The sequence below is a fragment of the Mesorhizobium sp. P2_A12 genome (genome assembly GCF_056405075.1).
The window spans coordinates 170148-226658 of the sequence record NZ_JBFUCU010000006.1; the positions used below are offsets into that span (position 1 = coordinate 170148).

The following is a 56511-nucleotide window of genomic DNA, read 5'->3' on the forward strand; positions in this document are numbered from 1 at the left end:
GGCTGCGTGAAAGCGGGCTTGCCTGGACGATCCTGAGATGCGGCCTGTATTCGGATCTGGTTCTGGATAGCTGGGTCAAGCCCGCCCTTTCGTCCGGATTTCTTTCGCTTCCCACGGGCGCTGGGCAGGTTGCGCCTGTGTCAAGAAACGATGTTGCGTTGGCAGCGGCGGCCGTGGTTGCGTCACCCATGAAGCACGCTGGAAAAACCTATGAATTAACCGGACCTCGGCCGCTGTCGTTTCACGACCTCACCGGCGCCGCCGGTTCGGCTTTTGGCCGCTCTCTTGACTTCATTGACTGTTCGCCCGCCAACTATCTTCAGCGCGCCTGGGCGGAGATGGACGATCCATGGCCGCATGCCTTTTCGACGTTGTGCCGATCGATAGCCGAGGGCCGCTACCAAAGGGCTACGGACGCGAACCAGCGTTTGACCGGGCACCCTCCAACCGACTTCAAGAAGTTCGTTGAGGACGCAGCCGCGTCCGGATCCGCGAGCAGAAGCCAAAACTGAGCGGCCGCGCGCCGTCTTGGCCGCCGGCGGCGCTCGATGTTAGAGATTGGCCACCAAGCCTCGAACCGGACGGTGAGCCATGCTGCGGTCTTTGCGCCTTGCCCTTGTTCTGGGCGGCCTGCTGGTCATCTGCGCCGCCAATGGTCTGGCCAGGGCAGCTGATATCGAGGATCTCTACAAATCCCAGACCATCGTCAACGGTCAGGGCGAAAAACACCGCCAGGCCGGCTTCAAGTTTTGCCTCGACGCGGTCCTGGTCCGGGTTTCCGGCGATCAGCGCCTGCCGGCGAAGCCGGAGATGACGGCCCTGCGCGACAAGGCCGGCAGCTTCGTCGCCAGCTTCCGCTACCGCGACCGCATGGAAGGCATTCCCAACCATGATGATCAAGGCACGTACGACCGACCTCACAATCTCTATTGCCAGTACAGGCCGGAGGTGATCGATCCGGTGCTGGCTTCGCTCGGCAGCAGGCCGTGGCTGACCGAGCGGCCACGACTGGCGGTGTTTTTGGCAACCGAGCGCGACATCAGGCATTTCGCGCTCGATGCCGATGACGAGCGAGGCGTGCTGATGCGCGAATCGTTCAGCAATGCCGCTGCGCCGCTCGCCATGCGGGTGACTTTTCCCACGGCAGCGCTGCTGTCGGAGGCTGGACTGGACGACAGGACGCTGCGCGACGCGGACATGGCAATGCTGAACATGGTTGCGAAAAAGGCCGGCGCCGATCAAGCACTTTCCGGCAGCATCGTGTGGAGCGACAAGGAGTTCGGCTGGATTGCCGACTGGCGGCTGGCCATGGCCGGCAAGACCTACACCTGGCAAGTGCGCGGCGTTTCCTTCGACGAGGCTTTTCGCGTCGCCATGAGGGGCGCGGCGCAGATCCTGTCGGGCAACGGGCAACCGGAATAGACCTCGACCTGATCGCTGGCACAAACGTGTCGCATTGGTCAGCGGCAAGGGCTCGTGGTAAAAGCCGCCGAACGAGAGTTTTGGCGATGAACAAATTCACCCCGACGGCGATGAACAAATTCACACCGGCAAAGCCAGCCGGCCCCCGCAGCGTCGACGACATCACCGGCAGCCGCCGCTTGCGCCGTATGCGCAAGGCCGACTGGTCGCGCCGACTCGTGCAGGAGAACCGGCTTACGGTCGACGACCTGATCTGGCCGATCTTCGTCGTCGACGGCAGACAAGTGCGCGAGCCGATCGCCGCCATGCCGGGCGTCTTCCGCCTGTCGATCGATCTCGCCGTCAAGGAGGCCGAACGCGCGGCAAAGCTCGGCATTCCCGCACTCGCCACCTTCCCCAATGTCGATATCTCGCTGCGCGACCAGACCGGCTCGCACATTCTCGACCCAGACAACGTCATCAACCGCGCCACCCGGGCAATAAAGGACGCGGTGCCTGAGATCGGCATCATAACCGATGCCGCGCTCGATCCGTTCACCAGCCATGGCCATGACGGCATCCTGCGCGACGGCATCATCGTCAATGACGAGACGGTGGAACAGGTGGCCGCCGCGGCCGTCATCCAGGCGGCGGCCGGCGCCGACATCATCGCGCCGTCCGACATGATGGACGGCCGCATCGGCGCCATCCGCGACGCACTCGATGCCAACGGTTTCCAGGACGTGGCGATCATGTCCTATGCGACCAAGTTCGCCTCGGCCTTCTACGGTCCCTATCGCGAAGCGGTCGGCACCGCCGGCCTGCTCAAGGGCGACAAGAAGACCTACTACATCGACCACGCCAATTCCGACGAGGCGGTGCGCGAGGCCGAACAGGACATCGCCGAGGGCGCCGACATGCTGATGGTCAAGCCCGGCCTGCCCTATCTCGACATCATCCGGCGGCTGAAGGATGAATTCCAGATGCCGACCTTCGCCTACCAGGTGTCAGGCGAATATTCGATGATCAAGGCCGCCGGCGCCAATGGTTGGATCGATGGCGAGAAGGCGATGCTGGAATCCTTGCTCGCCTTCAAGCGTGCCGGGTGCGACGGCATTTTGACCTATTTCGCGCCCGAAGTGGCAACTATGCTGAAGGGATAGTTTTCTCTTCCCACCGATGGCCGGTCGCGGCAATGCCCGGCGGCCTCTCGATATCAATGACAATTTCCAGCTTCCGGTCGGGAGCCCAAGCGAAGGTCGTTGGACCAATCGCCAGGGGTTTGCTGCATCCATATAAACCGCTTGCATTTCGCAATCAGTTTGCTACTCCTTTGCACGACTGGTTATGGAGGAGGCTTTCATGTCCAAACTTCGCGTCAATGCTTTCACACTGTCGCTCGACGGGTACGGCGCCGGTCCGGATCAGGATCTGCAAAATCCGCTCGGTGTCGGCGGGGAAGCCCTGCACAAATGGGCCTGGAGCACCCGCACCTTCCGCACGATGTTCGGCGAAGAGGGTGGCGCGACCGGCACTGACGAGGACTTTGCAGCGCGCAGCTTCGAGAATGTCGGCGCCTGGATCCTCGGCCGCAATATGTTCGGACCGATCCGGGGCGAATGGCCTGACGATAGCTGGAAGGGCTGGTGGGGTGATAACCCACCCTACCATGTGCCGGTTTTCGTGCTGACCCACCACAAGCGGGCATCCCTGCCCATGGAAGGCGGCACGACATTCCATTTCGTCACAGACGGCATCCATTCGGCGCTTGAACAGGCGAAAGCGGCGGCGGATGGCAAGGACGTGCGGGTTGGCGGTGGCGTCGCCACTATCCGGCAATATCTGCAGGAGAAACTGATCGACGAGATGCATCTGGCGATCTCGCCGCTGCTGCTCGGTTCGGGCGAGAATCTCTTTGCCGGCCTGGACATGCCCAAGCTTGGCTATCAGTGCAGCGAGCAGGTGGCGACAGCGCTCGCCACGCATGTGATCGTCAAGCGGGCTTAGGTTTCAGACGCGTAGCCTACGCCGCGATCCTTCGCGTGCCCCTCTGTCCTGCCGGACATCTCCCCCACGAGAGGGGGAGATTTAGCAACCCCAGACAGTCAATACTTCTCAGGCACGTAGAGTTCGCGCGGCAGCGTCTGGCGCTCGTATTCGGGATTGAAGACGCGCTCGGGCAGCGTGATCTCCTCGTGCGGCACCTCTTCATACGGCAACTGCTTGAGCAGATGGTCGATGCAGTTCAGCCGCGCCCGCTTCTTGTCGTTGCCTTCGACGATGAACCAGGGCGCTTCGGGAATGTTGGTGCGGGCGAAGGTCTCTTCCTTGGCCTTGGTGTACTGTTCCCAGCGCACGCGCGACTGCAGGTCCATCGGCGACAGTTTCCACTGCTTCATCGGATCGTGGATGCGCATCAGGAAGCGCATCTGCTGCTCCTCGTCGGTGATCGAGAACCAGTATTTGACCACGGTGACGCCTGAGCGGACCAGCATGCGCTCGAACTCCGGCACGTCGCGGAAGAATTCTTCGACCTGATCGGGCTCTGCAAAACCCATCACCCGTTCAACACCGGAGCGGTTGTACCAGGAGCGGTCGAACAGCACGATCTCGCCGCCGGCCGGCAGATGCGGCACATAGCGCTGGAAATACCATTGCGACTTCTCGCGCTCGGTCGGTGCCGGGAGTGCGACGACGCGGCAGATGCGCGGATTGAGCCGCTGGGTGATGCGCTTGATGACGCCACCCTTGCCGGCGGAGTCGCGGCCCTCGAAGATCACCACCAGCTTCTTCTTGTGATAGGCGACCCATGACTGCAGTTTGATCAGCTCGGACTGCAAGGTGATCAGGTCGCGAAAATACTGCATGCGATCGATCGATGGCGGATGCGAGTTCTTGTAGATCTTGGCGATCTCCATCGACAGCGCCGGCTCCGACATTTCGAGCTCATAGTCCTCGTCGAGCGTGTCGGCGAGCTCGGCTTCAAGCCAGTCCCTGGCAGGAGAATTCTGTTTTAGCTCGGTCATATCAGCTGCTCCGCTTGCAAGCCGTGTCTCTCCACGTCCGGCGTCCCAACCCCCTGGCCTGCGTCCCGGAGTGGCAACACCTGAGCCGACTTCAATATAGGCCGGCAATGACGGTTTTATTGCAGCCTGGAGCGAGACTGCCGCCACTGCAACTTCCGCGAGGCATGATCGATCCATCGTCGTGGCATGGCGACAAGCGGCTCGAATTGTCCTACAAATGTGGCAGGCCCGTCCGGGCACCGCCTTTCAACAACAAATCGCGAGGACTGACATGGAATACCGCACCCTCGGCCGTTCCGGCTTGAAAGTTTCGACCTTGACCATGGGCACCATGACCTTCGGCGGTGCCGGCGCATTTTCGGCTGTCGGCAAGACCGACCTCGACGAGGCGCGCCGGATGATCGATCTTTGCATCGATGCCGGTATCAATGTCATCGACACAGCCAATGTCTATTCGAACGGTATCTCCGAAGAGATCATCGGCGAGGCGCTCGGCGGCAAGCGCAAGGGCGACGTGCTGATCGCCTCGAAGGCGCGGATGCGGATCGGCAACGGTCCCAACGATGAAGGCCTGTCGCGCTATCATCTGATCCGCGAATGCGAGAAGAGCCTGAAGCGGTTGAAGACCGATGTCATCGACATCTACTTCCTGCACGAATGGGACGGCACGACGCCGCTCGAGGAAACCATCGCCGCGCTCGATACGCTGGTTGCTCAGGGCAAGGTCCGCTATGTCGGCTGCTCCAACTATTCCGGTTGGCAGGTGATGAAGGCGCTCGGCATCAGCGACAGCCATCACCAGCCGCGCTTCGTCACCCAGCAGATCCACTACACGCTGGAAGCGCGCGAGGCGGAATATGAATTGCTGCCGATTTCGATCGACCAGGGGCTGGGCGTGCTGGTCTGGAGCCCGCTTGCCGGCGGATTGCTGTCCGGCAAATACCGCCGCGACAGCCCGACCGCACGCCAGCTCGCCGGCTGGTCGGAACCGCCGATCCGCGACGAGGACCGCCTCTGGCGGATCGTCGATGTTCTTGTCGAGATCGGCGCGCAGCGCGGCGTGTCGGCGGCGCAGGTGGCGCTGGCGTGGCTGCTCGGCCGGCCGGCGGTCAGTTCGCTGGTGATCGGCGGCAGGACCGAAACGCAGTTCCGGGACAACATCGCCGCGGCAAGCCTGGTGCTGACCGGCGAAGAGCGTGACCGCCTCGACGCGGTCAGCCGGCCACCCGTGCTCTATCCCTACTGGCACCAGCAACTGACGGCAAAGGACCGTTTTGGTCCCGCCGATCTGGTGGTTGACCGCAGCGGCGTCTGACCACAGGAGGTTTGCGGGCGGAGCTTGGCGGACGAAGCCCGCACTTAACCCGTGATATAGCGCCAGACCTCGGCATCAGGCTCGATCTGGCCGCTGAGCACAAAGTATTTGTAAAGCACGAGCAGGGAGATCGCCTGCTCGGCCTTCTCGTCGGCGAATGTGCGGCAATAGGCATTCGCCGCGGCAATGATGCGTTCGGCTGCAGCCGGGTGCTGCTCGAAATAGCGAACCTTTTCGGCAAGATCGGCGAAATCCGGATCGAGCGGTACGTAGTGGACGTTGGCCTCGAGTTGCTTCTCCGCGAACCATGTCTCGTATGTCGGCGGCGGCATCAGGCAGAGCGAATTCGAATTCATGATCCATTTGAGGTTGGTCGCCACGTCATTGCCTTCGAGCGAGACGATGTAGCGATACCGCTGCTGCTGGCTGATGCTGATAAATGGCTTGCTGTACTCGGGCGGCGCGTACCACTTGTGTGAGCCGGCGTCACAGAACGGCAGATCGCGCACGGCATCCAGAAATCTTGTCCGCAGCGGATTGTTGAGGTCGCCGCGCCAGACCACGGCCGGAAGCTTATCCGCGAACGAGGTTGCGTCGGCAGGCATGTGGAAGTGCCGGAATTTGTTGAATTTCAGAATGATCGCATTGCTGTTGTCGGCATGGATCGGCCGATTCTTGACCAGCGACGGCACCTGCGGCACGTCGATAACATCGCCGAATTCCAGGTCGATGAGCAATTTAGGTCGAAATACCGGGCAATCTCCTTGAAGTCGTAATAGTACATGCTCGGTACCAGCGGCAGATTGTCGATATGCACCGCAGCCGGGCTGGGCGAAAATGCGTCCTGCAACTTGTTGTAGTAATCCAGCCGCCGGCGAACCGAACCGTCCGCAAGCCTGGCTTTTTCGAGGCGGCCCGCCAGCCGCCGGCGGAAAAGCGGCTGCGGCGCGATATCGCGCGCGACGTTTCGCGCATAAAAAAAGCCCTTTTCGTCGTTCGTTGTATGGTGGCCATGGTTTCACTTGATCAAAACGAACGCGCGGATCGCGATGCGTTGGCGCCTCGGCCCCCTACACCATTGTCCCGTGCATCGGGCCATCATCGACGCGAACGGCCGGGCACGATCGCTTCAGCTGTTGTGTTTGACGGCTAATGCTCCTAGGCAGGGTCAGAGCCGCAAGGCAGTGAAAAGGAGCCGATATGGCGCGACCACCAAACTACGATCAGGAACGCAAGGAACGCGACCGCCAGAAGGCGGCCAAGAAGGCCGAAAAGCTGGCGGCCAAGGTTGCCGCGCGCGAGCGTTCGAAGCCCGAAGACGAGACTGAAACCGAAACCGAAACGGCAAAGTGACGGCAAAAGGCCCGCGCATGCGGGCCGTGCCTCATCCCAGATTGTCGCCTTGGATCAGGCCGGGGCCTTGTCGCTGACAAAGACGTCCACTTCGCGCGCTGCCGCAATGAAGGCGCGCCTGGCGTTCATCGCCGGCTTGTCGCCGGCCAGCGCATCGTGACAGGCCTGCAGGGCCGCGCGATGCTTGGGGCTGCGTTTGCCGGGCCAGCTGTTGAGCAGGTAATCGGAAGCCTCACGAGCCGTACGCAAGAGCTGAGTGCTTCCCGCCGCGACTGACTTGACGGTCACGGGTGTTTCAAATCGGTTGTTTTCCATCGCCGCTCTTACGCCATCGGTGTCCGCGAAGCGAGGCCGAAAGTGCAGGGCGCGCCTAGACGCCGCCTTTTGCGCAGCGCGTACCGCATGCCTTAGGCGGCGATGACAGCAAAACCCCTGGCGCGAAGACCGCGCCGGTCGTTGGCGAGCGACGTCACCAGGCGGTCGCGGCTGCCGACGATGTGGGCCGAAAGCAGGCGCGCGGCTTCATCGGCGTCGCCGAGGCGTGCCGCCGCCAGAATGGCGCGATGTTCGGCCCAGGCGCGAGCAAGGGCGGCCTCGTCGCGAACCTCCAGCCAGCGGGCCCGCGACAGGCGAGTCATGGCATCGCGGACCGCCCGGAACAGGAATTCGTTGCCTGACAAGCGCGCCAGCTCGATGTGAAAATCCATGCCGATACGATGCCATTCCTCGCGTGGCGTGTCGGCGTCGCAGGAGTCGAGCATCGCCTCGATCACATCGACTGCGCTGCGGTCCGCCAGGGCACATGTCAGGCGAAGGGCTGCAACCTCGACCGCCTCCCGGTAGACGGCAATCTGCTCGAGTTCGGCCAGGTTGATCGGCGACACCGTCCAGCCACGGCCGTCCCTGCCGACCAGGCCCTCGGTCTCGAGCCGCAGCAGCGCGGCCCTGACCGGGGTTCGCGACGCGCCGAAGCGGCTTTCGATCCAGCGCTCGGTCAGTTTCTCGCCGGGACCGATCTCGAGGCCCAGGATCATCTGGCGAAGCTGTTTTTCGACGCTCTGCATCTGCGACATTGTCGTTCCCGTTTTTCTGACCGTTGGCTGGCGATCGATTTTCTGGCCGCGTTTCCCGATCACGTTTGAGAGGGTCGCATTGACAGCGCCCACGCTTGCGTCCAAGACGGATACCATCTTGGTATCCCAAAATGGTATCCGCAGCAACCGCCAACACGGCATTGCTCGGACAGGACAATATGACATGCAGAACACGCCCCCGACGACCGACAGCACTTACAACATCCACTGGCGGCGCAATCTGTTCGTTTGCTTTGCCGGTTCGTTCTCGACACTTATCGCCATGACGCTGCTTTTGCCCTTCCTGCCGCTCTATATTGAGCAGCTCGGCGCTGAAGGCCACGCGGCGATCGTGCAATGGTCGGGGATCGCCTATGGCGCGACCTTCTTCGCGGCGGCACTTGTGGCGCCGCTGTGGGGACGTCTCGGCGACCGCTACGGCCGCAAGGTGATGCTGGTTCGCGCCAGCTTCGGCATGGCCATATGCATGTCGCTGACCGGCATGGTGCAGACTGTCTGGCAGTTGGTGCTGCTGCGGCTGCTGATAGGCTTTGCCGGCGGCTATTCCTCGGGATCGACCATCCTGGTCGCCATGCAGACGCCCAAGGAGCGTTCCGGCTGGGCACTGGGCCTGCTGTCGGCCGGTATCACCGGTGGGGCATTGGTCGGCCCCCTGGTTGGTGGCGCCCTGCCGCCGCTGATCGGCATCCGCGCCACCTTCCTGCTGTCCGGCGGCGTCATCTTCCTGGCGTTCCTGGCGACCACGTTTCTGATCAAGGAGAATCCCCGGCCGAAAGCGACGGCCGCTGTATCGAAGGACAAACCAAAGGGCGGCTGGGCACAAATTCCCGACAAACGGCCTGTCATCGCCATGCTGGCGACCGGCATGCTGTTGAGTTTCGCGACCATGTCGATCGAGCCGATCATCACCGTCTACGTGCAGCAGCTAATCGAAGACCAGAGCCGCGTCACGCTGATATCCGGCGTGGTCATGTCGGCGGCGGCGCTGGGCGCCATCCTGTCGGCTTCACGCCTGGGCAAGCTCGCCGACCGCATCGGCCATTGGAACGTCATCATCGGCGCGCTTGCCGTCTCGGCGCTGCTGCTGATCCCGCAGGCCTTCGTCACGCAGAGTTGGCAACTCATCGGCCTGCGCTTCCTGATGGGCCTGGCGCTGGGCGGGCTCCTACCCTGCATCACCAGCGTCATCCGCCACAATGTTCCCGACGGCGTCGGCGGCAATGTGCTCGGGCTGTCGATCTCCGCCCAGTATGTCGGACAGGTCGCCGGCCCCCTGCTTGGCGGTTTTGCCGGTGGCCATTTCGGCATGCGCTCGGTGTTTCTGGGCACGTCTGTCTTGATGGCCGGCGGCGCGGTGTATAACTGGCTGGCGCAATCGCGCCGCGAGCAGGACATGCTCGCCAATGCCGGCAAGCCCTGACCGAATTGGGTCGCATGCCTTGAACGTCACGGGAGCCCCAGACATGAGCACGGCCGAGCAATCTTCCGGCAACAGCGGCCGTATTCTCGTCATGGCCGGCGGCCTCTGTGGCGCCGCCGGCGTGGCGCTGTCGGCCGCGGCGGCGCATCTGGGCGGTGCCTTTGTCGGCACTGCCGCATCCTTCCTGCTCATGCATGCACCGGTCTTCCTCGCGACCGGACTGCTTGGCGCGAACCGGACGCTGCGCATCGGCAGCCTGATCCTGCTGCTTGGGCTGCTGTTGTTCTGCGGCGACCTGCTGGCCCGCGATTTCCTCGGTTCGCGGCTGTTCCCACTGTCGGCGCCGATCGGCGGCACCTTGCTCATCGCCGGCTGGCTGGTGATCGCTGGCTCGGCGCTGGTGCGCGCACGTTCCTGACAAGGCTGGACCCGCAGCCTTCGGTCGATGTCTCCGGGCGCCTTGCCCGGGACTGGCCCCATTCGCGAAAACCGACGTGATCCTGTCACACCGCGTTTGTCGATCGATCAATCCTGCCGGCGCTCGGGCTTATCGAGCACTTCGCGATCGTGCCGCCGCAGCTTCGCCAATAGACGCCTCTCCGGCCGTTTGGACGCCGGCGCGATGCCCCAGTAGTTGCGGTAGATGTCTTCGAACAGATAGCTCACGGGATGCATGATGCACTCCTTTCAAGATTTGAATCGATCCAATCGGTACCCACAAAAGCTCGTGGCGGTCGAACCGATGCTCCAGTCGTTGCGGTAGATGTCTTGGAAGAGATAGTTGACGGGATGCATGACGCATCTCCCTTTGCTGATATTGAATCGATCCAATCATATGGACCTTTGTTCTCTTGGATCGATTCAAAGATACACCTCGCCGAGTCGTTGTTCAAGGCAGAATTTGAACCGATCCAACGAAAGTGTTAGATGGGATGAATTCAGGAGACGAAGATGGCCCCATTGAGCTCTGGAAAGACAAGACCGGTCCGGCTGGCAGACATTGCCAAAGCGGCCGGCGTGTCGCACGGCACCGCGTCCAACGTGTTCGCCCGCCCGGAGATCGTGCGCGAGGAGGTCCGCGAACGGGTCAAGGCGGCAGCCGAGGCAATGGGATATGGCGGACCCGACCCCAAGGGTCGGCTGCTGCGCGCCGGCAAGGTCAATGCCATCGGTGTCGCGACCGCGGAACCGTTGTCCTATTTCTTCAACGACCCTTTCGCCCGGGTCATGATGGCCAGCATCTCGCAGGCTTGCGACGCGACTGGTGCGGGGATCTCGTTGGTCTCCGCCGCCAACAACGAACAGCTCGCATGGAACATCCAGAGCGCGCTGGTCGACGGCTTCATCGTCTTCTGCATCGAAGGCGGCTCAAGGCTGGTAGAACTGGCGCGCGAACGCAAACTCCCCTTTGTCGCGCTCGATCTTGATTCGGACGACGACGATGCGGTCGCGGCGATCGGTGTCGACAACATCGCCGGCGCCGGTCTCGCGGCGCGCCATCTGACCGAGCTCGGGCATCGTCGCTTTGCGGTGCTTGCCCTGCCCTGTGCCGACGCCGGCTTCGGCCCAACCACGCAGGAGCAGGTGGAGAAGGCCCTCTATTCCGGGACGCGCGACCGCCTGCGCGGCTACTTCGCCGAACTCTCGCGCGTCGACATCGACGTCTCGAAGGTGCCGATCTACGAAACCGTCAATGACGAGGAGAGCGTCTGGGCGGGCCTCGATCATGTTTTCGCCGGCGCCGAGACACCGACCGCCATCCTGGCAATGTCGGACAGGATCGCCTTGCATGCGCTGGACTGGCTGCGCCAGCACGACATCACTGTCCCGGGCGACGTTTCGATCGTCGGCTTCGACGGTGTCCCGGAAGGAGCGGTTTCCAAGCCGCCGCTGACCACAATCGTCCAGCCGATCGCCGAGATGGGCCGCCTTGCCGTCAAGGCGATCCTCGAAAACGACGGCACATTCAGTCGGCAATCGCTGCCGGTCGACCTCGTGGTGCGGGCCTCATCCGGCCCCTCGCCCACCTGACGCCTCAACGCCCCATTCTTGTTGCCATCGACGACATGACGAAGGACGCCTGGACCGGCAGTGCGGCGTTTTGCGCCGGTCTGCTTTTCCCGGACTTGTCAAGGCTCGAAAGCCATTCGAGATAGTAGGCAAGCGCAAACTGCATGGCGATGCCGGCTGATATCAACAGGCTGTCATAGGCCAGCCCGCCCGGGTTGATCAGCTTCAGCACCTGCGCCGTCAGGGCGAGCACCGTGCCGGCAATGAAAACCGGCAACGATCGTTTGCCCAATATGGCAAGCGGATGATCGCGCCCGGTGCGGAACAGGTTGGAGACGGCCGGGAATGCCACGATCAGGTAGCTCACCGCCAGGATATGCAGCAGCCTCGGCAGCGCCAGAAACGTCTTGTCGAAGCCGGTCAGCACCGGAGGCAGGCCCAACCAGGAGATCTGCCCCCATAGCGGACTGTGCACCCAGACCAGCGCCGTGGCGATGTAGGCCAAAGCCGCGCCAACCAGCCAGCGATTGACCGGGATGGTGCCACCGCGACGCACATGCAGCGTGCCCGCCAGGCCGATGTTGAACAGGAACTGCCACGACAGCGGGTTGAGAAACCAGAAGCCGGGCTCGGGATAGTTCGGCGGTGCGATCTGGTAGATACCGGCGACCAGCCACAGCGCGCCGGATGCGACCAGCGCCGGCAATGGCCGGTAGCTGACGAAGAGCAGGAAGACCGGCGCCAGCAGGAGCAGCACTGCATAGACCGGCAGGATGTTGTTGTAGCCGAGCTGGTGGCCGAGCGTCACGATGCCGACCAGCACTTGCGGCGTATTCTTGATCAACGGCTCGATGTTGATCATCGTCAGCAGCTCCGGGCGCCGGGCGAACACCGCCGCCGCGCAAAAGATCGCCATCACCACCATGGTGGTGACGATGTGGGCGGCATAGAGCACGCCAGCTCGGCGCCACATCTTCAACGTTACCAGCAGCCGGTTTCCAGGCTGGAATTTCTTGCCATAGGCAAGCGCGACCGAGATTCCAGAGATCAGCACGAAGACCTCTGCCGCGTCTGAAAAGCCGAAATTCTTGTAGGTCAGATACTCGAAGGCGGTACCCGGCACGTGGTCGACAAAGATGGTCAGCAACGCGAGAGCACGCAGCACATCGATGCGCGTGTCACGCTCCGAGACGCGCGTATCGCGGTCCGCGATACGCGTGCCGCGATCGGGGACACGCGTGCCGCGGTCCGGGGAAAGTTGGGTGGTCATCGACAAAAGGCCTCAAAGCTGGTTGTTCATGCCGGCAATGCGACCCCCGGCGCACCGCTTCGATTCCTCCCATAGGAATGATATCGGCGAAGAAACGGACAGTAATGCGCCCGGTTCAATCAACTTTCGCGGAGCTTGAAAATATTGCGTTTTGAAGCCGGCAAACTGACCGGAACTGTCATGAAATCAAAAGGATGAGGCCATGACCGAAGAGACCTCACAAGATGGTGCGTTACGGCGTGATCTCGCCTTCTGCTACCGCATTTACAGGCCTGCGGATTCAACTGGTCAATGCTTCTTCCTGCTGCATGGGTCGGGTGTCGATGAGACGACATTGGTGCCGCTGGCACGAGAGATCGCGCCCCACGCCACGCTGGTCGCCGTGCGCGGCCGCATCGTCCAGGAGGATGGTTTCCGCTGGTTCGCGCGCATCACGCCGACGCGTTTCGAACAGCAGAGCATCTGCACCGAAACCAACGCTTTTGCGGGCTTCGTCACCGATGCGGCCAGACGCCACAATATCGACCTCTCCCGCACGATTTTTCTCGGCTATTCAAACGGCGCCAATCTGGTTTCGAGCCTGATGCTGCTGCATCCGGGCCTCGTCGAACGCGCCGCGCTGCTGCGGCCGATGCCGGTGCTCGACGACGTGCCGGCGACGGATCTGTTCGGCGTGCGGGTGCTGATCGTTGCCGGCGCTGCCGACCTTACCTATGCGCCCTTCGCGCCGGCTCTGGTGACTTTGCTCAGCCAACATGGCGCCGACCTCGACGCGAGGATTGTTCCATCGGGTCATGAAATCGGCAGCGCCGACGCGGCAATCGCAAGGCAATGGATGAAGGCGGTGACGGCGACTGCCGCCGAATAAACTTGTCCACCGCGTCGATTGCCAACCAATCGTGCTGGTTTCCAGCCCGAAACCAGCGGGTTTCGTGCCCAGAGTCTGACAGGCCTCTTCCTTTATGCACAACACCGACATATCCCTGTCACATACAGACTATGGAGATACTGTTCACTGAGGGGAGGTCTGCATGGCCGACAAGAACAGCATCACTCTGCTCGACGACACATCGACATTGCCGGCAATCGTTGCCAGCCCGTCCGACATCGCCAGGATCGAAAGCACGATCGACGTCCGGGATCGCGCCGGCATTTCGGTCTATGGCGACCGCGCCCAGCAGGCCGTTAGCGACTATGCCGACAAGATCCTGGGCCAGCTGCGCAATCGCGATCTTGGCGATACAGGCAACCTCCTGACCGACATCATCATGAAGGCCAAGAACCTCGATCCGGCTTCGCTGAAGGACGAAGGATTTCTCGGCAATCTGTTCTCCTCGTTCAAGGCGCGGCTCGAGCGCTTCAAGGAAAAGTATGAGGACGTCGCCGGCCAGATCGACCGCATCGGCCTCGAACTCGACCGCCACAAGGACACGCTGCGGCGCGACATCGCCGTGCTCGACGACCTGCACGAGCAGACCAAGGATTCCATCCTCAAGCTCGACGCCTATGTGCAGGCGGGCAAGAAATTCGTCGAGGATTATCGCATCAACGAGTTGCCCAAGCTGAAGGCTGCGGCGGATTCGGCCAGCGGCGATGTTGGCGGCACGCTGGAGGCGCAGACCTACCAGGATGCGGTGCAGGCGCTGGATCGCCTGGAAAAGCGCGTCTTCTACCTGGTGCAGGCGCGCCAGCTCGGCATCCAGCAATTGCCGCAGATCCGCATCGTCCAGTCCGGCGACGAGACGCTGATCGAGAACCTGCAGGCAACCTCGGCGCTGACCGTGCCGGCCTGGAAGCAGAAAATGGTCATCCTGCTTGGGCTGACCAATCAGAAGTCGGCGCTGGAACTGCAAAAGACTGTGACCGACGCCACCAACGAGATGATCCGCCAGACCTCCAAGATGATGAAGGAGCAGGCTATCTCGATCGAGGAGCAGGCGCAGCGCGGCATCGTCGACGTCGAAACGCTGGCGCAGGCCAACCGCAACCTCATCGACACGGTGCAAGGCGTGCTGAAGGTCCAGCAGGAGGGCCGCCAGAAGCGGGCCGACGCCGAAAAGCAGATGGACCAGATGACGATCGATCTTAAGAAAGCGCTGACCCAGGCCTGATCGGAACCGCCATGCCGAAGACGCTGACGTCCGTTCTGCTGCTGGCCTTGGCGGTGCTGCTGGCGGCCTGCAATTCGAGCAGCGTCAAATTCTCGATCGTGTCGGGTTCGGAAAACACGGTGCTGCAGCCGATCGTCCAGGAGTTCTGCGACAAACAGGGCGCCGCATGCACCTTCGCCTATGAGGGCTCGCTCGACATCGGCCTTGGCCTGCAACGGCCTGGCGGGCTCGACCAGGACGCGGTCTGGCCGGCCTCGAGTGTGTGGGTCGACCTGTTCGATTCCGGCCGCAAGGTGCGCAACCTGACCTCGATCGCGCAGATGCCGGTCATTCTGGGGGTGCGCAAATCCAAGGCCGCCGAACTCGGTTGGGTCGGCAAGGATGTCTTCATGAAGGACATCCTGGCCGCGGTTAAGGACGGCAAGCTCAAATTCCTGATGACCTCGGCAACGCAGTCCAATTCGGGCGCCAGCGCCTATCTGGCGATGCTGTCCAGCGCGCTCGGCGGCAAGGAAGTCATCGAGCCCGGCGATCTCGACAATCCGAACGTGCGCGAAACGGTGAGCGCGCTGCTGCAGGGGGTCGAGCGTTCGTCCGGCTCGTCGGGCTGGCTCGCCGATCTCTATGTCGACAGCGCCGGCAAGGGCACCGTCTACGACGCGATGTGGAACTATGAGGCGACGCTGAAGGAGACCAACGACAAACTTAAGCAGATGGGCAAGGAGCCGCTCTATGCCGTCTATCCGGCCGACGGCGTCGCGGTCGGCGATTCGCCGCTCGGCTTCATCGACCACGGGCGCGGCCCGGAGGTCGAAAAATTCTTCACCGACCTGCTCGCCTATCTGCAGTCCGACGCGGTGCGCAAGCGCATCGCCGACACCGGTCGGCGGCTACCGCTGGGCGGCTCGGCGATCCAGGCCGCCGCCGAACCCGACTGGAATTTTGATCCGGGCAAACTGGTGACCTCGATCCGCATGCCCGAGCCGGCGGTGATCCGCAAGGCGCTCGACCTCTATCAGGAAGCCCTGCGCAAGCCGTCGCTGACGGCATTGTGCTTCGACTTCTCCGGCTCGATGGAAGACCAGGGCGAAAAACAATTGCAGGCCGCGGCGCAGTTCCTGTTCACGCCGGAAAAGGCCAGTGAGGTGCTGGTGCAATGGACGCCGTCCGATCACATCTTCGTGCTGCCGTTCGACAGTGTCGTGCGCGCCAATTTCGAAGCGACCGGCGATGCGGCCGGGCAGGCCCAGCTGCTGGCTGCCGTTGCTGACCAGCATGCCGGTGGCGGCACCGACATGTACGCCTGTGCCCAACAGGCGCTGCAGCAGATTACGGCGACGGTGGATCTGTCGAAATATCTGCCTGCGATCGTCATCATGACCGATGGCCGTACCGACGGCAGCCCCGACCTGTTTCTCAGCCAATGGCGCAACGCGCCGGTGCGCGTGCCGGTGTTCGGCATCACCTTCGGCGACGCCGACAAGAGCCAGCTCGACAGCCTTGCCAAGGCGACTTCGGCGCGGGTATTCGATGGCAGCGGCGATCTGGCCGGCGCCTTCCGTGCCGCCCGCGGCTACAACTGAGATGCGTGACTAGGATGCGCGGCTTCGGCAACGACTGGAACTGGATCGTGGCAGGCCTCGTCTCGGCAGCGCTGCTGGTCGGCTTGAGTTTCCTGACGCATTTTCCGTTCCTGGTGTCGGCGGTCATCGCCGCGCTGGTCTTTGCAGGGCTTGTGTTCGTGCTGGCGCCGCGCCAGCTGTTCGAAGGCCTCGACCTCAGCTCGATCGGCGGCAGCCGGGTCGCGTTTGCGCGTGAGTTGCTGGCGCAAGCCCAGCCGGCGGCGGACCGGCTTGCCGCAACCGCCCGTACCATTTCCGACAAGGACATGGCGGCCAAGGTGAAGAACCTGTCGGACATCGCCGCCGATGTGATTACCAGGGTCGAAACCAAGCCCGAAAGCGCGCCCGCCGTGCGGCGGTTCCTCACCTACTATGTGCCGCAGGCGGCCGAAGTGTCGGAGGGTTACGCGGCATTGGCCAACCGGCGCGCGCCAAGCCAGGCGCGGCTGGCCAATGTCGGGGCGGTGATCACCAAGCTTCAGGACGCCTTCGTGCACTATGCCGATAGCCTGGCCGACAGTGAACTCGGCACGCTCGACGTTGACCTGCGACTCATTCAGGAGTCGCTGAAAGAGGATATCGGTCACTGATGGCCATTTCGCGCCGCGCTTTCGGACTGGGTCTGCTGGGTGCCGCCGCCGCCGGCACTGGCGGCTACCTGACGCTCAAGGATCGCCCGGAGTTCCGCGGCTATCTCGGCAACAAGGCGCATCTGTTCGGCTTCATCGGCGGCGAGAAACAGGCGTTCCTGGCCGACCCGGATGTCGTTCACGCGCTGGGTGGCTATGGGCTGGAGCTCGACGCACGTGTCGCGGGTTCGGTCGAGATGGTACGCGAATCCGCGCTGTTGTCGCAGAAGCCGCAGTTCCTGTGGCCGTCGTCGTCGATCATGGTCGATCTGGCGCGTAAAAGCGGCGTGGCAATCCGCAACGACCAGGTGGTTCTCAACTCGCCGATGGTCGTCTACACTTGGGGGCCGGTGGTCGAGGGGCTGAAGAAGAGCGGACTGGTCACTGTCGCCGCCAAGGGTGGCTACAACCAACTCGACCTCAAGGCATTGCTCGATGCCATACTGGCCGGCAAGAACTGGTCGGACCTCGGCATCGACGAGCTCTACGGCCGGTCGCGCATCGTCTCGACCGACCCCAACCGCTCAAACTCCGGCTTCATGTTCGCCGGGCTGGTGCTCAGCCTGATGAGCGGCGACGTAGCGACGCAGGAACTGCTGGCGCAGCATGGCGACGAGGCCAAGGCGATCTTCCGCAGCATGGGGCTGAAGTCGTCGTCGTCGGGAAAGCTGTTCGACCAATACATCGCCGGTGGCCTCGGCGCCGAGCCGATGGTGATTGGTTATGAAAACCAGCTGGTCGAATGGGCGCTCGCCGATCCGGCGCGCTGGCAAAGGGTACAGGCCGGCACGGGCGCCAAGCCCGAAATCCTCTACCCCAGACCGACCGTCTACTCGGCGCATCCGCTGATTGTCATCGATCCGTCGGTTGACAGGCTGCTGGAGGCCCTGACCAGCCCGAAGCTCCAGGAGCTGGCCTGGTCAAAGCACGGTTTTCGCGGGCCGCTCGGCACCGTTACCGGCGGCGCCGATGCCGCGATCGCCGGCGTTCGCCCAGCCGAAATCGAGGCCGTGCTGCCGATGCCTTCCGCCGATGTGATGCTGGCGCTGCTCGCCCAGATGGAAGGGTAAAGCCTACCCTCGCCCCATGCGGTTCCAGGCATCCAGCCCGGCGATCTTGTAAGCTTCGGCGAGCGTCGGATAGTTGAAGGTATTGTTGACGAAGAAGTCGACGGTGCCGCCGAGATTGATCACCGCCTGGCCAATGTGGATAAGCTCGGTGGCGCCCTCGCCGATGATATGCGCGCCGAGCAGCCGGCGCGTCTCGATCGAGAACAGCAGCTTCAGGAAGCCGGTGTTGACGCCCATGATGTGGCCGCGCGAGGTCTCGCGGAAACGCGCCACGCCGACCTCATAGGCAGCGCCACTTTCACGCACCTGTTCCTCGGACTGGCCGACCGTCGAGATTTCCGGCACCGCGTAGATGCCGTAGGGAAAGGTTTCGGGTGGCGGCGGCAAGGGCACGCCGAAAGCATGACAGGCCGCCACCCTGCCCTGCTCCATCGAGGTCGAGGCCAGGCTCGGAAAGCCGATGACGTCGCCAGCGGCGTAGATGTTGGGCACGCTGGTCTGGAACGACTGGGGATCGACCTTGATTCGCCCCCTGGAGTCGGCGTCGATGCCGACGACATCCAACCCCAGGCTGCCGACATTGCCGGTGCGGCCGGCGGCGTAGAGCACCACCTCGGAGCGAATGGTGCGGCCATCGGTCAGTTCGACCTCGGCGGCGTCCGGCTTGGACCGGATCTCCTTCACGGCACTGCCGAGTCGGATCGTCATGCCACGATCGCGCATCTGATGGATGAAATCGTCAACGATCTCGCGGTCGACGAAATCGAGGATGGAGTTGCGCGGCTCGACCAGCGTCACCGGCACGTCGAGCGCGGAAAAGATCGTCGCATATTCGACCCCGATGACGCCGGCGCCGATCACGGTCAACGTGCGCGGCAAACGGTCGAGCTCCAGCATCTCGTCGCTGTCGAAGATTCGGGTCTTGTCGAAAGGCACGTCGCGCGGCCGGTGCGGCCTTGTGCCGACCGCGATCAGCGCTTTGGCAAATCCAACCTCGCTGTAGTCGCCGGTGTCGGTGGTCAGGCTGACCTTGTTGGGGCCAAGAAACTTCACGTCGGCGCGGGCGCTCTTGACTGTGTTGCGCATGAACTGGTGCTGCAGCACCTCGACCTCGTGGTCGAGCGTCTTGTGCAGGCGCTCGACAAGATCGCCGACCGAAATATCCTGCTTGACGCGGTAACCGCGCCCGTAGAAGCCGCGCTCGCGCCAGCCCGAGAGGTTGAGCACGGTTTCGCGCAGCGTTTTCGATGGAATGGTTCCGGTATGCACCGAGACGCCGCCGAGACGCCGGCCGCGGTCGACCACCAGCGCCGATTTGCCGAGCTTGGCCGACTGCACCGCAGCGCGCCGCCCCGAGGGCCCGCTGCCGATGACCAGCATGTCGTAGTCCATAGTGCCCCGTCCCTCTGCCCCTGAGCGCTTTGTTGCGCCGCAGCAAGCTAATGCCATCCGCGCCGCAAATTCAACCGATTCGGATTGCGTCTCGTGCCGCTCGCGCCTTGCGCGCCGCAAGAAGCTCGATCTTGATTCCGCTGCAGGCCTTCACCATTTCATTATCAAGCGGCCCGCACCCTATGTCGGGCCTTGTTACGAGGAAATGACATGAACGCGCGCGTTCTCGACGGCGAAATCATCCCGACCAGGCTCGACGATGTCAGGGCCTATGACGGCGTGCGCACGCGGCGCATCCTGGCCTTCGTGATCGACTATATCATCGTCGCGCTGCTCACCATTCCATTCGCCATCCTGGTGTTCTTCCTCGGCATCTTGACCCTCGGCCTTGGCTGGATCCTGTTTGGCGCCCTGGTGCCGGCCGTCGCCATCCTCTACATCTGGAACACGCTGGGCAGCGCCGACCAGGCCACCACGGGCATGAAGCTGATGGGCATCCGGCTCGACCGGCTCGACGGCAGGCCGATCGACGGTCTCACCGCCGTGGTCCATTCGGTGCTGTTCTGGGCCGGCAACGTCATCCTGTCGCCGCTGGTCCTACTGGTGACCTTGTTTGCCGATCGCAAGCGCACGCTGCACGACCTTTTGCTCGGCACCGTGGTCAGCCGTACCGACCGCTGAAACGGCCCCCTAGAGGGCAGTCACGGCCGATTGAGTGTAAATGTGAAGGCGTCTAGTCAACCACGCCCTCACAATCCTGTTGAATTTTTCGCCATCCGCGCCAAAGGTAGAGCGATTCGAAGGAGTGTTTCCAAGGCTCGATGACGCAGCATCCGACCCAGTCGCCGCAGTTCTTCCTGACCGCGCCGTCGCCGTGCCCGTATCTCGACGGCCAATTCGAGCGCAAGGTGTTCACGCATCTGGTCGGCGACAAGGCGGCGGAGATGAACGACCTGCTGACGCAAGGCGGCTTCCGGCGCTCGCAGAACATCGCCTACAGGCCGGCATGCGAGACCTGCCGTGCCTGTGTTTCGGTACGCATCCTCGCCCAGGAATTTGCCGCCAGCCGCAACATGAAGCGGGTGCTGCAGCACAATGCCGACCTCATCGGCCACATGCACAATGCCGAGCCCTCAACCGAACAATATTCTCTGTTTCGCAGCTACCTCGACGCCCGCCACCGGCGTGGCGGCATGTCCGACATGACGGTGCTCGACTATGCCATGATGGTCGAGGATACCCATGTCGACACCAAGGTGATCGAATACCGGCGGCGCGGGCCTGATACTTTCATCACCGGCAAGGGACAGGGCGAGCTGATCGCGGTGGCGCTCACCGACAAGATGGCCGACGGCCTGTCTATGGTCTATTCCTATTTCAATCCCGATTTCGAGGAGCGTTCGCTCGGCACGTTCATGATCCTCGATCACATCGCCCGCGCCCGGGCGATGGGCCTGCCCCATGTCTACCTCGGCTACTGGGTCAACGGCTCGCGCAAGATGAATTATAAGATGCGCTTCATGCCGCAGGAGCATCTCGGCCCGAAAGGCTGGGAGCGCTACACCAACGAAGCGGTTTCACGCTGAGTTTTCCCACGATCCACCCATAACTGTTTCAAGGCGGGGGATGCTGGTCTTTCAGCCGCTTGGCTGGAGAGTGCGCCATTGCGCCGGTCCACCTGCATTTCATTGCGAAAGTTGCTGCATGTCCTCCCACAATGACCACCAGAAGGGCCTTCTGATAACTGCCATCGGCGGCTTGACGCTGACCGTCGACATCCCGCTGATCCGGCTCGCCGACGGCGGCGCTTGGACGATCCTGTTGCTGCGCACCGGCACCACCTTCCTCGCGGCCATGATCATCTGGTCGATCTGGCGCGCGCTCAGCCGGAACGCCCCGCAACTCATCCCCGGCTGGTCCGGCCTTGCCGTGGCGATATGCTACGGGCTGACCTCGATCACCTTCATCACCGCCGTCTTCCACACCTCGACCGCCAACCTGGTGTTCATCCTGGCCTTCAACACCGTGTTCGCGGCGTTGCTGTCCTGGATATTCCTGAAAGAGAAGCCGCGGCTGGTGACGATCGTGGCGATGCTGGTCATGATCCTTGGCGTGCTGGTCATCGTCGGCGGCTCGGTCGGCACCGGGCACCTGTTCGGCGATTTCATGGCGCTGTGCTCAGCCTTCTTCATCGCGGTCGCCATCACCATCTCGCGCGCCAGCGGCAAGGATATGGGATTCACGGCTCTGGTCGGCGTCCTTCTGCCGCTGGCGCTGGCGGCTTTCATGGTCACTGGCGAAGGGTTTCAGGTGAACGCGCCATGGTGGATCATCTTCAACGGCGCGGTGATCATGCCGATCTCGTTCTTCTGCCTAGCCAACGGTCCGAAATACATTTCAGGTCCCGAAGTGGCGATGTTCTATCTGCTCGAAACCGTTCTGGCGCCGGTCTGGGTGTGGATGATCTTTGCCGAGACACCGACCCGCAACAGCCTGATCGGCGGCGTGATACTGATCGTCACCCTGATCGCGCATTCGCTCTGGCAGTTGCACGACGGACGCAAGCGCCGTGGCGACCTTGCGGTGCATCATCGGGCCTAAGGTATGTCGATATTTAGGTGATGCCGGCTTGCAAACGGCGGCTTCCTGCGCTTCCGGTGCTCGCGTGTGAAAAGTACGCTCCGCTCCGGTTCTCGAAAGCCGCCGTTTTCGGCTCGGCCTAACCTGAATCTCAACACACCTTAACGCGAACCGGATCGCAGAATCAGGCGCTGGCTTTCTTCGCCACGCTGGGTTCGGGCAGAACCTCGATCTGTGGGCCAGATTCGATTTCAGCCGGCGAACCCGGCAGGATTTCGTCGGTCAGTTCCACCTCGCGCAGCCACTCGCGCCAGATCGCGACCAGCAGGGCCATCAGCACCGGGCCGATGAACAGACCGAGAAATCCCATGGTCTTGACGCCGCCGATCAGGCCGAAAAAGGTCGGCAGAAAGGGTAGCTTTATCGGTCCACCGACGAGCTTAGGGCGCAGCGTCTTGTCGACGATGAACAGCTCGACCGCACCCCACAGGAACAGCGCCAATCCGGCCATCGGCGAACCGCTGGCGGCGAGATAGATCGAGACCAGCGTGAAGGACAGTGGTGCGCCGCCGGGGATGAGCGCCATCACACCGGTCAGAGCGCCGAGCGTTACCGGCGACGGCACGCCGGCCAGCCAGTAGGCAATGCCCAGCACCAGCCCCTCGCCGATAGCGATGACGGTCATGCCGGTCACGGTCGAAGAGATCGTCGCCGGCACGACACGCGAGATCCGTTCCCACCGAGCCGGCAAGATGCGCTCGCCGAGGCGGTCGATCTGGCCGGCGAAATGTTCGCCGTCGCGATAAGCGAAGAACAGCGCGATCATCATGAACAGCAGCGTCAGGAGCAGGCCGAAGGCACTGCCGCCGGCGGCAAGCACGCCGCGATAGATGCTGCCGATGTTGGCGCCGCTGACCAGCTGGATCAGTTCGCCAATGCCGCCGGGATGGCCAAAATTGGTCGTCCATTGCTCGTTCAGCCACTCGCCCACGACAGGCATGGTGGCGATCCAGTGCGGCGTCACGGCGCCGTGCCGATTGGTCTCGATCGCCCAGCCGACCCATTCGCGCACCTCGTTGATGGCGTAGGTGCCGGCAAGCGCGATCGGCACCACCAGGAAGGCGAGAATGAACAGGATGGCAAAGGTCGCGGCGATGGTGCGGTTGCCGCCAACCGCGACAAGCAGGCGCCGGTAGAGCGGCCAGCTGGCAAAGGCGATGACCAGCGCCGCCAGCACCGGAAACAGGAAGCCATGGAAGAAATAGACACCGGCGGCGACGATCAGCACCAGCAGCCAGCGCGCCGCCGACAGCGGCGGAATGACGGCCGACCGCAGCGGCGTCGACAGGCCGAACAGGCGCTGCTGCCGTTCCGGTTTCTGGATTTTTGCTTCCTTCAAACGCCCGCTTCTCCCGAACACCTTTCCTGCTTATGCACTGGTATAGTGCAGCAATCGTGACGATAGTCCAAATGATGAAGCTGCCGATCTTCGGGGAGGTGGCCGGCAGGCCAGAGGGGGCGCGAAGGAATGCCGTCCTTGGGCGTTGACTGTGACCAGCCGAGAACTGAGACGAATACTTAGTTGTGATTGATTGAGGGACAGCGCCCCCTTCTGCCCTGCCGGGCATCTCCCCCACAAGGGGGGAGATCGGCAGCTTTATCCAAACTTCCCCGTCCTCGGAAAGCCCTTCGGCACCATACGGCCGGCCGAGGCACGGGCGCCGATCCATTCGGCCAGCTCCTCACGCGACCGGATGAAGGTGCGGTCGGCCGAATCCTGCCAGGACAGGCCGCTCTCCAGCATGAACGGCTTGAGATCGAGAAGGCCGCCGTCCTTGTATTTCTGCAGGCGAACGCCCTTGCCGCGTCCCATCTCCGGGATGTCGGAGAGCGCGAACACAAGCATCTTGCGATTCTCGCCGACGATGGCGAGATGGTCGCCGGTGACCGGGATGCAGCGCTTGGCCTCGTCGGGCGCCTTGACGTTCATCACCTGCTTGCCCTTGCGGGTGTTGGCGACGACTTCCTCCTCCGGCACGATGAAGCCATTGGCGTCATACGAAGCCAGCAGAAGCTTGCGCTTCGGATCGTGGACGAAGGCGGTAACGATGTCCTGGTCGTTGTCCATATCGACGATGATGCGGATCGGCTCGCCATGGCCACGGCCACCGGGCAGTCGGTCGGCGCCGATGGTGTAGAACTTGCCGCCGGTGGTGAAGACCAGCACCTTGTCGGTGGTCTGGGCATGGAAGGCGAGCTTGAGGCTGTCACCCTCCTTGAAGGTCAGGGTCGAGAGATCGGCAAGATGCCCCTTCATCGCGCGCAGCCAACCCTTTTCCGAGACGACCACGGTGACCGGCTCGCGCTCGATCATGGCGTGCGCAATGTCGGTCAGGTCGTGCTCGGGCGCATCGGCGAACTGGGTGCGGCGCTTGCCGAGCTCGGTCTCCGGGCCGAACTTGTCGCGGATGTTGGTGACTTCCCACTTGATCGTCGCCCATTGCTTTTCGTTTGAAGCAAGCAACGCCTCGATCTGCTTCTTCTCGGCGCTCAGACCGTCGAATTCCTTGCGGATTTCGAATTCTTCCAGCTTGCGCAGAGCGCGCAGCCGCATGTTGAGGATGGCTTCGGCCTGGGTGTCGGTGAGCGACCAGCGGGCCATCATCACCTGCTTGGGCTCATCCTCCTCGCGAATGATCCTGATCACTTCGTCGATGTTGAGATAGGCGATCAGGTAGCCGGCAAGGATCTCCAGCCGTCTCTCGATCTCGCCGAGGCGATGTTTCGAGCGGCGGATTAACACATCGCGGCGATGCTCAAGCCATTCCTGCAGCACGCCTTTCAACGACAGGACGTTGGGCACCTTGCCGCGCGATAGGACGTTCATGTTGAGCGGGAAGCGGCTTTCGAGCTCGGTGAGCTTGAACAGCGATTCCATCAGGATGCCCGGGTCGACAGAGCGGCTCTTCGGCACCAGCACGACGCGGATGTCTTCCGCACTTTCGTCGCGGATGTCCTCGAGCAGCGGCAGCTTGCGCGCCATCAGCAGCTCGGCGATCTTCTCGATCAGCCGCGCCTTCTGCACACCGTAAGGGATTTCGGTGACGACGATGCTCCAGGTGCCCCTGCCCTGGTCCTCCTGGATCCACTTCGACCTGACGCGGAAGCCGCCGCGGCCGGTTTCATAGGCTTCGAGGATAGAGGCGCGGCTGTCGACAATGATGCCGCCGGTCGGAAAATCCGGGCCCTGGACAAAGTCCATCAGCTTCGCCACCGGCGCATCCCGATGCTCGATCAGGTGAAGTGCCGCATCGCAAAGCTCGGCCGCGTTGTGAGGCGGGATCGATGTCGCCATGCCCACGGCAATGCCGGACGAGCCGTTGGCCAGCAGGTTCGGAAAGGCGCCGGGCAAAACCACCGGCTCCTCGTCTTCTTCATTGTAGGTCGGCCGGTAGTCGACGGCATCCTCGGTGATGCCGGACAACAGCTCGGTCGCCACATCGGTCATGCGCGCTTCGGTGTAGCGCATGGCGGCGGCGTTATCGCCGTCGATGTTGCCGAAATTGCCCTGCCCGTCGACCAAGGGGTAGCGCATCGAAAAATCCTGCGCCAGCCGCACGAGCGCGTCATAGATCGACTGGTCGCCATGCGGGTGGAACTTGCCCATCACCTCGCCGACGATGCGGGCGCATTTGGCGAAGCCCTGGTCGGGGTTCAGCCGCAGCAGACGCATGGCGTGCATGATGCGGCGATGGACCGGTTTTAGGCCGTCGCGCACGTCCGGCAGCGCCCGGTGCATGATGGTCGACAGCGCATAGGCCAGATAGCGCTCTTCCAGCGCCTTCTTTAGATCGACCGGTTCGACATGATCGCCACCGCCATTTTCAGGCGGCAAAAGCCTTTTTCCCATGGGCTGGACCTAGCCCAGCGGGTGATTCGCGGCAAGGGGCCGGCAGCTGTACCAGCGCTTCTGCAACATGAAACCGCAGACCAACGGATGTCGACCAACATCAGCCTGTTACATCAGGCCTCTATGGCCAAGCGTGATGATATCAGGCAACCGGCTCTTCATTACAAATTCACCGGTTTGCGCAAAGACGGTGGGATCGAGTTTGCCTTTCACCGTGATTTTCGACCATTGTGCCGGGACACGCCTTTTTCCCGTCCAGTTCGTCACGGAATGGTGATGGCGCAAAGAATTGAAAAATAATTTCAGGACACTCTCAGGGACCTTGCGATGACAATCAAACGCTCAATTCTCCAGAAGTTCGCCTTTTCGACCTTTTTGCTCACGCTGCCGCTGAACGCGGCCCTCGCCCAAGACGCAGCGGTCGCCGACCGGCTGAAGGCTGCACTTTCCGCCCAGGGCGTCGACATCTCCTGGACCGGCGTGACCGGCGACAACACCAGCATGGTGCTGCAGGGCGTTGCCATCAAGCCGGCGGCGGAAAAGGAAGCGCTCCCCATCGGCGACGTCAAGCTCGAGGGCGTCACCGAGGCAAATGGCGGCTATGATATCGCCACCGTTTCGACGTCGGCATTCGAACACTCAAAGGACGGCGTCACGCTCAACCTCAGCCCCTTCGTCATCCACGACATGACGGTTCCGGCCGACGGCTCCACCGGTCCGCTGGGCTCGCTGATGATGTACAAGTCGGCCGAACTCTCAAACATCACCGTCAAGGTCGCCGACAAGACCGCCTTCTCGATGGACGGACTTGCCGTCGAGATCACGCCGCCCGCGGACGGCAAGGCGATGGAATTCACCGCCACCACGGAAAAGTTCAATGCCGACCTGACGCTGGTCGACGACCCCAAGTCCAAGGAAGTCATCAACGCGCTCGGCTACCAGAACATCGCGGGCAATCTCGAGATGGCCGGCACCTGGCAGCCCACCGACGGCAAGATGGAACTGTCGAAATACGACATTTCCGTCGAGAACGCCGGCACGCTCGGCATGACCTTCGATCTCGGGGGCTACACGATGGACTTCATCAAGTCCCTGCAGGAAATGCAGAAGAAGATGGCGGCACAGCCCGAAGGCGCCGACAATTCGGCACAAGGCATGGCCATGCTCGGCCTGTTGCAGCAGCTTTCGTTCAACAGCGCCTCGATCCGTTTCGACGACGATTCGCTGACCAACAAGGTGCTGGAATATGTCGGCAAGCAGCAAGGCATGTCGGCCAAGGACATCGCCAACCAGGCCAAGGCGATCGTGCCGTTCGGCATGGCGCAGCTCAACAATCCGGAACTGACGGCGCAAGTCACGGCCGCCGTCGGCAAATATCTCGACGATCCGAAGAGCCTCGAAATCTCGGCCGAACCGCCGGCATCGGTGCCGTTCGCACTGATCATGGCGGGCGCCATGTCCAACCCGCTCGACCTGCCGAAGACGCTCGGCGTCGCCGTCAAGGCCAACGAAGACTGATCGACGCGACCTCAATACGCGAAAAAGCCCGGCAGCGATGCCGGGCTTTTTTGTGGATTGATGAATTGAAAGAACCGGTTCTGGCGGTTCTTTAAAGCATCACCCGAAGCGCGATCAGGCGTCCTTCTTGGGTGCGGCGACGCGCAGCGCCAGTTCGCGAAGCTGCTGCGGGCTTGCTTCCGAAGGCGCGTTCATCAACAAATCGTACGCCTGCTGGTTCATCGGGAACATGGTGATCTCACGCAGGTTCTTCGCGCCGACCAGCAGCATGACGACACGATCGACGCCGGCGGCCATGCCGCCATGCGGCGGCGCGCCGTACTGGAAGGCGCGGTAGAGGCCGCCGAAGCGCTCCTCGACCGTGGCGCGATCCAGCCCGACTGTCTCGAACGCCTTAACCATGGTTTCAGGCAAGTGATTGCGAATACCGCCAGAGGCGATTTCGAAGCCATTGCAGACCATGTCGTACTGGAACGCCTTGATGCCGAGCAGATCCTCGCCATTCAGCGCATCGATACCGCCCTGCGGCATCGAGAACGGGTTGTGGGCGAAGTCGATCTTCTTCTCTTCCTCGTTCCATTCGAAGAACGGGAAATCGACGATCCAGCACAGTTCGAAACGCTCGCGGTCGACGAGGTTCAGCTCCTCGCCGGCGCGGGTGCGTGCGGCACCGGCGAAAGACACGAACTTCTTCGGGTCGCCGGCGACAAAGAAGGCGGCGTCGCCGTCGGCAAGGCCGAGCTGTTGGCGGATCGCCTCTGTGCGCTCCTCGCCGATGTTCTTGGCCAGCGGACCGGCGCCTTCGATCTTGTCACCTTCCTTGCGCCAGAAGATGTAGCCCAGACCCGGCTGGCCCTCGCCTTGCGCCCAGGAGTTCATGCGGTCGCAGAAGGCGCGGCTGCCGCCGGTCTTTGCCGGAATGCCCCACACCTCGGCCTTCGGGTCGTTGGCCAGGATATTGGCGAACACCTTGAAGCCGGAATCGCGGAAGTGATCGGAGACGGCCTGCATCTCGATCGGGTTACGCAGGTCCGGCTTGTCGGAACCGTATTTGCGCATGGCGACATCATAGGGGATGCGCTGGAATTTCTGCGTCACCGGCTTGCCGTTGGCGAAGGTCTCGAAGACCCCGCGCATGACCGGTTCCATGGTCGACAGCACGTCGTCCTGCTCGACGAAGCTCATTTCGAGGTCGAGCTGGTAGAATTCGCCCGGCAGCCGGTCGGCGCGCGGGTCCTCGTCGCGGAAACATGGCGCGATCTGGAAGTAACGGTCGAAGCCCGACACCATGATCAGCTGCTTGTACTGCTGCGGCGCCTGCGGCAGCGCGTAGAAGGTGCCGGGATGGATGCGCGACGGCACCAGGAAGTCGCGCGCGCCTTCCGGCGACGAGGCGGTCAGGATCGGCGTCGAGAATTCGGTGAAGCCGACCTCGCCCATGCGCCTGCGCATTTCGGCGATGATTTTTGTCCGCGCGATGATGTTCTTGTGCAGAGTCTCACGGCGCAGGTCGAGGAAACGGTATTTCAGTCTTATATCCTCGGGATAGTCAGGCTCGCCGAACACCGGCAGCGGCAACTCCTTGGCCGCCGACAGCACCTCGATCTCGCGCGCGAAAATCTCGATCTCGCCGGTCGGCAGGTTGGCGTTCGTGGTCTCGGGCAAGCGCGCCTTGACCTCGCCGTCGACGCGGATGACCCACTCGCCACGCACGGTCTCCGCAACCTTGAAGGCCGGCGAATCCGGATCGGCGACGATCTGGGTCAGGCCATAATTGTCGCGCAGGTCGATGAACAGCAGGCCGCCATGATCGCGCACGCGATGCACCCAGCCAGACAGGCGAACGGTCGAGCCGACGTCGCTCTTCCTCAACTGGGCACAGGTATGGCTGCGGTAACGGTGCATTGTCATTGGTAAGGTCCGGGGTGCTGCGTTGCCGGCCGAAGCATCACAGCCCGGCCTCAAAATTTGCGCGAAAAGCGCATGGGAGGCCGGATTTGTCAAGGCAAGCGGCACCGGGCGTCGTCCGACAGGCGCAGCGAGCTCTTTGGCTGGCGACGGCGCAACGGATTCAGGCGGCGTCGCCACGGCAGGCCGCGTCGTAATCGGCCAGCACCTGGCCGATCGCGGCATGAAGAATAGCCTCGGGATTCCCGGCGGGGCCCAGTTCGGCCGGCACCATCGGCAGGAATTGCTGCATCAGCGTTTCGGGAATGCCGACGCCGTTGAGCACGTCGCGCAGGCGGCTGACGGCAACGCCGGCAGTGGGGTTGCTCCAGTAATAGCGGATGCGGTCGCTGTAGCTGTAGTGCCGCTGGAGGTAGAGGCTCGCGTCACTGCCGTGATAGTGACTGTGCCAATGGCCAGGCGCCGCCAGCATCACGCGCTCCATCGTGCGGGCCAGCGACCTGTCCCCATAATCGGCGACCATTTCAGACGCGATCATGTCGAGCCCGTAAAGCGCCTCGCGCAAGGCGAATGTCAGGCCCGGGCCGACCTTGAGGATGGGAAAGCCGTTGCCGACAAGTGCCGTCAGCGCCGCGCGGCTCTGATAGTCGGTGGAATGCGCCTCGTAGACGAGCGACAGTTCCTCATCAAGCAGTCCAGTAAGCGCCTTCGACGCCTCCGGCCTGTAGGCGACGACGTTCTGGCTGCCGAATTCGACACCCGGCTGCACGACCACGGCGATGGCGCGGCCAAACGCTTCGGCCAGGCCTTCCCGGGCAAAGATCTGGCGATGCACGTCGATCGTGCGGCGCGCCGCCGCCGCTTCGGTGGGCTTCAGGTCGCTGATCGTGTGATCGACGCCGCCGGGGGCGGGAACCTCGGTGCCGATGATGTAGACCGGCAATGCACCACCGCGCGCGCGCGCCGCCTTTTCTGCGGCCTTGGCCAACCGAGCCGCCCGCATGGCGATCGTCTCGTCGTCCAAGGCAGCCGGCTCGCCGGCGCATCCCATCGACGCGTCAAGATGAATCTTGCTGAAGCCGGCCCAGACATAGGCGGTGACCATGGCTTCGGCCTTGCTCATCGCCTGTGCGGCCGGCTCGGCACGCCACGGGTTCGGTCCAAGATGGTCACCGCCGAAGGTGATGCGTGAGGCCTCGAGACCTTCCCTGCTGGCGATCTCCTGCACGAAGGCGATGAACAGGTCCGGGGTCATCCCGGTGTAGCCGCCGAACTGGTTGACCTGGTTGCAGGTTGCCTCGATCAGCAGCGTGGTTCCCTTGTCCCGGACGGCGCGCCTTAAGGCCGTCTGGATCACCAGTGGATGGGCCGAGCAGATCGAGGTGATGCCGTAAGGCGATCCGTTTCTGCGGGCGGCGGCGAGGCCTGCAAGGGGGTTGGCCATCATGTCGCCCTCTGTGTCCCGGCGATGAAACCGTCAAGCACATCGAAGCCGGTGACCCCTTCCATGGGCCCGCGCCGCGTGACGTTGCGGGCGCCGGCGGCATTGGCATAGAACAGCGCTTTGCCGGGCTCCATCCCCTGGCGCCGGCAGGTCAGGTAGGTCGCGCCGAAACAGTCGCCGGCTCCGGTCGGGTCCACTTCCTCCACCAGGAAGCCGGCGCAGTCGATCCTGCTGCCATCGGCGGCGAACCGGGACGAGCCGACCGCCCCTCGCTTCAGCACGATCTCGCCAACGCCCCTGGCGATCAACGCCTTCACCGCCTGGCATTCATCCTCGACGCCTGCCGCGGTGAGCAACTCTTCGCCGGAGGGAAGCAGCAGATCGGCATCGTCGACCAGGGCTGAAAATTGCGTGCCGTCGGCGCCGTCGATCAGTTCCTTGCGCACATTCGGATCGAAGGAGGTCGAGCCGCCGCGGGCGCGCACCGCCTTGGTGGCATAGGCAACGATGTCCCTCAACCCGGCCACGGACAAAGTGGATCCCATGACATGCAGGTGGCCGGCCCTGTCCGCCAGTTGGCGCGCCTCAGGCGTGAGGCGGATTTGCCCGGCGGCGGATTCGGCGATGTTGTAGACGAAGTCGCGACCGCCATCGGGCCTGTAGCGAACGAAGGCGCTACCCGTCGGGTAGCGGTCGCTGACGGCGACGGCGGACACGTCGACGCCGTCGCCCCGAAGCCTTTCCAGATTGATCGTGCCAAAATCGTCGCGACCGACGCAGCCGATCAGCCCGGCGCTGCCGCCCAGCCTTGCGACCTGGTCGATGAAGATGGCCGGAGCACCGCTCGGGTAAGGGCCGACCAGCGTTAGCGGTTCGAGGAACCCCAGACCCCGGTCCGTCGCCATGATCTCAACCAGGATTTCGCCGGCGGCAATCGTCGGACCCACGGATTCGGACGCGATCTCCCTTCGGCGGGAAAGGCTCATTCCTGTAATTCCTTCTCTCCCCAGCCGGAGCGGACGCGGATCGTGTCGGCGTGCGGGTGTACGACAGCTCCTGACTGTAGCCGAGGTAATTCGCGTCGAGAGCGAAGTCAATACAAACTGCACGCACGTTCACGTTTTTTGCTACGCACGCGGCTTTCCCCATGCCTCAAATGGCGAGCGGCTATGCGCCAAACACGGGCCAATCGCCAAATATCAAGCCCTATGCAGCTTGACTTGGATGTTTTCAAGCGCAATAAAATATATACGCATGTTCACTTACACATGCGCATTCGTAAAGGAGGAGACGAAATGCCAATTGGTAAGCGTACTGGAATTCTCGCTGCGTCGGTCACCGCTTGCGCACTGACGGCGGGTGCCGCCTTGGCCACGGAGATCACGGTTGCGACGGTCAACAATGGCGACATGATCATCATGCAGAAGCTGTCGCCGGAATGGGAGAAGGCGACAGGAAACAAGGTCAACTGGGTGGTGCTCGAGGAGAACGTCCTGCGCGAGCGGGTCACCACCGACATCGCCACCAAGGGTGGCCAGTTCGATGTCCTGACCATCGGCGGCTATGAGACGCCGATCTGGGGCAAGAGCGGCTGGCTGACATCGCTCAACGATCTTGGCGACGACTATGACTATGACGATCTCATCGCGCCGGTGCGCAGCGGCCTGACGGTCGACGGCAAGCTGTATGCCGTGCCCTTCTACGCCGAAAGCTCATTCACGCTCTACCGCAAGGATCTGTTCGACGCCGCCGGCCTGAAGATGCCGGAGCAGCCCACCTATGACCAGATCACCGAATTCGCCGACAAACTCACCGACAAGTCGAAGGAGCAATACGGCCTGTGCCTGCGCGGCAAGCCGGGCTGGGGCGAAAACATGGCCTTTGTCGGCACGCTGGTGAACACGTTCGGCGGCCGCTGGTTCGACATGGACTGGAAGCCGCAGATCAATTCGGATGCGTGGAAGAAGGCGATCGGCTGGTATGTCGACACGATGAAGAAGGATGGACCTCCGGGAATAAGCTCCAACGGCTTTAACGAGAACCAGACCTTGTTCGCCTCCGGCCACTGCGCCATGTGGATCGACGCCACGTCGGCGGCGGGTCGTGTCTATGATCCGAAGCAGAGCAAGGTTGCCGACAAGGTCGCCTTCGCCAAGGCGCCGGTGGCGGTCACGCCCAACGGTTCGGCCTGGGGTTGGGCTTGGAGCCTGGCCATCCCGGCGAGTTCCACCAAGGCGGACGCCGCGAAGTCGTTCGTGAAATGGGCGACCTCGAAAGCCTACGTCCAGCGCGTCGGCGAGACCGAAGGCTGGGTCGCGGCACCTCCGGGAACGCGCAAATCCACCTATGCCAGCCCGGACTACCAGAAAGCAGCCCCCTTCGCCGCAACGGTGCTTTCGGCGATCGAATCCGCCGATCCGACCAAGCAGACCAAGGATCCGGTTCCCTATACCGGCATCCAGTTCGTCGCCATCCCCGAATTCCAGGGCATCGGAACAGAGGTCGGCCAGGCGATCGCCGCCGCGGTCACCGGTCAGCAGTCGGTCGACGATGTGCTCAATGGCGCCCAGACCGCCGTGGAGAAGACGATGACGGAGGCAGGCTACATCAAATAGCTGCGTTCAAGCCAGGGATGGCGTGTGTGCCGTCCCTGGCAATCCGGGCCTGAAAAGACCTCCCGTTGCAGCAGGCTTGGAGGATGCACGGATCCGCCACAGCGGGTCCGTGCGTTTCTCGGCAGGCGTCTGGGATCGGACGGGGCCACGTCTCCCAGGACGTCCCGCCGGTCGTCGAGCGGCCGCCCCGATGCCGTTAAAAAACTCACGGAATTGGAATTGGACATGAAACTGCACAACAAGATTGCCCTCATAACAGGTGGTGCGCGCGGCATTGGCCTGGGTTTCGCGCAAGCCTATGTGCGCGAAGGCGCCAAGGTGGTGATTGCCGATATCGACATCGAGCGGGCCACGCGGGCGGCCGCCGCGATCGGTGCGGCGGCCAGAGCCATCCAGCTTGACGTCACCGACCTCGGTGCGATCGACAGGGTCGTGGCGGAGGTCGACCGCGATTTCGGCGGCATCGATATCCTCGTCAACAACGCGGCCATCTTCGACATGGCGCCGATAACCGACATTACCGAAGCGAGCTATGACAGGGTGTTCGCCATCAATCTCAAGGCGCCGCTGTTCATGATGAAGGCCGTGGCCAATGTGATGATCGCGCGCGGCCGCGGCGGCAAGATCATCAACATGGCGAGCCAGGCCGGTCGCCGCGGCGAAGCGCTGGTGACGCTCTACTGCGCCTCCAAGGCAGCCATCATTTCGGCCACGCAGTCGGCGGCGCTGGCGCTGGTCAAACACGGCATCAATGTCAACGCGATTGCACCCGGCGTCGTCGACGGCGAGCACTGGGATGTTGTCGATGCGCACTTCGCCCGCTGGGAAGGCCTGAAGCCAGGCGAGAAGAAGGCGGCCGTGGCCAGATCGGTTCCGATCGGCCGCTTCGGGCAGCCCGAGGATATTGCGGGGCTTGCCGTGTTCCTGGCCTCGCCCGACAGCGACTACATCCTTGCGCAGACCTACAATGTCGACGGTGGCAACTGGATGAGCTGACGCGTCCGAGTCGCGTCATCCGGGATAAGGTCGTCCAAGCAGGGAGACTCACATGAAGGCCATCCGATTTACCGCCGCAGGCGTTGCCGGCATGGCAGAGCTTGAGATGCCCGCGATCAAACCGGGGCACGCGCTGGTACGGGTCCGCGCGGCCGGCCTTTGCCATACCGACATCGAGGTGCTGCATGGCCGCTACGGCGAAGGCGCGTTTCCACTGGTCCCCGGCCACGAATATGCGGGCACCGTCGAGGCGGTCGCCAGCGATGTCACCACCGTCAAGCCGGGCGATCGGGTCGCTGTCGATCCCAACATCCCGTGCGGGCACTGCCCCGCCTGCAGGAAGGGCCTGACCAATCTGTGCGCCAGCCTGAAAGCCTATGGCGTGACCGAGAATGGCGGCTTCGCCGAATTCAGCATGGTTGCCGTCGACCATCTGCATGGCATCGGCGATCTCGGTTTCGCCACGGCGGCACTCGCCGAGCCGCTCGCCTGTGTCCTCAATGGCCTCGGTGCCGCCGGGCTCGTGACCGGCAACACCACGCCCGGCACCGCGCTGGTCTTCGGCGCCGGGCCGATCGGCCTGCTGCTTGCCCTCTCGCTCAGGGCCAAGGGCGTCAAGAGCGTGGCGGTCGCCGATATCAGCGAACAGCGCCTCGCCTTCGCCGAGGCGCTCGGACTGGAGCCGCTGGTGTCCGGATCGGAGGCGCTGTCGGCGCGGGCGCGGAGCTTCGATTTCGTCGCCGACGCCACCGGCGTCGCCAAGGTGGTCGAAGGCATGATCGGTTTCACCGCCGATGGCGGCACCGCGCTCATCTTCGGTGTCTGCGCACCCGATGCCAGGATCTCTGTCGCCCCGTTCGAGATTTTCCGCCGGCAGATCAGATTGGCGGGGTCGCATTCGCTGAACCGGAACATCCCGCAGGCGCTCGACATTCTCAGCCGAGACGACGGCACGATGGCGCGACTTGTCAGCCACCAGCTGCCGCTTTCCGAACTGTTACCGTTCTTCGCCAAAGCCAGCGGCGACCCAACGACGATGAAAGTACAGTTTTCCTCCGAGCCGTAATTTCAAACAGTACAGCCGCGCCCATCGACCACAGGTGGTCTCCCGCGCTCGGAAAGAACATCCTGCCTCCTTTCCGCGAAAAGGTGACTCAAGTAGACAGTGGCGACGGCAGTTCGAGCAGGGAGCCAGTGAATGGCCAAGACGATCAGGACGATGGAGGACTTCTCGGCCTTTGTCGGCTTGTCCCGCACGACGGTATCCAAATATTTCAACGACCCCAGTTCGGTACGGAAAAACACTCGAAACGTGATCGAGGCCGCGCAAAGGAAGTCCGGCTTTCGGCCGAGCATGTTCGCGGTCAATCTCAATCGCCGGCGCAGCAACATTCTCGGCGTCATCATTCCGAATTCGACGGATCCGTTCTACATGGCGCTGACGCGTCGCATTGAAACGATCGCCAACGAGGCCGGTTTCCTGGCGTTTGTGCTGTCTTCCGACGGACGCGCCGAAATGGAAGACCAGGCGATCCAGACGTTCAAGTCGATGAACATTGCCGGCGCCATCATTGCGCCGCTCGGCGTGCAGTCCCATCACCGGATCCTGGCCGAACTCGGATCGAGCATCCCGCTGATCTATGTCGATTCGCCGCTCGACGAGACCTCGTCGTTCGTCGGCACCGACAACAGGCAGAGTTTCAGGCTCATCGTCGACTATCTCTGCAGGTCCGGCGAGCCCCCCTGCTACTTCGCCATGCCGCTGGTCAACAACAACGCCCAGGCCAGACAGGTCGCCTATGTCGAGGCCATGCAGCAGTTCAAAATGACACCCGAAATCGTGCCCGTCGTCGACGTGCGGTCATGGGATTTCGAGAAATTCGGCTTTGACGAAGCGCTTCGTATCCTCAAGGGGCAAGGTTTTCCGACCAGGACCGTGCTTTGCGCCAACGACCGTGTGGCCTTCGGCGTGATCGCGGCCGCCTATCAGTTGGGCCTGAAGGTGGGACATGGGGCGGATTGCGACATGCGGGTTGCGGGACACGACGACCATCCCCTATCACGCTACGCCTGCCCGCCGATCACGACGGTAGCGCAGAACTACAACGAGATCGGCCGCCTGGCCATCGAACTTCTGCTGGAGAGGCTGGATGAAAAATCCTCGGCCAAACCAGACGGCGGGCGTATCCTGCTCAACGCGGAACTGATGCTGCGAAGCTCGGCTTGAGCAGGCACCGGCTGAACGCCAAGGGCCGATGATCTTCCTTTTTTGCAACCCGGTTATCCGCGTGGATGAGCTCCGCTGGAATTGCCGCTGGCATTGAAGGAAGCGATGGTTCAAGAAGGTTCAACGACAAGCGGTTGTTTTCCTTCATGTCCTCCATCCGCCCGCTGATCCCGCTTCTGCTCGCCGCCGGCATCCTGCTTGGCGGCAATGGGCTGCAGAGCACGCTGATCGCGCTGCGCGGCGCGCAGGAAGGGTTTTCCGCCTCCGATATCGGCCTGATGGGCACCTTCTATTTCGCCGGCTTCCTGCTCGGCTGCCTGGCCATCACCCGCATCTTGAAGGCGGTCGGCCATATCAGGGCCTTTTCGGCACTGGCGGCAATCGCCTCGGTCGGCACCCTGATGCTGGTGCTGGTTCTCGATCCGGTAATGTGGTGCGCGGTGCGCTTTGCCGGCGGCTTCTGCTTTGCCGGACTGTTCACCATCGTCGAAAGCTGGTTGAATTCCGGGGTCAGCAATCACGACCGGGCGCGCGTGCTGGCGATCTACAGGATGGTCGACACCGGTTCGGTGACCGGCGCCCAGTTCCTGATCCCGGTCTTCGGCGCCGGCGGCTTCACCATCTTCGCCATCATGTCGATCATGATCACGCTCTCGCTGGTGCCGGTCTCGCTCGGCGACCGCTCCAACCCGACGCCGCCCGAGGACGTCAAACTCGACCTGGCGCGTGTCTGGCGGATTTCGCCGCTGGGCTGCTTCGGCTGCATGGCCGTAGGTGTCACCAACAGCGCCTTTCGCACATTGTCGCCGGTCTATGCCGAACAGATCGGCATGTCGGTTGCCGATGTCGTCACCTTCGTCAGCGTCGGCATCTTCGGCGGCGCCATCATCCAATATCCGCTCGGCTACCTCTCCGACCGATGGGACCGGCGCCGGGTGCTGTTGATGACCACCTGCTGCGCGATGCTTTCAGCACTGGCGCTGGTGTTCATCGCCGGCAGCAATCCGCTGCTCAACTTCGTCATCATCTTCATCTTCGGCTGTTTCGCCATGCCGCTCTATTCGCTGTCGGCGGCGCATTCCAACGACCGCGCCGACACTGGCGAGTTCGTGCTGATCAACGCCGCCTTGATGTTGTTTTATTCCTTCGGCGCCATTGGCGGACCGTTCGCCGCTTCGACGGCGATGCAGTATTTCGGACCGAGCGCGCTGTTCGTGTTCAGCGCCGTCGTCTATGCGATCTTCATCGCCGTCATCCTCTACCGGATGCAGGCTCGTTCTGGCGTGCCGGCAGGCAAGCGCAGCCGGTTCACCGCGTTGTTGCGCACATCGACGATTTTCGCGCGGCTGGCCAGAAGAAACGGCGATTCCGATGGGCCGGGAAGCCCATGACGATGGCGCCAAAGCTTGACGAAAGCGCTTCCGGCTGAAATCTAGGAAGACCTTACTCCTGTCAAAAGCGATTTGATGCACGTCATCACCACCCAGAAAGAACTCGAGACCGTTCTCGCCGCTTTCGAAAAGTCGGATTTCGTCACCGTCGACACCGAATTCATTCGAGAAACGACCTTTTGGCCGATCCTGTGCCTGATCCAGATGGCCTCACCCGGCGTGACGGCGCTGATCGACCCGCTGTCGCCCGAGATCGACCTGACGCCGTTCTTCAAGCTGATGGCCAATGAGGCGGTGGTCAAAGTCTTCCACGCCGCAAGACAGGACATCGAAATCATCGTCCATCTCGGCGATCTCGTTCCGCATCCGGTGTTCGACACCCAAGTCGCGGCGATGGTCTGCGGCTTCGGCGACAGTGTTTCCTACGATCAGCTCGTGCAGCGGATCACCGGCGCGCGACTCGACAAGTCATCGCGCTTCACCGACTGGCGCCACCGGCCGCTTTCCGACAAGCAGCTCGACTATGCGCTGGCCGACGTCACCCATCTGATCGAGGTTTACCAGCACCTCAGCGCCGAGCTGGTGCGGGAGAACCGGGCTCACTGGCTGAACGAGGAGATGGATGTCCTGACCTCGCGCGAGACCTATGATCCGCATCCCGAGGACGCCTGGAAGCGGTTGAAGATGCGGCTGCGCAAACCGCAGGAACTGGCGATCGTGCAGGCCGTGGCCGCATGGCGCGAACGCGAGGCGCGCGAACGCGACGTACCGCGCGGCCGCGTGCTCAAGGACGACGCGATCTACGAGGTGGCGCAGCAGGCACCGCGCGACGCGGCAGCCCTCGGCAAGCTGCGCACGACGCCGAAAGGCTGGGAGCGTTCCTCGACGGCGACGGCCCTGCTAGGTGCGGTCAACGCCGCGCTTGCCTTGCCCAAGGAGCAGATGCCGAAGCTGCCGAAGAACTTCCAGCCGCCCGAAGGCTCGAGCGCGGCCGCGGAACTGTTGAAAGTGCTGCTCAGGATCGTCGCCGAAAAGGAAGGTGTCGCCTCGAAAGTGCTGGCCTCCAGCGACGACATCGACCGCATCGCGGCCGAGGGCGAGGAGGCCGACGTGCCCGCCCTGCAAGGCTGGCGGCGGGCGGTGTTCGGCGAGGCCGCGCTGAAGCTGGTGCGCGGCGAGATCGGCTTCAAGTTCGACAAGCGCAAGATCGCGGTTTTCGACCTCTAGGCGCTTACCCGCTTCGCTTTGCGGCGACCCTCCCGCACAGGAGGTAAGCAGATGCTTACACGGCTCCGAGCAGATGCAGTGCAAACCAGATCCAGGCGAGCGCCAGCACGGTAGCACCGAGGAAGAAAGAGCGGCTGCGCAGCCGCAGATTGTTGCTGGTCAGGTGGACCCAGGCGTGGAAATAGCGCGACGCGACAAAAATCCACATCAGCGCCAGGGTCAGGAAGTTGACGCCGTTGGTCACGTGCAGCGTCAGGCACAGCACGTAGAACAGCACCGGCAATTCGAACTGGTTGATGAGATTGCTGGCAACGGTGATGCTGGAGGCCGGCTCGGTCGAGCGTACCTTGTACTGACCGGCCTTGGCTTCACCTGACCTGACCGCGCCGTATCTGCGGTGACCCAGGACGATGTAGACGATGTAGATCAGCAGCACCTGCGCCAGCATCGGCCAGAAGATCGTGGTCTGGTTCATGAACTGCACTGCCCTGTCTGGCGTCAAACCTGGTGTTTCTGGCCCGCCAGCCAGAAAGCGGCGATGACGGTCAGCGGGATGGCAAGAAGCGCGAATTTGGTGACGATCAGCGCCGAGGCGAGAGACAGCGAATCCGGATTGGCCGACAGGAAATCGGACAGCAGGCTCGCCACCGCGATGTTCTGGGCATAATCGGCCAGCGTGTAGGGCAGCACCAGAATCAGCGCGAATATCGACTGCAGCTGCCCCGGCAACACGCGGAAATTGTTCAATCGCCGGCCGGTGGCCAGGATCAGGCTGACCAGTGTCACCGACAACAGCGCCGGGAACAGCAAATCGAAGGTCAGATAGTGCCAGACGAGAATGATCTCGCCGCCGCGCCGGCCGAGCGCCGTCAGCCAGGCCATGCCTTCGTCCGGCGTGAAGCCGAGAAAACGCATGTCAAGCGACGCCAGGCCGCCGCTCAACTGGCGGAAATAGAAGAATTCCAGCACCGTCATGGCGATGAAAACCGCCGCCGACAGGAAACAGAGCGCGGCCGCGTGGCGCGACAGCCGCAGGATCGTTGCGGTCAGGTTGCGCCAGAGCCCGTACGGATCAGGCTCCGCCGGGATAATTCGGGCTTTCGCGGGTAATCGTGACGTCATGGGCGTGGCTTTCACGAAGTCCGGCGTTGGATATGCGTACAAAAGTGGCGCGTTCGCGGAAATCGGCAAGATCGCGACCGCCGACATAACCCATAGCGGCTTTCAGCCCGCCTGCAAGCTGGTGCAGCACGCCAGACACAGGTCCTTTATAGGGAACTTGCCCCTCGATGCCTTCCGGGACCAGTTTCAGCGTGTCGCGCACCTCGGCCTGGAAGTAGCGATCGGCGGAGCCGCGCGCCATGGCGCCGACCGAGCCCATGCCGCGATAGGCCTTGAAGGAGCGGCCCTGGTGCAGATAGACCTCGCCCGGGCTTTCATCGGTGCCGGCCAGCAGCGAGCCGATCATGGCTGCACTGGCGCCGGCGGCGAGCGCCTTGGCGAGATCGCCGGAATATTTGATGCCGCCGTCGGCGATCACCGAGACGCCTGATTTGTGCGCCGTCTCGACCGCCGACATGATGGCCGAAAGCTGCGGCACACCGACGCCGGCAACGATGCGGGTGGTGCAGATCGAGCCCGGGCCGATGCCCACCTTGACGGCGTCCGCGCCGGCGTCGATCAGCGCCTGCGTGCCTTCGGCGGTGGCGACGTTGCCGGCCAGGATGCGAACCGAGTTGGAGAGCTTCTTGGCGCGCGTCACTGCGTCGAGCACACGCTGCGAATGGCCGTGCGCGGTGTCGATGACCAGAAGGTCGACGCCGGCATCGATGAGACGTTCGGCGCGCTCGAAACCGTCATCGCCGACGCTGGTGGCGGCGGCGGCGCGCAAGCGGCCCTGCGCGTCCTTGGTGGCGTGCGGGTTGAGCTGCGACTTCTCGATGTCCTTGACGGTGATCAGCCCGACGCAATTGCCTCGGCTGTCGACGACGACCAGTTTTTCGATGCGGTGCTGATGCAGGAGGCGCTTGGCCTCGTCCTGGTCGACATTCTCCTTGACCGTGATCAGGTTCTCACGCGTCATCAGTTCGTAGACCTTCTGCGTCGGATCGGACGCGAAGCGCACGTCGCGGTTGGTCAGGATGCCGACCAGCCGACCGACCTTCTGGCCGCCGGTGCCGCCATTCTCGACCACCGGAATGCCCGAAATCGAATAGGTGCGCATCAGCGAAAGCGCGTCGGCAAGGGTGGCGTCGGGGCCGATGGTGACGGGATTGATCACCATGCCGGATTCGAACTTCTTGACCTGCCGCACCTGCTCGGCCTGCTCGGCCGGCGAGAAATTGCGGTGGATGACGCCAATGCCACCGGCCTGGGCCATGGCGATGGCAAGTCGCGCTTCGGTGACGGTGTCCATCGCCGCCGACAGGATCGGCACATTGAGGTCGATGTCGCCGGCAATGCGCGTGCGGACATCGGTCTCGCCAGGCATGACCTCGGAATGACCGGGCTGCAGCAGCACGTCGTCAAAGGTAAGCGCCAGTGCGCCGGTGGACGTTTCGATGATTTTTGCCATGGCCAGTCCTCGGAATACAGAAAAAGCGCTTGACCAGGATGGACAGCGCCGACTCGTCTTCTTCCCTTTCAGGATTGGCGCTGGCTCGTAACACGTCCCGCCGCCGATGAAAAGCCGATGATTTCATGCTCCCGTAAAGGTGACGTGACGCCAAAGCTGACGTGACACCGAAGGACGCCATCTATGGTTGCGGTAGCACAAAAGTGACAGCAAATTAATGCGACATCCGCCCCAAGCCGTGATAACCGCCCTTCGTGTCGGCTTGCCCCCAAGGTCGGCAAGCAATTGACGACGAAACATTCAGTTCGGACGCGTTCCTTGAACCGCACCATTCCGCTCATACTGGCGGTCGCACTTTTCATGGAGAACATGGATTCGACCGTCATCGCGACGTCGCTGCCGGCGATCGCCATCGACATCCATACCAGCCCGATCGCGCTCAAGCTGGCGCTGACGGCCTATCTGGTGTCGCTGGCGATCTTCATTCCGATCAGTGGCTGGATGGCCGACCGCTTCGGCGCCAAGAATGTCTTTCGCGCCGCAATCGCGGTCTTCATCGTCGGCTCGATCGCCTGCGCGCTTTCCGGTTCGCTGCCGGCTTTCGTGGTGTCACGTTTCCTGCAAGGCATTGGCGGCGCCATGATGACACCGGTCGGGCGACTGGTGCTGGTGCGCGCGACGCCGAAAAGTGAACTGGTCGCGGCTATGTCCTGGCTGACCGTTCCGGCGCTGGTCGGGCCGCTGGTCGGACCGCCGATCGGCGGCTTCATCACCACCTATTTCACCTGGCACTGGATCTTCCTGATCAATGTGCCGATAGGCCTGATCGGCATCTGGCTGGCGACGCGTTTCCTGCCGCAGACCGAACCAACACAGAACCCGCCACTTGATTTCATTGGCTTCGTGCTGAGCGGTCTGGCGGCATCGGGCGTGGTGTTCGGCCTGTCGGTGATCAGCCTTCCGTACTTGCCGCCGCTCGTCGGCATCATCACGGTAGGGGTCGGCCTGGCGTCGGGGGCGCTCTATTTGCTGCATGCGCGCCGCGCCAAAAACCCGCTGCTGGCGTTAGAACTGTTCCGCAACCAGGTGTTCCGCTCGTCGGTGCTGGGCGGCTCACTGTTCCGCATCGGCATCGGCGCCGTGCCGTTCCTGCTGCCGCTGATGTTCCAGATCGGCTTCGGACTGACGCCCTTTCAGTCGGGCATGATCACCTTCGTCTCGGCGATCGGCGCCATCGGCATGAAATTCGTCACCGCGCTGATCTTCCGCGTCGCAGGCTTCCGCCGCGTGCTGGTCGTCGGCTCCCTAGTCGCCGCGGCGTCGATTGCCATCAACGGGCTGTTCACACCCGACACACCCTATCTGCTGATGCTGGCCATGCTTCTCGTTGGCGGCTTCATCCGCTCGATGTTCTTCACTGGCGTCAATGCACTTGCCTATGCCGAGGTTTCGGCTGAAGACACCAGCAAGGCGACGCCGATTACCGCCGTCTTCCAGCAGCTTTCGATCGCGCTCGGCGTGGCGCTGGCCGGCGGCATCCTGGAAGTTTCGACGTCAATCCATGGCGGTCCGCTTTCGCTGGACGACTTCCACATCGCCTTCTTCATCGTGGCGGCTGTATCGGCGGCGGCGGCGCTGTCGTTCGTGCGGCTGGCGCCCGATGCCGGCAACGCCATCTCCGGCCATGGCCGGCTGAGCACGCCCAAGACGCTGGAACCGGTGAGCCCGCCTGGCAATTGATGCCGACCCGGAAGGCAGCCGTCAGCCTTCGGACCGCTCCTGCTCAGCGCTTTCAACCTGGGCACCATCCGGCGCCGTGCGTCCCTTGAAATCCTTGGCCAACAGATAGAGCTCGACCGATTCGTCGCGCGACGCCGGCGGCTTGACGTGATGGACCGAGCGGAAATTGCGCTTGAGCATGGAGAGCAGTTCGTTTTCGGCGCCGCCCTGGAAGGTCTTGGCGAGGAAATGCCCGCCCGGCTTCAGGACCGACAGCGCGAAATCGGCCGCCACCTCGCACAGATGCATGGTGCGGATATGGTCGGTCCTCTTGTGGCCGGTGGTGGGTGCCGCCATGTCGGACAGAACCACATCCGGGTCGCCGCCCAGCGCCTCGGCCAGCTTCTGCGGTGCCAGCGGATCGAGGAAATCCATCAACAGCACCGGCGCACCGGGAACGGCATCCATTTCCAGATAGTCGATGCCCACGACATGCGGCTTGTCGGCTGTCGATTTCGTGCGCGCCGCCGCGACCTGGCACCAGCCGCCGGGGGCAGCACCCAGATCGATCACCTTCATGCCGGGTTTCAGCAGATGATGCTTGTCGTCGATCTCGATCAGCTTGTAGGCCGCGCGCGAGCGATAGCCATCCGCCTTGGAGCGCTGGACATAGGGATCGTTGATGTGGCGCTGCAGCCAGCGGCGCGACGATTCCTTCAGGCCGCTCTTCTTCTTGATCCGCGTCTTCAGCACGCGAATGCTCGCAGACCCTGGTTTTTCCGGTTTCTTGGTCATCGCCTAATTTCTTGTTTGAGCATGATCTCTGCCGAAAACCGGGGCCCACTTTTCGCTGACGCGGTCCTTCGGTTCGGGATCATGACTTCTTGCTTGAGCATGATCTCGTCCGAAAACCGGGGTCCACTTTTCGGGATCATGCTCTGCCACGTCCATCGTTGCGCCAGACACCGTCATCGGCCATCAACTCGCTCAATATGCCCTCGCGCAGGCCACGGTCAGCGACGCGCAGCCGCTCCGACGGCCATACCGCGCGGATCGCCTCGAGGATAGCACAGCCGGCCAGCACCAGATCGGCGCGATCAGCGCCGATGCAAGGGTTGGCGCAGCGCTGCTGGAAATCCCAGCCGACCAGCTTTTCGACCATGCGGTCGACGCTGTCGCGGTCCATCCACAGCCCGTCGACGCGCCGGCGGTCGTAGCGTTCGAGGTCAAGGTGGACGCCGGCCAGAGTCGTCACAGTGCCCGACGTGCCGAGCAGATGGAAATTCGGGCTGGCCGTGAGATGGCTCAACCGGTCGCGACCGTCGAAGCTGGCCAACCGGTTGGCGACGTCGTCGACCATGGCGGCAAAGATCTCGCGCGTCACCGTGCGGCCGCCGAAACGCTCGGCCAGCGACACGACGCCGACCGGCAGCGACGTCCACGACACGATATGGTGAGCGAGCCGCGGCGAACGGCGGCCGCTGAGGTCGATCAGCGCGATTTCGGACGAACCACCGCCAATGTCGAACAGGACGACGCCTTGCGTGTCGCGCTCGACCAGCGAACCGCAGCCGGAAACCGCCAGCCGCGCTTCGGTCTGGCGATCGATGATCTCAAGCTTCAGACCGGCCTCGCGCTCGACGCGATCGAGGAATTCAACGCCGTTTTCAGCCGAGCGGCAGGCCTCGGTGGCGATCAGCCGGGCTTTTCTGATCTTGCGGTTGCGCAATTTGTCGCCGCAGATCTTCAACGCCTCGACCGCGCGGTCCATCGCCGGCTGGCCGAGCCGGCCATTGGCGGTGAGCCCCTCGCCCAGCCTGACGATGCGCGAAAAGGCATCGATGACGCGGAACTGGCCGTGCCGCGTCGGCACCGCAACCAGCAGCCGGCAATTGTTGGTGCCGAGGTCGAGTGCCGCAAACACTGGAAGCTCCTGCAGCGGCGGCCGGTGGGCGCCCGGTTCGTGCCGTGCCGGCGCAACCGCGGGCAAGGCCACCGAATTGGGACGTTTTGTCGCCTCGGCTGCCGAAGGGGCGTTGCCGGGCACAGGCGATCGATTCCCTATGGGATGCGCCTCGTCGCGGGCAAAAACCTTGCGTCCGCGCCTTCGCTTGCGCCGCTTCTTGGGCTTGCCCTTCTGGTTATGGGTTGCGTCGCCCGCCTGCCCGTCGGCGGAGCGGGACTCCGTCGGGCGGCTTTGCCGCCATGAGCCTGCTGGCCCTGGGGAAGCGCTGGACGCACCCACCTCCGGCGCGCCGGCGCCGGTGTCGCGGTCTTCCACTGTCGTTCCTTCCAGCACCGCGCGAACCGATGACGGACGCAGCAGGCGCTTTGACGTGTTTTAAGTTGCCGCCAGACTAACAGTGCTGCGCCCGATCACCAAGAGCCGCGCGCTCAATTTTGCCGGCTCGGCGCGTGAACCGCCTTTGAGGCCGCGCCACGTAATGTATCCGTAACCCTCGATTGGTAGGCGCAGCGCCGGCTGGCGTCCCGTTGGGCAGCCCTCGACGCAGACAAATCCTGCCGGCTGCCGCAACGCAAAGCGTTCGCGGTTGAATAGCCGGCTTCAATGAGGCATTTCTGAAATGAGCGTAAGAATCCGGCGCAACCGGCCTCTCGACAGCAAAGGAAGCGGACCCGCAACGCATGGCAATCAGGCAATGAACTGGAGACGCTATTTCTGGCCGGTCGTCGGCATTGCGGCGGTGATTTTCTCGCTGCTCCTGCTCTGGCACGAACTGCGCGGCATCTCGCTCGACGATGTCTGGGGCGGCATATCGGGGATTCCGGCTCGCCGCTGGATTCTCGCGGCGCTGTGTTCGGTCGTCGCCTATGCCTCGCTCGCCGGCTACGACCACATCGCGCTCTTGCATATCGGCAAGAAAGTGTCGTGGCTGTTCGTCACGCTCTGTTCCTTCACCACCTATGCGCTGTCGCACAACATCGGCGGGTCGGTGTTCTCCGGCGCCGTCATCCGCTACCGCGCCTATGGCACCAGGGGCCTCACCGGCCAGGATGTCGGCGTGCTGGTGGCGATCTGCTGGATCACCTTCGTGCTGTCGACGATTCTCGCCTCCGGCCTCGTATTGGTCTTCGAGCCTGAGATTCTCGACCGGTTTTCCGGCATCGCCCATCACGGCCTGTCGGAAGCGGCGGGGATCGTGATGCTGCTGCTCGTCGCCGCCTACATATTCGGCAGTTGGCTGCATCTGAGCCCACTGAAGATCGCCAGCTTCCAGTTGCACTATCCGGCGCTGCCGATCGTCGCGCGGCAATTGCTGATCGGCCCGGTCGAACTGCTGGCGGCGGCTGCGATCATCTTCTTTGCCCTGCCATCTATCCACAATCCCGGCTATTTTGTCGTCCTTGGCGTTTTCCTGGTCTCGTTCTCGATCGCGCAGATCTCGCATGCGCCGGGTGGGCTCGGCGTGTTCGAAGTGGTGTTCCTGGCGGGGCTGTCCGACATGGATCCGGTCGGCGTGCTGGCGGCACTGCTGGTGTTCAGGCTGTTCTACCTGGTCATCCCGCTGATTCTGGGCCTTGGTATCGTGCTGTTCTTCGAACGGTCGCAGTTCAGCCGAAGCGAGTCCTGAAGCGCAGGGTTGGACTCCAGGCCGGCGCGAAGCCTGAACATGACATCTGAAACCACCTGACGAAACCTGCCATTGAACCGCTCAGCAGGCTTGACTATTTTCCGCTGGCGGCTACAAGGCAGCGCTCAAGCGGCTTGGCCGCTCGGCCCGCACGGTTCATGACCGCGCTTGCTGGGGAATAGGTTAACGGTAGACCCACGGACTCTGACTCCGTTAGTCCTGGTTCGAATCCAGGTTCCCCAGCCAAGACTTTCTCAAGTAAAAACAAGTGGTTAGTCGAATCCATGGCAGCGCGTTTGTGTTGCAGCCAGTTTCCTGCCCTGCGACGCGCAAACCCTTGTATTCCGGGCACGTCCCGCCCTGTCCTGTCTAGTCGGTGCAACATAGCTGCAACACGAAAAGGACGGTTTGTTCTCTCGATGTTCGGCCGGCTGCCGTAAGGGGCACCCACCCCTTCACGGCGCCAATTGCGGCGCCAATCCTTTCCTGCGACTATCGGCGGGGTGTGGGACGGGGGCTTTGGTGATGAACGACGAAACGTCTGCGCATATTGAGCGCCTCAAAAAGAGACGTTGGCATGCGATTGGCATTCTTCTGGTGGGTCTCCCCTTGGCTATCTTGCTTGTAAAGTTCTGCAAGGCAGAAGGCTGGAATAGACACATCTACATGCCCATCGCAGGAGGCATCGGAATCCTGGTGGGGCAAGTCTCAACCGTAGTAGTGCAGCGATTATTGGCCAAGAACTAGCCCCACGAGCGAATGCAAAAAAAAGCCCGCCACCGTGAGGCAGCGGGCTGGCCGTGTCGCTGGATAGAGAAAGGCCCGGAAGCCGAAGCCGCCGTCAATTATAGCCAGTTTGAAACCACGGACTGGTGTCATCATACCCCAAGCGCGGATTATAATGATCCAGGAAGTTGGCCCCATTTGACGGTCGCGCAACCACGGTGCCTGTCGATTTGCAATCCAGTTTCGGGGTCGGCTTGCTGCCAGCCTTCATATGAGCTGCAGAACACGAGGTTGCAGGCTGAGCTGTGGCCACCTTTTTCTTCTCTTTCGCAACAGCTGCTCCGGTGGCGGCCAATGCCATTGCTACGCCAAAGACAACGAGTTTCATTGAAACGCCCTCACCCTTGTACAATCCGATATGATTGCGCCCAGTTACCGTAACGTCAATCACCTTTTGTCGGCAACGACGGCGAACAGTGCCAGTAAAAAGAGCCCGCCACCCGCCCGCCCCAAAGAGCTTGGGGCAGGTGGACGTTCAAGCGACGGTTAGCTCTTGCCAATGGCGTCGCTTTGGCCGCAATCTCGGCGCGAAGAGCCGCTCATCGGATGTCGGCGTGATGGGGATTTTACCATGACCCGAGATCAGATGCTCGCCCACCTCCGATCCGCCGACGCGGTCGCGCGCGAGGCGGCGGCGCATGGGCACCATCCCTTCGGTTGCGTGCTGGTCGGGCCGGACGACCACGTTCTGATGCGGCAGGGCAATCTCGACACGGTGCGCCATGCCGAGACCGAGCTCGCCCGGCGCGCCGCGGCGACCTACGAGCCGGAGTTCCTGTGGCAATGCACGCTGGTCTCGACCGGTGAGCCCTGCGCGATGTGCACCGGAACGCTCTACTGGGCAAATATCGGCCGGCTGGTCTACGGCTTCGAGGAGAGCAAGCTTCTGGCGCTCACCGGGAATCACGCGGAGAATCCGACGATGAGCCTTTCTTCGCGCACCGTACTCGACTCAGGCCAGAAAAAGATCGAGGTCTTTGGCCCCTTCCCCGAAATCGCGGACGAGCTGATCGCACCGCACCGCGATTTCTGGAAGCGCTGACGTGGTGTCCAGCCCTCGGCCGGAGCGCTCTGTAAGCTCACTGTGACCAAAGCGCTCGGAGAACTCGGGGGCTTAATGGATCACTTCAACCTCGGCAGCTACCGCCGCCTCATCTCCACCCGCTCGGCGGAAACCCAGCGCTCGTTCGATATCGGCCTGAACTGGTGCTACGGCTTCAACCATGAGGAAGGCATCAAGTGTTTTGACAAGGCACTCGAAACGGACCCTGATTGCCCGATGGTGCATTGGGGCATCGCCTATGCCGCCGGGCCTTTCTACAATCTGACCTGGAAGGAGCATGGCGAGGCCGAGGCGAACAGCGCGACGAAACGCTGCTTCGAGCATGTTCAACTCGCACGCGCCAATGCGGCTTCCGCCAGCGAGGTCGAAAGGCGATTGATCGAGGCGCTGGCCTGCCGCTTCCAGAAGGCGCATCGGGTGACGCCGCCGGAATTCGAGCAGTGGGATGACGCCTACGCCGCCGCGATGCGGCTGGTATATCAAAGCTTTCCCGACGACCATGACGTGATGGCGCTGCTGGTCGAGGCGCTGATGATGCGCACGGTGCGGCGGTTGTGGAACCTCAAGACCGGTGCGCCCGCGCCAAATTCGGACGTGGTCGAGGCGCTCGAGGTTTGCGAGCGTTCAATCCGGCGTGCCGACGAGGCCGGCATCGCGCAGCATCCGGCGATCGTCCACCTGCACATCCATCTCCTGGAAATGTCGACCATGCCGGAACGCGGCATGCGCTCGGCGGACCTGCTCGGGGAAATGTGCCCCGATGCCGGGCACATGAACCACATGCCGGGTCACATCTACGTGCTGTGCGGCGCGTACGAGAAGGCCAAGCTCGCCAGCGAGAAGGCGGTTCGCGCCAATGACCTCTATCTCGCCTATGCGGACGAGCCGACCTACTATTTGCTCGGCTGCTGCCACGACCTGCATCTGATGATGTTCACCTGCATGTTGCTCGGCCAGTCCAGGCCGTCGCTGTGGGCCGCCGACAAAGTGCGCAGCCTGGTGACGCGCGACGTGGTCAGCCTTCCCGACCGGCCAAAGCTCACCCAGACGGTGGAAGGCTACCACGCGATGAAATCGCATGTTGAGGTGCGCTTCGGCCGCTGGCAGGAGATCATCGACGAGCCGGCAACCGGAGAACCCGGCCTCTATGTGCTGACGGCGGCCATGCAGCACTACGCCAAGGGTGTCGCGCATGCGACGCTGAGGAACTTCGCCGAAGCAGAGCGCCAACGCCAGCGGTTCCATCGGCATCTGGAAGGCATTCCTGCAGAACGGCGCTTCCTCAGCAACCCGACCCGCGCCTCGCTGGCTGTCGGCGCGGCTCTCCTCGATGGCGAGCTTGCCTATCACCAGGGCCGGCATGAGGAGGCGTATGGCCATCTGAGGCAAGCGGTCGAGCTTGACGATAATTTGTCCTACACCGAGCCGTGGGCGTGGATGCATCCGCCGCGCCATGCGCTGGCGGCGCTGCTTCTCGACCAGGGCCACGCGCAAGAGGCCGAACAGGTCTATCGCGACGATCTTGGCCTGAGCGGCAAGGTGCAGCGCTGCGCCCAGCACCCGAACAATGTCTGGGCGCTGCACGGGCTGGTGGAATGCCTGAAACGGCGCGGCGAGACCGAAGAATTGCCGGCGCTGCAGGCAAGGCTCGCCACGGCGCTGGCCAAAGCGGACGTGCCGATCAGCTCGTCCTGCCTGTGCAGGACCAGCGTGCAGTCAGCGCCCAGCTGCTGTCACTGAGCCCCGAAGCTACCCCAGCCACTTCTCATAGTCGGACACCAGCAGGTGCACCGGGGCGACGTCCTCGTCGATGTTGGAGAAACGGCCGATCTGCTCGCGGAACACATTGTCGGTGAGATCGTCATTGACGGTCGACACCTCGCCGATCAGCACATCCTTGCCCTCGGCCCAGAAGGCGTGCCAGACGCCGGGCAGCAGCGTGACGCTCTGGCCCGGATCGAGCTTCAGGAGGCCGCCCGCCGGCAGCCTGTGGATGGTTCCGTCGACAGGCACCGATACCTCGGCCTTGGGATCGATACCCCCGTCGCGATCGTGCATGAACAGTTCCAGCACCAGCTTGCCGCCACCGCGGTTGATGATGTCCTCGGCCTTGATGTTGTGGCGGTGCATGGGCGACAGCTGGTCCTTGCGCGAGATCATGATCTTCTCGGCATAGAGCATGCCCATGCCCTTCTTCATGTCTTCGTAGCGGCCGTTGCGAACGGTGAACAGGAACAGGCCGAGTTCATCGAACTTCTCCTGGCCGTAATCGGTGATGTCCCAGCCGAGCCGCGAGGTGAAAACCGCCGAGGAATCGACCTGGCGCGCCTTCGCCTCCTGCGGCGACCAATAGGCGAAGGGCGGCATGATATAGCCGAACGAGCGGATGAAAGCGTCGGCTTCGCGGATGATGTCGTTGATGGCGGAGCGTTTCATGATCATGGTCCTTCGTGTCGACTTTTCCGACATTCGCATAGCCGAAGCCCGATGCGGTGTCGATCCATCTTGCCGCCCTGCCCTGCCTTGCGGCGTGAGCGCATGGACCACAAATCCGCTGCGCTGGCCGCGTGACATCACGCGCTTTCAGGATCATAAACCCAGCGGATTTCCATGGGGTGACAGACGATGCCGACCATCCACGATCTCGATACGCCATCGATCCTGATCGACGCCGTGCGCGCCGAAGCCAACATTGCCCGTGCCCAGGCCCATGCCGATAAGAACGGGCTGAAGCTGCGGCCGCATATCAAGACGCACAAATTGCCCTATTGGGCGAAGAAGCAGGTCGCTGCCGGCGCCGTCGGCATCACCTGCCAGAAAATCGGCGAGGCCGAGGTGATGGCCGACGCTGGCCTGACCGATATTTTTCTTCCCTACAACATTCTCGGGCGGGCCAAGCTGGAACGGCTTCTGGCGCTGCATGGCCGTGTCACCCTGTCGGTGACGGCTGATAGCATGGACACGATCGAGGGGCTGGCGGCCACCTTCACCGATGCCGGCCATCCTCTGCCGGTGCTGGTCGAGTTCGACACCGGCATGGGCCGCTGCGGCGTGCAGACGGCGGATGAAGCCGTTGCGCTGGCAAGACAGATCGACAAGGCCGGCGGCCTCGCCTTCGGCGGGCTGATGACCTATCCAGCCGCTGGCCGCGCGGCGGAGGCCGAAGCGTGGCTTGCCGACGTCAGGCAAGCCTTGGCCGCTTCGGGCCTCGCCTGCGACCGCATCTCCAGCGGCGGCACGCCGGATATGTGGCGCTCCAACGAGGCATCGGTCGTCACCGAGTATCGCCCCGGCACCTACATCTATCTCGACCGCTACCAGGTCGCCAAAGGCGTCGGCACTCTCGACGATTGCGCGCTGACGGTGCTCTCGACGGTGGTCAGCCATCCCACAGCAACGCGCGCTATCCTCGATGCCGGCAGCAAGGCATTGTCCAGCGACACGCTGGGGCTCGCCGATTTCGGCGAACTGCTCGGCGTTTCGGGAGCGCGGGTAACCGGCTTGAGCGAGGAGCACGGCACGGTCACGCTTTCAGACCATGCCAAGCTGCGCATTGGCGAACGCGTCCGCGTCGTGCCCGACCATTGCTGCGTCGTCACCAACCTGTTCAACGAGGTCAATCTGATCGACGGCGACAAGGTGCTGGAGACACTGCCGGTGGCAGCGCGGGGACGGATGGGCTAACCCCACCCCAGCGAGTGCTGCCGCGCGCAGCAAGATTTTTTGAGAACTCGCCGGTCGTCAGCTAGCCTGTCGTGCCGCCACACGCCGCATGGCAATAACCCGGCGGCGGCGAATTTCCGTGCGCATCGCCATCAGGTGCAGCGCGAAGAACAGCACCGTGAAGCCGACGGCCATCACCAGCAGCGGCCACAGCAGGCTGGGGTCGATGGTCGGCCCGCCGAGCCTGAACACCGAAGCCGGCTGGTGCAGCGTGTTCCACCAGTCGACCGAGAATTTGATGATCGGGATGTTGATGAAGCCGACCAGGGTGATGATGGCGGCGGCCCAGGCGGCGCGTCCAGCATCGTCGAGCGCGCGGGTCAGCGCAATGATGCCGAGATACATCAGGAACAGCACGAAGACCGAGGTCAGCCGCGCATCCCAGACCCACCATGTGCCCCACATCGGCTTGCCCCAGATCGAGCCGGTGATCAGCGCCAGCGCCGTAAAGACCGCGCCGATGGGGGCCGCCGATTTCAGCGCCACATCGGCCAGCGGATGCCGCCAGACCAGCGTGCCGAGGGCGGAGACCGCCATCAGCGTGTAGCACATCATGGCGAGCCAGGCGAAAGGCACGTGGATGTACATGATGCGAACGGTAATGCCTTGCTGGAAATCCTCCGGCGCGGCGAAACTCATATAGAGCCCGACGGCAAGGACCAGTGCGGCGATGGACGCCAGCCATGGCACGACCCTGTCTGCCAGCCCGACAAAGCGCGTCGGGTTGGCAAGATCCATCCAGCCGGTCAGGCGTGAAGTCGTGTCGCTCATGCGGCTCTACATAGACCGCTCGTGCGCTTGGGGCAATCGAGCGGTGGTGTCGCAGGCTGGTCAGCCTCCCGATACAGGGAGGTCATTGCGAAGCAGCGGTGGAGGCCCCACCCGGACCTTCGGTCCGACCTCCCCCACAAGGGGGGGTAAGAACGAAATCAGGCGGCGGCTTCCTGCTGTTGCTGCACGGTGCGGCTGAGGCGGCGAACCTCCTCGTCGTTGAGCAGGCCGCCGGCGCGCAGCAGGCTGGCAAAGCGGCCATTGCGCATCGACAGTTCGGCGAAGCCGCCCATCTCGACCACCCGGCCCTTGTCCATGAACACGACCAAATCAGCGTCGCGAACAGTGGTCAGGCGGTGGGCGATGATGAAGGTGGTGCGGTCGCGCCGCAATTCGTCGATCGCTTCCTTGACGCGGTCCTCGGTCTCGACGTCGAGGGCGCTGGTCGCCTCGTCGAGCACCAGGATAGGGGCATCCTTCAGCACGGCGCGGGCAATAGCGATGCGCTGGCGCTCGCCACCCGACAGCTGGCCGCCACGTTCGCCGACCAGCGTGTCATAGCCATTGCTCTTGGACAGGATGAAGTCCTGCGCGGCAGCCGCGGTGGCGGCGGCATGGACCTCGTCATTGGTCGCGTCAGCCCGGCCGACGCGGATGTTGTCCTCGATCGAGCGGTTGAGCAGGCCCGCATCCTGGAACACGGTGGCGATCGAATGACGCAGCGACTTGCGGGTCACGCTGCGGGTGTCGATGCCGTCGACCAGGATACGGCCATGGGACGGCGAGAACACGCGCTGCAGCAGATTGATGAGCGTGGTCTTGCCGGCGCCCGTCGGGCCGACGATGGCGACCGTCTGGCCGGCCTGGACCTCGAACGACACGTCGTCGATGCCCTGGCCCGAATTGGCGAATTCGAAACCGACATTCTCGAAGCGGACATGGCCGGTGACGTTGGTGAGATCGCGCAAGCCGTCCGGCTCGGCCGCGTCGGCCGCGGAATCCTCGAGGTGGTAGAAGTCCTCGAGCTTGGCACGGGCCTCCGAAATCTGGTTGGCGAAAGCCGACATCTGGTCGAGCCTGGCGATCAGCAGCGTGGCAAAGCCGGTGAAGGCGATGACGTCGCCGATGCGCAACTGGCCATGGGTGACCAGATAGGCGCCGATCAGCAGCACCACCATCATCGAGATTGTCGACGACAGACGGTGCAGCGCATTGGCCATCGCCCACCAGTCGAGCACCGGGTTCTGCGCGTCGAGCAGGTTCTTGACATAGCGGCGCAGCGTGTCTGCCTCGTGGCCGAGGCGGTTGTAGCTTTGCAGCACGGCGACGTTGGAGACCGAGTCCGTCACATGCGCGAAAACCTTGTGGTAATGGCGCTCAACCGCGGCCTGACCTTCCTTGGTCCGCTTCATCACCAGCCGGCCGATGCCGACATAGAGCACGCCAAGCGCCAGCAGCACCATCGACATGCGCAGGTCCATGCTGATCGCGGTCGGGATCAGCAGGAACAGCGCGACCGCCGTCGAGAGGTGCTGACGCATGAATTCAAGCCACAGGCTGAACAGCGTCTCGACCGCACGCAACAGGGTGTGCAGGGCATTGGAGGTGCCGCGCTGGTGGTGCCAGGTAAGCGGCATGGTGATCACGCGCTCGAACGACTGGCAAAGCACCTCGCTGCGACGCTTGTGGGCAAAGCGATCGGCACCGCGCGCCACCAGGACGAAGGCCACGATGTTGAAGGCGCCGAGACCCGCCCACAGGGCAAGCGTGGCAAACACCGAACCGCGTTCGGAAATCGCATCGATCACTCGTCCGAACATGATCGGCTCGAGAATGGCGATGATCGCGAGAGCGACGTTGGCCGAACAGATCAACGCGACGCGTTTCCTGTCTGCGGCCAGATAACCGAGCGCTCGCCAGTAGATTTGCAGAAGGGTCACCCCAGTTACTCCGCCATGCTGTTTATTGTGCACTGCATCATTTGACTCGTATCGGTTGATACGTCGCAAAACAATGGCCGTGTACCTCTTCAGTTCCCAATTCGCGAACAAAAGATGGCGACGTTCCGAAATCTGCCGTGATCACCTAACGGTTTGAGAAGACAGGTAAAATGTCAGGCATGCGGCGAAATCATGGCAGCTGACACGTGCTGCCACAATTTTAATCAACATCGATGTCTGGCGGATGACCAAGGCCGAAACGGCCTTCTACACAGTATAGCGCGGAACAAAAGCGGCCCCGCGCCCGCCAACGGCGACGAGAGACCAAAGCCCGGCCGGCCGGGGCGGCGCATGCAGTGGGCATCAAGCCTTTGATTTTATGTGCTTTTCATAGGCACGCCCTTCACCCAAGGCGATGGCAACGCCGGGTGGCATGGCGCCTTTCATCCTGTCGTGGTGCCGAAAACCGCCCCCGGGCTCTTGAGCCCGAGAGCACGCTTTCTGGGCAAAATGCCTCAGGCCGGGATCCTGATGACGACCTCGGTAACTTCGCCATCCTTCAGTTCGACTGCCGAAACCTTGGTCTTGGCCCCATTCAGCTCCAGCGAGACCGCCTTGGCCTTATTGTCGCGGACGACGCGAACCTTGAGTTCCGCCCCCAGCATCTTGAGGGTTGCCGAGTAACCGTCCCAATGGCGGGGGAGTTTTGGCTTGAACTGAACACGCTTGCCGCGCCGTTCGATGCCGAGGATCCCTTCGACCGCAGCCCGGTAGAGCCAGCCTGCCGAGCCGGTGTACCAGGTCCAGCCGCC

General features: G+C 62.9%; 53 protein-coding genes and 1 tRNA gene (2 of these 54 running past the window's edge). 32 read left to right on the forward strand and 22 right to left on the reverse strand.

Annotation, left to right across the window (positions count from 1 at the left end; all coding sequences use genetic code 11):
- The 4 genes from AC1DZU_RS16425 to AC1DZU_RS16440 all read left to right on the forward strand — a co-directional run.
- Positions 1-512, forward strand: partial view of an NAD(P)H-binding protein gene (locus tag AC1DZU_RS16425; protein WP_477286329.1) — the 3' portion only. The gene continues 364 nt to the left of window position 1, outside the view; only the last 512 of its 876 coding nucleotides appear in the window; its start codon lies off the left edge, out of view; the stop codon is at positions 510-512.
- A 79-nt stretch (positions 513-591) separates the two neighbouring features.
- Positions 592-1422: a DUF2066 domain-containing protein gene (locus AC1DZU_RS16430; RefSeq protein WP_477286331.1), complete on the forward strand. Its 831-nt coding sequence runs from the start codon at positions 592-594 to the stop codon at positions 1420-1422.
- A gap of 110 nt (positions 1423-1532) precedes the next feature.
- Positions 1533-2564, forward strand: coding sequence for a porphobilinogen synthase (gene hemB, locus AC1DZU_RS16435; RefSeq protein WP_477286490.1), 1032 nt, complete (start codon positions 1533-1535; stop codon positions 2562-2564).
- Between the two features lie 199 nt (positions 2565-2763).
- On the forward strand, positions 2764-3408 hold the full coding sequence (locus AC1DZU_RS16440) for a dihydrofolate reductase family protein (RefSeq protein WP_477286333.1): 645 nt from the start codon (positions 2764-2766) through the stop codon (positions 3406-3408).
- A 98-nt stretch (positions 3409-3506) separates the two neighbouring features.
- Here the strand turns inward: AC1DZU_RS16440 and ppk2 are convergent, their stop codons facing one another.
- Entirely contained in the window at positions 3507-4427 is a 921-nt protein-coding gene (gene ppk2 / locus AC1DZU_RS16445; protein ID WP_095085714.1) for a polyphosphate kinase 2, read from the reverse strand.
- 271 nt (positions 4428-4698) lie between these two features.
- Here ppk2 and AC1DZU_RS16450 point away from each other — a divergent pair, with 271 nt between their 5' ends.
- Positions 4699-5742, forward strand: coding sequence for an aldo/keto reductase (locus AC1DZU_RS16450; protein WP_477286335.1), 1044 nt, complete (start codon positions 4699-4701; stop codon positions 5740-5742).
- A 44-nt stretch (positions 5743-5786) separates the two neighbouring features.
- On the opposite strand, the gene AC1DZU_RS16455 is transcribed toward AC1DZU_RS16450, so the two are convergent.
- Positions 5787-6764, reverse strand: a complete 978-nt coding sequence (locus AC1DZU_RS16455) for a glycosyl transferase family 90 (protein ID WP_477286337.1) — start codon at positions 6762-6764, stop codon at positions 5787-5789.
- Between the two features lie 178 nt (positions 6765-6942).
- Between AC1DZU_RS16455 and AC1DZU_RS16460 the strand changes: the two genes are divergently transcribed.
- Complete coding sequence (locus tag AC1DZU_RS16460) at positions 6943-7095, forward strand: hypothetical protein (RefSeq protein ID WP_095085720.1); 153 nt, start codon at positions 6943-6945, stop codon at positions 7093-7095.
- Positions 7096-7149: 54 nt separating this feature from the next.
- Here AC1DZU_RS16460 and AC1DZU_RS16465 read toward each other — a convergent pair whose 3' ends face one another.
- Both AC1DZU_RS16465 and AC1DZU_RS16470 read right to left on the reverse strand, forming a co-directional pair.
- Positions 7150-7383 (reverse strand): DUF982 domain-containing protein, encoded by a 234-nt coding sequence (locus AC1DZU_RS16465; protein ID WP_244506945.1) that lies wholly within the window; start codon positions 7381-7383, stop codon positions 7150-7152.
- A 119-nt stretch (positions 7384-7502) separates the two neighbouring features.
- A complete protein-coding gene (locus AC1DZU_RS16470; RefSeq protein WP_477286340.1) occupies positions 7503-8168 on the reverse strand; it encodes a GntR family transcriptional regulator in 666 nt (221 codons plus the stop codon).
- A gap of 184 nt (positions 8169-8352) precedes the next feature.
- Here AC1DZU_RS16470 and AC1DZU_RS16475 point away from each other — a divergent pair, with 184 nt between their 5' ends.
- Positions 8353-9609: a multidrug efflux MFS transporter gene (locus tag AC1DZU_RS16475; protein WP_477286342.1), complete on the forward strand. Its 1257-nt coding sequence runs from the start codon at positions 8353-8355 to the stop codon at positions 9607-9609.
- 43 nt (positions 9610-9652) lie between these two features.
- On the forward strand, positions 9653-10027 hold the full coding sequence (locus tag AC1DZU_RS16480) for a DUF423 domain-containing protein (protein WP_477286344.1): 375 nt from the start codon (positions 9653-9655) through the stop codon (positions 10025-10027).
- Positions 10028-10134: 107 nt separating this feature from the next.
- On the opposite strand, the gene AC1DZU_RS16485 is transcribed toward AC1DZU_RS16480, so the two are convergent.
- On the reverse strand, positions 10135-10284 hold the full coding sequence (locus AC1DZU_RS16485) for a hypothetical protein (RefSeq protein WP_477286346.1): 150 nt from the start codon (positions 10282-10284) through the stop codon (positions 10135-10137).
- Positions 10285-10560: 276 nt separating this feature from the next.
- Here AC1DZU_RS16485 and AC1DZU_RS16490 point away from each other — a divergent pair, with 276 nt between their 5' ends.
- Entirely contained in the window at positions 10561-11640 is a 1080-nt protein-coding gene (locus tag AC1DZU_RS16490) for a LacI family DNA-binding transcriptional regulator (protein ID WP_477286348.1), read from the forward strand.
- A 4-nt stretch (positions 11641-11644) separates the two neighbouring features.
- On the opposite strand, the gene AC1DZU_RS16495 is transcribed toward AC1DZU_RS16490, so the two are convergent.
- The gene (locus AC1DZU_RS16495; protein ID WP_477286350.1) at positions 11645-12889 is read right to left on the reverse strand and encodes an OpgC family protein; all 1245 of its coding nucleotides are present in this window, start codon (positions 12887-12889) and stop codon (positions 11645-11647) included.
- 202 nt (positions 12890-13091) lie between these two features.
- Here AC1DZU_RS16495 and AC1DZU_RS16500 point away from each other — a divergent pair, with 202 nt between their 5' ends.
- From AC1DZU_RS16500 to AC1DZU_RS16520, 5 genes are all read left to right on the forward strand, one after another.
- Positions 13092-13757 carry an alpha/beta hydrolase gene (locus AC1DZU_RS16500; RefSeq protein ID WP_477286352.1) on the forward strand — a complete coding sequence of 222 codons (666 nt, stop codon included), beginning with the start codon at positions 13092-13094 and terminating at the stop codon, positions 13755-13757.
- A 163-nt stretch (positions 13758-13920) separates the two neighbouring features.
- On the forward strand, positions 13921-15000 hold the full coding sequence (locus tag AC1DZU_RS16505; protein ID WP_477286354.1) for a toxic anion resistance protein: 1080 nt from the start codon (positions 13921-13923) through the stop codon (positions 14998-15000).
- Between the two features lie 11 nt (positions 15001-15011).
- Positions 15012-16583, forward strand: coding sequence for a substrate-binding domain-containing protein (locus AC1DZU_RS16510; RefSeq protein ID WP_477286356.1), 1572 nt, complete (start codon positions 15012-15014; stop codon positions 16581-16583).
- 14 nt (positions 16584-16597) lie between these two features.
- Complete coding sequence (locus tag AC1DZU_RS16515) at positions 16598-17212, forward strand: 5-bromo-4-chloroindolyl phosphate hydrolysis family protein (protein ID WP_477286492.1); 615 nt, start codon at positions 16598-16600, stop codon at positions 17210-17212.
- Positions 17212-18321, forward strand: a complete 1110-nt coding sequence (locus tag AC1DZU_RS16520; protein ID WP_477286358.1) for a type 2 periplasmic-binding domain-containing protein — start codon at positions 17212-17214, stop codon at positions 18319-18321. Before AC1DZU_RS16515 ends, AC1DZU_RS16520 begins: the two co-directional genes overlap by 1 nt.
- Before the next feature lie 3 nt (positions 18322-18324).
- On the opposite strand, the gene sthA is transcribed toward AC1DZU_RS16520, so the two are convergent.
- Entirely contained in the window at positions 18325-19713 is a 1389-nt protein-coding gene (sthA, locus tag AC1DZU_RS16525; RefSeq protein WP_477286360.1) for a Si-specific NAD(P)(+) transhydrogenase, read from the reverse strand.
- A 210-nt stretch (positions 19714-19923) separates the two neighbouring features.
- Between sthA and AC1DZU_RS16530 the strand changes: the two genes are divergently transcribed.
- The 3 genes from AC1DZU_RS16530 (at position 19924) to AC1DZU_RS16540 (ending at position 22314) form a co-directional block, all read left to right on the forward strand.
- Positions 19924-20394: an RDD family protein gene (locus AC1DZU_RS16530; RefSeq protein WP_477286362.1), complete on the forward strand. Its 471-nt coding sequence runs from the start codon at positions 19924-19926 to the stop codon at positions 20392-20394.
- Positions 20395-20534: 140 nt separating this feature from the next.
- A complete protein-coding gene (locus tag AC1DZU_RS16535) occupies positions 20535-21299 on the forward strand; it encodes an arginyltransferase (RefSeq protein WP_477286364.1) in 765 nt (254 codons plus the stop codon).
- 118 nt (positions 21300-21417) lie between these two features.
- Positions 21418-22314, forward strand: coding sequence for a DMT family transporter (locus AC1DZU_RS16540; RefSeq protein WP_477286366.1), 897 nt, complete (start codon positions 21418-21420; stop codon positions 22312-22314).
- 163 nt (positions 22315-22477) lie between these two features.
- Here the strand turns inward: AC1DZU_RS16540 and AC1DZU_RS16545 are convergent, their stop codons facing one another.
- Together AC1DZU_RS16545 and parC are read right to left on the reverse strand one after the other, a co-directional pair.
- On the reverse strand, positions 22478-23692 hold the full coding sequence (locus tag AC1DZU_RS16545) for an AI-2E family transporter (RefSeq protein ID WP_477286368.1): 1215 nt from the start codon (positions 23690-23692) through the stop codon (positions 22478-22480).
- A gap of 258 nt (positions 23693-23950) precedes the next feature.
- Positions 23951-26203 carry a DNA topoisomerase IV subunit A gene (parC, locus tag AC1DZU_RS16550; protein WP_477286370.1) on the reverse strand — a complete coding sequence of 751 codons (2253 nt, stop codon included), beginning with the start codon at positions 26201-26203 and terminating at the stop codon, positions 23951-23953.
- On the opposite strand from parC, the gene AC1DZU_RS16555 reads away from it, so the two are divergent.
- Positions 26159-26503 carry a hypothetical protein gene (locus AC1DZU_RS16555; RefSeq protein WP_477286372.1) on the forward strand — a complete coding sequence of 115 codons (345 nt, stop codon included), beginning with the start codon at positions 26159-26161 and terminating at the stop codon, positions 26501-26503. The genes parC and AC1DZU_RS16555 overlap by 45 nt on opposite strands.
- Positions 26504-26530: 27 nt before the next feature.
- Positions 26531-27721 (forward strand): hypothetical protein, encoded by a 1191-nt coding sequence (locus AC1DZU_RS16560; RefSeq protein WP_477286374.1) that lies wholly within the window; start codon positions 26531-26533, stop codon positions 27719-27721.
- A 114-nt stretch (positions 27722-27835) separates the two neighbouring features.
- Here AC1DZU_RS16560 and aspS read toward each other — a convergent pair whose 3' ends face one another.
- The 3 genes from aspS to AC1DZU_RS16575 form a co-directional block, all read right to left on the reverse strand.
- Positions 27836-29626 carry an aspartate--tRNA ligase gene (aspS, locus tag AC1DZU_RS16565; RefSeq protein ID WP_477286494.1) on the reverse strand — a complete coding sequence of 597 codons (1791 nt, stop codon included), beginning with the start codon at positions 29624-29626 and terminating at the stop codon, positions 27836-27838.
- 166 nt (positions 29627-29792) lie between these two features.
- Positions 29793-31073, reverse strand: a complete 1281-nt coding sequence (locus AC1DZU_RS16570; RefSeq protein WP_477286496.1) for a D-tagatose-bisphosphate aldolase, class II, non-catalytic subunit — start codon at positions 31071-31073, stop codon at positions 29793-29795.
- A complete protein-coding gene (locus tag AC1DZU_RS16575; RefSeq protein ID WP_477286376.1) occupies positions 31073-32059 on the reverse strand; it encodes a tagatose kinase in 987 nt (328 codons plus the stop codon). Before AC1DZU_RS16575 ends, AC1DZU_RS16570 begins: the two co-directional genes overlap by 1 nt.
- A 315-nt stretch (positions 32060-32374) precedes the next feature.
- On the opposite strand from AC1DZU_RS16575, the gene AC1DZU_RS16580 reads away from it, so the two are divergent.
- From AC1DZU_RS16580 to rnd, 6 genes are all read left to right on the forward strand, one after another.
- Positions 32375-33688 carry an ABC transporter substrate-binding protein gene (locus AC1DZU_RS16580; protein WP_477286498.1) on the forward strand — a complete coding sequence of 438 codons (1314 nt, stop codon included), beginning with the start codon at positions 32375-32377 and terminating at the stop codon, positions 33686-33688.
- 225 nt (positions 33689-33913) lie between these two features.
- Positions 33914-34684, forward strand: coding sequence for an L-iditol 2-dehydrogenase (locus AC1DZU_RS16585; RefSeq protein ID WP_477286378.1), 771 nt, complete (start codon positions 33914-33916; stop codon positions 34682-34684).
- Between the two features lie 52 nt (positions 34685-34736).
- Positions 34737-35750 carry a zinc-dependent alcohol dehydrogenase family protein gene (locus AC1DZU_RS16590; RefSeq protein ID WP_477286380.1) on the forward strand — a complete coding sequence of 338 codons (1014 nt, stop codon included), beginning with the start codon at positions 34737-34739 and terminating at the stop codon, positions 35748-35750.
- A 153-nt stretch (positions 35751-35903) separates the two neighbouring features.
- Positions 35904-36911: a LacI family DNA-binding transcriptional regulator gene (locus AC1DZU_RS16595; protein ID WP_477286500.1), complete on the forward strand. Its 1008-nt coding sequence runs from the start codon at positions 35904-35906 to the stop codon at positions 36909-36911.
- 146 nt (positions 36912-37057) lie between these two features.
- A complete protein-coding gene (locus tag AC1DZU_RS16600; RefSeq protein ID WP_477286382.1) occupies positions 37058-38302 on the forward strand; it encodes an MFS transporter in 1245 nt (414 codons plus the stop codon).
- A gap of 75 nt (positions 38303-38377) precedes the next feature.
- Positions 38378-39529 (forward strand): ribonuclease D, encoded by a 1152-nt coding sequence (gene rnd / locus AC1DZU_RS16605; RefSeq protein ID WP_477286384.1) that lies wholly within the window; start codon positions 38378-38380, stop codon positions 39527-39529.
- Positions 39530-39584: 55 nt separating this feature from the next.
- Here rnd and AC1DZU_RS16610 read toward each other — a convergent pair whose 3' ends face one another.
- Genes AC1DZU_RS16610 through guaB form a run of 3 tightly spaced genes read right to left on the reverse strand, consistent with a single transcriptional unit; the run spans position 39585 to position 42104 of the window.
- Positions 39585-40004 (reverse strand): MAPEG family protein, encoded by a 420-nt coding sequence (locus tag AC1DZU_RS16610; RefSeq protein WP_477286386.1) that lies wholly within the window; start codon positions 40002-40004, stop codon positions 39585-39587.
- 23 nt (positions 40005-40027) lie between these two features.
- Positions 40028-40651: a hypothetical protein gene (locus tag AC1DZU_RS16615; RefSeq protein WP_477286388.1), complete on the reverse strand. Its 624-nt coding sequence runs from the start codon at positions 40649-40651 to the stop codon at positions 40028-40030.
- Positions 40602-42104 (reverse strand): IMP dehydrogenase, encoded by a 1503-nt coding sequence (gene guaB, locus AC1DZU_RS16620; protein WP_477286390.1) that lies wholly within the window; start codon positions 42102-42104, stop codon positions 40602-40604. Before guaB ends, AC1DZU_RS16615 begins: the two co-directional genes overlap by 50 nt.
- A gap of 318 nt (positions 42105-42422) precedes the next feature.
- Here guaB and AC1DZU_RS16625 point away from each other — a divergent pair, with 318 nt between their 5' ends.
- A complete protein-coding gene (locus AC1DZU_RS16625) occupies positions 42423-43844 on the forward strand; it encodes an MFS transporter (protein ID WP_477286392.1) in 1422 nt (473 codons plus the stop codon).
- A gap of 21 nt (positions 43845-43865) precedes the next feature.
- Here AC1DZU_RS16625 and AC1DZU_RS16630 read toward each other — a convergent pair whose 3' ends face one another.
- Positions 43866-44618, reverse strand: a complete 753-nt coding sequence (locus tag AC1DZU_RS16630; RefSeq protein WP_477286394.1) for an RlmE family RNA methyltransferase — start codon at positions 44616-44618, stop codon at positions 43866-43868.
- A 136-nt stretch (positions 44619-44754) separates the two neighbouring features.
- Positions 44755-46104, reverse strand: coding sequence for a Ppx/GppA phosphatase family protein (locus tag AC1DZU_RS16635; protein ID WP_477286396.1), 1350 nt, complete (start codon positions 46102-46104; stop codon positions 44755-44757).
- 379 nt (positions 46105-46483) lie between these two features.
- Here AC1DZU_RS16635 and AC1DZU_RS16640 point away from each other — a divergent pair, with 379 nt between their 5' ends.
- The 3 genes from AC1DZU_RS16640 to AC1DZU_RS16650 all read left to right on the forward strand — a co-directional run bounded on the left by AC1DZU_RS16640 (position 46484) and on the right by AC1DZU_RS16650 (position 48163).
- On the forward strand, positions 46484-47416 hold the full coding sequence (locus AC1DZU_RS16640; RefSeq protein ID WP_477286397.1) for a lysylphosphatidylglycerol synthase domain-containing protein: 933 nt from the start codon (positions 46484-46486) through the stop codon (positions 47414-47416).
- Between the two features lie 172 nt (positions 47417-47588).
- Positions 47589-47662: transfer RNA gene (locus tag AC1DZU_RS16645), tRNA-Gln, on the forward strand.
- A 279-nt stretch (positions 47663-47941) separates the two neighbouring features.
- A complete protein-coding gene (locus tag AC1DZU_RS16650) occupies positions 47942-48163 on the forward strand; it encodes a hypothetical protein (protein ID WP_477286398.1) in 222 nt (73 codons plus the stop codon).
- A 94-nt stretch (positions 48164-48257) separates the two neighbouring features.
- On the opposite strand, the gene AC1DZU_RS16655 is transcribed toward AC1DZU_RS16650, so the two are convergent.
- Positions 48258-48530: a hypothetical protein gene (locus AC1DZU_RS16655; RefSeq protein ID WP_477286400.1), complete on the reverse strand. Its 273-nt coding sequence runs from the start codon at positions 48528-48530 to the stop codon at positions 48258-48260.
- A 243-nt stretch (positions 48531-48773) separates the two neighbouring features.
- Between AC1DZU_RS16655 and AC1DZU_RS16660 the strand changes: the two genes are divergently transcribed.
- A complete protein-coding gene (locus AC1DZU_RS16660; RefSeq protein WP_477286402.1) occupies positions 48774-49244 on the forward strand; it encodes a nucleoside deaminase in 471 nt (156 codons plus the stop codon).
- A gap of 75 nt (positions 49245-49319) precedes the next feature.
- Complete coding sequence (locus AC1DZU_RS16665; protein ID WP_477286404.1) at positions 49320-51005, forward strand: hypothetical protein; 1686 nt, start codon at positions 49320-49322, stop codon at positions 51003-51005.
- Positions 51006-51014: 9 nt separating this feature from the next.
- Here the strand turns inward: AC1DZU_RS16665 and AC1DZU_RS16670 are convergent, their stop codons facing one another.
- Positions 51015-51701, reverse strand: a complete 687-nt coding sequence (locus AC1DZU_RS16670) for a D-lyxose/D-mannose family sugar isomerase (RefSeq protein ID WP_379095971.1) — start codon at positions 51699-51701, stop codon at positions 51015-51017.
- 189 nt (positions 51702-51890) lie between these two features.
- Between AC1DZU_RS16670 and AC1DZU_RS16675 the strand changes: the two genes are divergently transcribed.
- Positions 51891-52949 (forward strand): D-TA family PLP-dependent enzyme, encoded by a 1059-nt coding sequence (locus AC1DZU_RS16675; protein ID WP_477286407.1) that lies wholly within the window; start codon positions 51891-51893, stop codon positions 52947-52949.
- A gap of 57 nt (positions 52950-53006) precedes the next feature.
- Here the strand turns inward: AC1DZU_RS16675 and AC1DZU_RS16680 are convergent, their stop codons facing one another.
- The 3 genes from AC1DZU_RS16680 to AC1DZU_RS16690 form a co-directional block, all read right to left on the reverse strand.
- Complete coding sequence (locus AC1DZU_RS16680; protein WP_457153745.1) at positions 53007-53759, reverse strand: heme ABC transporter permease; 753 nt, start codon at positions 53757-53759, stop codon at positions 53007-53009.
- 158 nt (positions 53760-53917) lie between these two features.
- On the reverse strand, positions 53918-55699 hold the full coding sequence (locus tag AC1DZU_RS16685; RefSeq protein ID WP_477286409.1) for a glucan ABC transporter ATP-binding protein/ permease: 1782 nt from the start codon (positions 55697-55699) through the stop codon (positions 53918-53920).
- A 515-nt stretch (positions 55700-56214) separates the two neighbouring features.
- A protein-coding gene (locus AC1DZU_RS16690; RefSeq protein WP_477286411.1) for a glycoside hydrolase family 94 protein crosses the window boundary here: on the reverse strand, positions 56215-56511 show its end. Its footprint extends 8286 nt past the window's final position; 297 of the gene's 8583 nt are visible here — the last part of the coding sequence; its start codon lies off the right edge, out of view; it ends in the stop codon at positions 56215-56217.

Coding starts and splice junctions, on each gene's coding strand:
- AC1DZU_RS16505 (WP_477286354.1), top strand. CDS start 13,921: ATGGCCGACAAGAACAGCATCACTCTGCTCGACGACACATCGACATTG.
- AC1DZU_RS16610 (WP_477286386.1), bottom strand. CDS start 40,004: ATGAACCAGACCACGATCTTCTGGCCGATGCTGGCGCAGGTGCTGCTG.
- AC1DZU_RS16665 (WP_477286404.1), top strand. CDS start 49,320: ATGGATCACTTCAACCTCGGCAGCTACCGCCGCCTCATCTCCACCCGC.
- AC1DZU_RS16535 (WP_477286364.1), top strand. CDS start 20,535: ATGACGCAGCATCCGACCCAGTCGCCGCAGTTCTTCCTGACCGCGCCG.
- AC1DZU_RS16570 (WP_477286496.1), bottom strand. CDS start 31,073: ATGGCCAACCCCCTTGCAGGCCTCGCCGCCGCCCGCAGAAACGGATCG.
- AC1DZU_RS16530 (WP_477286362.1), top strand. CDS start 19,924: ATGAACGCGCGCGTTCTCGACGGCGAAATCATCCCGACCAGGCTCGAC.
- parC (WP_477286370.1), bottom strand. CDS start 26,203: ATGGGAAAAAGGCTTTTGCCGCCTGAAAATGGCGGTGGCGATCATGTC.
- ppk2 (WP_095085714.1), bottom strand. CDS start 4,427: ATGACCGAGCTAAAACAGAATTCTCCTGCCAGGGACTGGCTTGAAGCC.
- guaB (WP_477286390.1), bottom strand. CDS start 42,104: ATGGCAAAAATCATCGAAACGTCCACCGGCGCACTGGCGCTTACCTTT.
- AC1DZU_RS16500 (WP_477286352.1), top strand. CDS start 13,092: ATGACCGAAGAGACCTCACAAGATGGTGCGTTACGGCGTGATCTCGCC.
- AC1DZU_RS16670 (WP_379095971.1), bottom strand. CDS start 51,701: ATGAAACGCTCCGCCATCAACGACATCATCCGCGAAGCCGACGCTTTC.
- AC1DZU_RS16650 (WP_477286398.1), top strand. CDS start 47,942: ATGAACGACGAAACGTCTGCGCATATTGAGCGCCTCAAAAAGAGACGT.
- AC1DZU_RS16540 (WP_477286366.1), top strand. CDS start 21,418: ATGTCCTCCCACAATGACCACCAGAAGGGCCTTCTGATAACTGCCATC.
- AC1DZU_RS16460 (WP_095085720.1), top strand. CDS start 6,943: ATGGCGCGACCACCAAACTACGATCAGGAACGCAAGGAACGCGACCGC.
- AC1DZU_RS16680 (WP_457153745.1), bottom strand. CDS start 53,759: ATGAGCGACACGACTTCACGCCTGACCGGCTGGATGGATCTTGCCAAC.
- AC1DZU_RS16450 (WP_477286335.1), top strand. CDS start 4,699: ATGGAATACCGCACCCTCGGCCGTTCCGGCTTGAAAGTTTCGACCTTG.
- AC1DZU_RS16590 (WP_477286380.1), top strand. CDS start 34,737: ATGAAGGCCATCCGATTTACCGCCGCAGGCGTTGCCGGCATGGCAGAG.
- AC1DZU_RS16470 (WP_477286340.1), bottom strand. CDS start 8,168: ATGTCGCAGATGCAGAGCGTCGAAAAACAGCTTCGCCAGATGATCCTG.
- AC1DZU_RS16480 (WP_477286344.1), top strand. CDS start 9,653: ATGAGCACGGCCGAGCAATCTTCCGGCAACAGCGGCCGTATTCTCGTC.
- AC1DZU_RS16615 (WP_477286388.1), bottom strand. CDS start 40,651: ATGACGTCACGATTACCCGCGAAAGCCCGAATTATCCCGGCGGAGCCT.
- AC1DZU_RS16640 (WP_477286397.1), top strand. CDS start 46,484: ATGAACTGGAGACGCTATTTCTGGCCGGTCGTCGGCATTGCGGCGGTG.
- AC1DZU_RS16515 (WP_477286492.1), top strand. CDS start 16,598: ATGCGCGGCTTCGGCAACGACTGGAACTGGATCGTGGCAGGCCTCGTC.
- aspS (WP_477286494.1), bottom strand. CDS start 29,626: ATGCACCGTTACCGCAGCCATACCTGTGCCCAGTTGAGGAAGAGCGAC.
- AC1DZU_RS16675 (WP_477286407.1), top strand. CDS start 51,891: ATGCCGACCATCCACGATCTCGATACGCCATCGATCCTGATCGACGCC.
- AC1DZU_RS16485 (WP_477286346.1), bottom strand. CDS start 10,284: ATGCATCCCGTGAGCTATCTGTTCGAAGACATCTACCGCAACTACTGG.
- hemB (WP_477286490.1), top strand. CDS start 1,533: ATGAACAAATTCACACCGGCAAAGCCAGCCGGCCCCCGCAGCGTCGAC.
- AC1DZU_RS16490 (WP_477286348.1), top strand. CDS start 10,561: ATGGCCCCATTGAGCTCTGGAAAGACAAGACCGGTCCGGCTGGCAGAC.
- sthA (WP_477286360.1), bottom strand. CDS start 19,713: ATGGACTACGACATGCTGGTCATCGGCAGCGGGCCCTCGGGGCGGCGC.
- AC1DZU_RS16585 (WP_477286378.1), top strand. CDS start 33,914: ATGAAACTGCACAACAAGATTGCCCTCATAACAGGTGGTGCGCGCGGC.
- AC1DZU_RS16655 (WP_477286400.1), bottom strand. CDS start 48,530: ATGAAACTCGTTGTCTTTGGCGTAGCAATGGCATTGGCCGCCACCGGA.
- AC1DZU_RS16595 (WP_477286500.1), top strand. CDS start 35,904: ATGGAGGACTTCTCGGCCTTTGTCGGCTTGTCCCGCACGACGGTATCC.
- AC1DZU_RS16475 (WP_477286342.1), top strand. CDS start 8,353: ATGCAGAACACGCCCCCGACGACCGACAGCACTTACAACATCCACTGG.
- AC1DZU_RS16660 (WP_477286402.1), top strand. CDS start 48,774: ATGACCCGAGATCAGATGCTCGCCCACCTCCGATCCGCCGACGCGGTC.
- AC1DZU_RS16630 (WP_477286394.1), bottom strand. CDS start 44,618: ATGACCAAGAAACCGGAAAAACCAGGGTCTGCGAGCATTCGCGTGCTG.
- AC1DZU_RS16560 (WP_477286374.1), top strand. CDS start 26,531: ATGACAATCAAACGCTCAATTCTCCAGAAGTTCGCCTTTTCGACCTTT.
- AC1DZU_RS16555 (WP_477286372.1), top strand. CDS start 26,159: ATGATCGCCACCGCCATTTTCAGGCGGCAAAAGCCTTTTTCCCATGGG.
- AC1DZU_RS16600 (WP_477286382.1), top strand. CDS start 37,058: ATGTCCTCCATCCGCCCGCTGATCCCGCTTCTGCTCGCCGCCGGCATC.
- AC1DZU_RS16510 (WP_477286356.1), top strand. CDS start 15,012: ATGCCGAAGACGCTGACGTCCGTTCTGCTGCTGGCCTTGGCGGTGCTG.
- AC1DZU_RS16440 (WP_477286333.1), top strand. CDS start 2,764: ATGTCCAAACTTCGCGTCAATGCTTTCACACTGTCGCTCGACGGGTAC.
- AC1DZU_RS16520 (WP_477286358.1), top strand. CDS start 17,212: ATGGCCATTTCGCGCCGCGCTTTCGGACTGGGTCTGCTGGGTGCCGCC.
- rnd (WP_477286384.1), top strand. CDS start 38,378: ATGCACGTCATCACCACCCAGAAAGAACTCGAGACCGTTCTCGCCGCT.
- AC1DZU_RS16575 (WP_477286376.1), bottom strand. CDS start 32,059: ATGAGCCTTTCCCGCCGAAGGGAGATCGCGTCCGAATCCGTGGGTCCG.
- AC1DZU_RS16430 (WP_477286331.1), top strand. CDS start 592: ATGCTGCGGTCTTTGCGCCTTGCCCTTGTTCTGGGCGGCCTGCTGGTC.
- AC1DZU_RS16495 (WP_477286350.1), bottom strand. CDS start 12,889: ATGACCACCCAACTTTCCCCGGACCGCGGCACGCGTGTCCCCGATCGC.